39 protein-coding genes (2 of these 39 cut by a window edge) are annotated in these 57,671 nt (G+C 38.5%); 19 read left to right on the forward strand and 20 right to left on the reverse strand.

Annotated elements, in window-relative coordinates; genetic code table 11:
• The 6 genes from GN157_RS17155 to GN157_RS17180 form a co-directional block, all read left to right on the forward strand.
• Positions 1-159, forward strand: partial view of a GLPGLI family protein gene (locus tag GN157_RS17155; RefSeq protein ID WP_157484702.1) — the 3' portion only. Its footprint begins 564 nt before the window's first position; only the last 159 of its 723 coding nucleotides appear in the window; its start codon lies beyond the left edge, outside the window; the stop codon is at positions 157-159.
• The gene (locus GN157_RS17160) at positions 149-2,785 is read left to right on the forward strand and encodes a TonB-dependent receptor (RefSeq protein WP_157484703.1); all 2,637 of its coding nucleotides are present in this window, start codon (positions 149-151) and stop codon (positions 2,783-2,785) included. Before GN157_RS17155 ends, GN157_RS17160 begins: the two co-directional genes overlap by 11 nt.
• Positions 2,786-3,441: 656 nt before the next feature.
• A complete protein-coding gene (gene mce, locus GN157_RS17165) occupies positions 3,442-3,846 on the forward strand; it encodes a methylmalonyl-CoA epimerase (protein ID WP_157484704.1) in 405 nt (134 codons plus the stop codon).
• Between the two features lie 53 nt (positions 3,847-3,899).
• Positions 3,900-4,292 carry a 30S ribosome-binding factor RbfA gene (gene rbfA / locus GN157_RS17170; protein WP_157484705.1) on the forward strand — a complete coding sequence of 131 codons (393 nt, stop codon included), beginning with the start codon at positions 3,900-3,902 and terminating at the stop codon, positions 4,290-4,292.
• Positions 4,293-4,335: 43 nt separating this feature from the next.
• A complete protein-coding gene (locus GN157_RS17175) occupies positions 4,336-5,505 on the forward strand; it encodes an ABC transporter permease (RefSeq protein ID WP_231749160.1) in 1,170 nt (389 codons plus the stop codon).
• Positions 5,506-5,694: 189 nt separating this feature from the next.
• Complete coding sequence (locus tag GN157_RS17180; protein WP_157484707.1) at positions 5,695-7,107, forward strand: MATE family efflux transporter; 1,413 nt, start codon at positions 5,695-5,697, stop codon at positions 7,105-7,107.
• A 143-nt stretch (positions 7,108-7,250) separates the two neighbouring features.
• Here GN157_RS17180 and GN157_RS18050 read toward each other — a convergent pair whose 3' ends face one another.
• Both GN157_RS18050 and dusB read right to left on the reverse strand, forming a co-directional pair.
• Entirely contained in the window at positions 7,251-8,330 is a 1,080-nt protein-coding gene (locus tag GN157_RS18050) for an FUSC family protein (RefSeq protein ID WP_157484708.1), read from the reverse strand.
• A gap of 2 nt (positions 8,331-8,332) precedes the next feature.
• On the reverse strand, positions 8,333-9,325 hold the full coding sequence (gene dusB / locus GN157_RS17190) for a tRNA dihydrouridine synthase DusB (RefSeq protein WP_035133323.1): 993 nt from the start codon (positions 9,323-9,325) through the stop codon (positions 8,333-8,335).
• Between the two features lie 580 nt (positions 9,326-9,905).
• Between dusB and lepA the strand changes: the two genes are divergently transcribed.
• From lepA to GN157_RS17215, 5 genes are all read left to right on the forward strand, one after another.
• The gene (gene lepA / locus GN157_RS17195; protein WP_035133321.1) at positions 9,906-11,702 is read left to right on the forward strand and encodes a translation elongation factor 4; all 1,797 of its coding nucleotides are present in this window, start codon (positions 9,906-9,908) and stop codon (positions 11,700-11,702) included.
• Between the two features lie 86 nt (positions 11,703-11,788).
• Positions 11,789-13,216 (forward strand): hypothetical protein, encoded by a 1,428-nt coding sequence (locus GN157_RS17200; protein WP_157484709.1) that lies wholly within the window; start codon positions 11,789-11,791, stop codon positions 13,214-13,216.
• 550 nt (positions 13,217-13,766) lie between these two features.
• Entirely contained in the window at positions 13,767-14,207 is a 441-nt protein-coding gene (locus GN157_RS17205; protein WP_157484710.1) for a response regulator, read from the forward strand.
• 79 nt (positions 14,208-14,286) lie between these two features.
• Positions 14,287-15,342 (forward strand): thiamine-phosphate kinase, encoded by a 1,056-nt coding sequence (thiL, locus tag GN157_RS17210; RefSeq protein ID WP_157484711.1) that lies wholly within the window; start codon positions 14,287-14,289, stop codon positions 15,340-15,342.
• A 136-nt stretch (positions 15,343-15,478) separates the two neighbouring features.
• The gene (locus GN157_RS17215) at positions 15,479-18,466 is read left to right on the forward strand and encodes an AsmA family protein (RefSeq protein WP_157484712.1); all 2,988 of its coding nucleotides are present in this window, start codon (positions 15,479-15,481) and stop codon (positions 18,464-18,466) included.
• A gap of 32 nt (positions 18,467-18,498) precedes the next feature.
• On the opposite strand, the gene GN157_RS17220 is transcribed toward GN157_RS17215, so the two are convergent.
• Positions 18,499-20,043 carry a glycine--tRNA ligase gene (locus tag GN157_RS17220; protein WP_157484713.1) on the reverse strand — a complete coding sequence of 515 codons (1,545 nt, stop codon included), beginning with the start codon at positions 20,041-20,043 and terminating at the stop codon, positions 18,499-18,501.
• Positions 20,044-20,134: 91 nt separating this feature from the next.
• On the opposite strand from GN157_RS17220, the gene GN157_RS17225 reads away from it, so the two are divergent.
• Both GN157_RS17225 and GN157_RS17230 read left to right on the forward strand, forming a co-directional pair.
• On the forward strand, positions 20,135-20,818 hold the full coding sequence (locus GN157_RS17225; RefSeq protein ID WP_157484714.1) for a ComF family protein: 684 nt from the start codon (positions 20,135-20,137) through the stop codon (positions 20,816-20,818).
• A 66-nt stretch (positions 20,819-20,884) separates the two neighbouring features.
• Positions 20,885-22,537 carry an Ig-like domain-containing protein gene (locus GN157_RS17230; protein ID WP_157484715.1) on the forward strand — a complete coding sequence of 551 codons (1,653 nt, stop codon included), beginning with the start codon at positions 20,885-20,887 and terminating at the stop codon, positions 22,535-22,537.
• Here the strand turns inward: GN157_RS17230 and GN157_RS17235 are convergent.
• The 5 genes from GN157_RS17235 to GN157_RS17255 all read right to left on the reverse strand — a co-directional run bounded on the left by GN157_RS17235 (position 22,524) and on the right by GN157_RS17255 (position 31,047).
• Positions 22,524-23,291 (reverse strand): amidohydrolase, encoded by a 768-nt coding sequence (locus GN157_RS17235; RefSeq protein ID WP_157484716.1) that lies wholly within the window; start codon positions 23,289-23,291, stop codon positions 22,524-22,526. The two genes, GN157_RS17230 and GN157_RS17235, sit on opposite strands and share 14 nt — an antisense overlap.
• 368 nt (positions 23,292-23,659) lie before the next feature.
• Positions 23,660-25,075, reverse strand: coding sequence for a glycoside hydrolase family 30 protein (locus GN157_RS17240; RefSeq protein ID WP_157484717.1), 1,416 nt, complete (start codon positions 25,073-25,075; stop codon positions 23,660-23,662).
• Between the two features lie 55 nt (positions 25,076-25,130).
• Positions 25,131-26,591 carry a glycoside hydrolase family 30 protein gene (locus GN157_RS17245; protein ID WP_157484718.1) on the reverse strand — a complete coding sequence of 487 codons (1,461 nt, stop codon included), beginning with the start codon at positions 26,589-26,591 and terminating at the stop codon, positions 25,131-25,133.
• A 15-nt stretch (positions 26,592-26,606) separates the two neighbouring features.
• Complete coding sequence (locus GN157_RS17250; RefSeq protein ID WP_157484719.1) at positions 26,607-28,091, reverse strand: RagB/SusD family nutrient uptake outer membrane protein; 1,485 nt, start codon at positions 28,089-28,091, stop codon at positions 26,607-26,609.
• A 19-nt stretch (positions 28,092-28,110) separates the two neighbouring features.
• Positions 28,111-31,047, reverse strand: coding sequence for a SusC/RagA family TonB-linked outer membrane protein (locus GN157_RS17255; RefSeq protein ID WP_157484720.1), 2,937 nt, complete (start codon positions 31,045-31,047; stop codon positions 28,111-28,113).
• A 383-nt stretch (positions 31,048-31,430) separates the two neighbouring features.
• On the opposite strand from GN157_RS17255, the gene GN157_RS17260 reads away from it, so the two are divergent.
• Complete coding sequence (locus tag GN157_RS17260) at positions 31,431-34,337, forward strand: helix-turn-helix and ligand-binding sensor domain-containing protein (protein WP_157484721.1); 2,907 nt, start codon at positions 31,431-31,433, stop codon at positions 34,335-34,337.
• Between the two features lie 68 nt (positions 34,338-34,405).
• Here the strand turns inward: GN157_RS17260 and GN157_RS17265 are convergent, their stop codons facing one another.
• The 4 genes from GN157_RS17265 to GN157_RS17280 form a co-directional block, all read right to left on the reverse strand.
• Complete coding sequence (locus GN157_RS17265; protein WP_157484722.1) at positions 34,406-35,164, reverse strand: succinate dehydrogenase/fumarate reductase iron-sulfur subunit; 759 nt, start codon at positions 35,162-35,164, stop codon at positions 34,406-34,408.
• A gap of 12 nt (positions 35,165-35,176) precedes the next feature.
• The gene (locus GN157_RS17270) at positions 35,177-37,186 is read right to left on the reverse strand and encodes a fumarate reductase/succinate dehydrogenase flavoprotein subunit (RefSeq protein WP_157484723.1); all 2,010 of its coding nucleotides are present in this window, start codon (positions 37,184-37,186) and stop codon (positions 35,177-35,179) included.
• Positions 37,187-37,201: 15 nt separating this feature from the next.
• Complete coding sequence (locus GN157_RS17275) at positions 37,202-38,041, reverse strand: succinate dehydrogenase cytochrome b subunit (protein WP_157484724.1); 840 nt, start codon at positions 38,039-38,041, stop codon at positions 37,202-37,204.
• A gap of 224 nt (positions 38,042-38,265) precedes the next feature.
• On the reverse strand, positions 38,266-39,117 hold the full coding sequence (locus tag GN157_RS17280) for a ChaN family lipoprotein (protein WP_157484725.1): 852 nt from the start codon (positions 39,115-39,117) through the stop codon (positions 38,266-38,268).
• Between the two features lie 176 nt (positions 39,118-39,293).
• Here GN157_RS17280 and GN157_RS17285 point away from each other — a divergent pair, with 176 nt between their 5' ends.
• Entirely contained in the window at positions 39,294-40,649 is a 1,356-nt protein-coding gene (locus tag GN157_RS17285; protein WP_157484726.1) for a hydroxymethylglutaryl-CoA synthase family protein, read from the forward strand.
• Here GN157_RS17285 and GN157_RS17290 read toward each other — a convergent pair whose 3' ends face one another.
• Positions 40,650-41,150: a hypothetical protein gene (locus tag GN157_RS17290; RefSeq protein ID WP_157484727.1), complete on the reverse strand. Its 501-nt coding sequence runs from the start codon at positions 41,148-41,150 to the stop codon at positions 40,650-40,652.
• A gap of 105 nt (positions 41,151-41,255) precedes the next feature.
• Between GN157_RS17290 and GN157_RS17295 the strand changes: the two genes are divergently transcribed.
• The gene (locus GN157_RS17295) at positions 41,256-42,548 is read left to right on the forward strand and encodes an aminopeptidase P family protein (RefSeq protein WP_157484728.1); all 1,293 of its coding nucleotides are present in this window, start codon (positions 41,256-41,258) and stop codon (positions 42,546-42,548) included.
• A 35-nt stretch (positions 42,549-42,583) separates the two neighbouring features.
• On the opposite strand, the gene GN157_RS17300 is transcribed toward GN157_RS17295, so the two are convergent.
• Positions 42,584-43,036, reverse strand: coding sequence for a hypothetical protein (locus GN157_RS17300; RefSeq protein WP_157484729.1), 453 nt, complete (start codon positions 43,034-43,036; stop codon positions 42,584-42,586).
• A gap of 314 nt (positions 43,037-43,350) precedes the next feature.
• On the opposite strand from GN157_RS17300, the gene GN157_RS17305 reads away from it, so the two are divergent.
• A complete protein-coding gene (locus tag GN157_RS17305) occupies positions 43,351-44,277 on the forward strand; it encodes a carboxypeptidase-like regulatory domain-containing protein (protein ID WP_157484730.1) in 927 nt (308 codons plus the stop codon).
• Between the two features lie 86 nt (positions 44,278-44,363).
• Positions 44,364-45,149 (forward strand): alpha/beta fold hydrolase, encoded by a 786-nt coding sequence (locus GN157_RS17310; protein ID WP_157484731.1) that lies wholly within the window; start codon positions 44,364-44,366, stop codon positions 45,147-45,149.
• A gap of 28 nt (positions 45,150-45,177) precedes the next feature.
• Here GN157_RS17310 and GN157_RS17315 read toward each other — a convergent pair whose 3' ends face one another.
• From GN157_RS17315 to GN157_RS17330, 4 genes are all read right to left on the reverse strand, one after another.
• On the reverse strand, positions 45,178-47,952 hold the full coding sequence (locus tag GN157_RS17315) for a PD-(D/E)XK nuclease family protein (RefSeq protein ID WP_157484732.1): 2,775 nt from the start codon (positions 47,950-47,952) through the stop codon (positions 45,178-45,180).
• Positions 47,953-48,016: 64 nt separating this feature from the next.
• On the reverse strand, positions 48,017-49,405 hold the full coding sequence (locus GN157_RS17320; protein ID WP_157484733.1) for an OmpA family protein: 1,389 nt from the start codon (positions 49,403-49,405) through the stop codon (positions 48,017-48,019).
• Between the two features lie 110 nt (positions 49,406-49,515).
• The gene (kbl, locus tag GN157_RS17325) at positions 49,516-50,709 is read right to left on the reverse strand and encodes a glycine C-acetyltransferase (RefSeq protein WP_157484734.1); all 1,194 of its coding nucleotides are present in this window, start codon (positions 50,707-50,709) and stop codon (positions 49,516-49,518) included.
• 38 nt (positions 50,710-50,747) lie between these two features.
• Positions 50,748-53,900, reverse strand: a complete 3,153-nt coding sequence (locus tag GN157_RS17330) for a UvrD-helicase domain-containing protein (protein WP_317163556.1) — start codon at positions 53,898-53,900, stop codon at positions 50,748-50,750.
• 123 nt (positions 53,901-54,023) lie between these two features.
• Here GN157_RS17330 and GN157_RS17335 point away from each other — a divergent pair, with 123 nt between their 5' ends.
• Positions 54,024-54,632 (forward strand): superoxide dismutase, encoded by a 609-nt coding sequence (locus tag GN157_RS17335; protein ID WP_035133274.1) that lies wholly within the window; start codon positions 54,024-54,026, stop codon positions 54,630-54,632.
• 309 nt (positions 54,633-54,941) lie between these two features.
• On the opposite strand, the gene GN157_RS17340 is transcribed toward GN157_RS17335, so the two are convergent.
• Complete coding sequence (locus GN157_RS17340) at positions 54,942-56,840, reverse strand: amidophosphoribosyltransferase (protein WP_157484735.1); 1,899 nt, start codon at positions 56,838-56,840, stop codon at positions 54,942-54,944.
• A gap of 57 nt (positions 56,841-56,897) precedes the next feature.
• A protein-coding gene (locus GN157_RS17345) for a PfkB family carbohydrate kinase (RefSeq protein ID WP_157484736.1) crosses the window boundary here: on the reverse strand, positions 56,898-57,671 show its 3' portion. It continues 171 nt past the right edge of the window; the window shows 774 of its 945 coding nt (coding positions 172-945); the start codon falls outside the window, past its right edge; its stop codon occupies positions 56,898-56,900.

Consider the following 57,671-nt stretch of genomic DNA (forward strand, 5'->3'; position numbering starts at 1 on the left):
ATTTACAACCCTTTTACAAAACGTGAATACATTGATTGGGAACAGTTTAAAATATTGTATAAAAAATATTTTGAACGAATGACTAATTATAAACCTGAAGAGGATATGACAGTTATTGTACCTAACAGAGGTATCGAAATATATTTAGATGAGAAATAACTTTTTTCTTATAATTCTTATATTTTTTGTAACTAAATTTTATTCTCAAACTATTAAAGGAACTGTCTCTGATTCTTTAGGAGCAGTTCCTTTTGCTAATTTAGTTATTAAAAATAAAGATAATATTGTACGCCAATATACAAACACAAATGACAACGGTTTCTACAAATTGACAATAAAAAAAACTGAAGATTCTTCCTATATTGAAGTAGCAACAGTTATTCACGAAGTAAAAAAAGTCTATATTTCATCCCTTCCAATTACAGATGAAGAGTATATTCTTGATATTTTCTTAAAACCCAGAACACACAAGCTTAGAGAGGTTATTATAGAGAAAAAGCTTACTATAACAACCAAAAAAGACACTGTTGAATATAATCCAGAAACATTCAAAGATGGGACAGAAAAGGTAGTTGAAGACCTTCTAAAAAAATTACCAGGAATTAAAGTTGAAGACAACGGAGAAATAAAATTTAAGGGTAAGGTTATCAAGAAATTATTATTAGATGGAGATGATTTATTCGATTCTAATTATACGATTGGTACACGCAATATAAATGTCGACATGATTGAAAAAGTTCAGGGTTTAGAAAACTTTGAAGAAAATTCTCTTCTAAAAGGCATTAGTGATAGCGAAGATGTTGCGTTAAATTTAATTTTAAAAAAAGGTAAAACAGATTTTTCTGGCAATATAAATGCAGGCTTGGGCAGCAACAATAGGTATGCAGGGAATGCATCAGGCATACTTGTTAACTCTAAATCAAAAGGTTTTGTAATTGGGTCATATAATAATATAGGCCAAAATAGTACCCCTTACGATTTTAGTTCGGATATTAATTCTTTGGAAGATCAAAAGCAAAGGGATTTTAAATTAAGACCTCTCATTAATGAAGGGTATTTCAAACCCTTCCTTGATGATAGTTTTCACCGCTTAAATAAAAATTTATTTACAAATATTAATTTCCTTACAAAAAAGCTAAAAAAATCCGTTCTTAAAATTAGCGGAAGCTTTTATACTGACGAAATTAAGCGTTATGAAAAAAGTATATCTAATATCACCTTAAACAGTGATAGCTTTACTATAAATGAGTTTAATAATCTTGAAAAAAAACCTAATCTTTATGATTTTCAATTATTTTTCTCAAACAAAGAAAAAAACAGTTTTCATTGGGAATATATAGGGAAAGTTAATTACATATCAACAACATATAACAGTTTAAGTAGCAATAATGACTATCTACAAACAAACACCATGGAGTCAGAAAATTTATTTTTCAGCAATACAATAAACCTGACCTATAAAGTTGCTGACAACAAAGCATTTATTGCCAAAATTCTATATTCTAAAAATAAATATCCGCAAAACTTAAACTTAAACCCCGGAACAGTAATAAGTCTTGAAGAGAATATTGAGAGTTTTAAAGAAAACACCGAACAAAAAAAAAATTATTCATTTGCAAATCTCGTTTATATTACAAATGGAGAAAAGTATAATTTTAGCCTAGAATACAACCTGATGTTTAGAGAAGCGTTTCTAAACAGTACCATTCTCAACAATAATAACGAAAACTTAGACTCTCAATTTAACAACAACAATACCTATAAAGTATTTAGTAATAGCTTAACTACAAATTTTTCTTATTATTTTCAAAAATTTGCAGCAAAAGCTCGGGCTTCAATTATTAGAAATAATAGTACACTAGAAGACTTACAGTTTTCTAGCAACAAAGAGTATACTTTTGTATCGCCTAAAATTTCGGTAATATACGCTCCTAACAAAAAGAACAAAACCATTATATCCTATGAATACGTGGAAAAATTACCTGAAGAAATAAAAATCTTTAGCGGAATTGTTCAAACCAATTACAGAAACTTTATAAACGGAACTCCCTCTTTAAATTATTTAAGAACACACACTTGTAACGTTATATATAATTACAATGATTTTTTTAATTTAAGACAGGTGAATTTAGGAATCATGTATAATTATCGCCCTAATAATTATTTTAACAGGACAATTATAAATCAAGACATAACAATAACCAATGCTTTTATACAAAACATCAGTAGTAGCGACATTGGACTTAATTTTTCCGGAGAATTTTTCTTAAATTTTCTTAAAACTACTTTTCAAGTTAACTCAAATTACACATGGAATATTGATAGTAACATCATTAATGATTCCGATTTCAGAAGAATAAAAAACAGAACTTTATTTTTAAATATAGCAGCTAAACAGGGATTTAATAATAAATATTATATCAACAACACAACATCCTTTATTAGTGCAACTTCAGTTTTTGATGGTAATGAAAGTACTAATACATTTAAAAGTGCAACCCATCAAACAAAAATTTCATATAAAAATAATACTGGAAGAATTCGCTTTAACATACTGGGCAACTATATTATTCCTGATTTAACTAACACAAATAATTATTTTTTCCTTGAATCTGAGCTTAACTATACATCAAAAAATAAAAAAATAACATATAGCATTATTGGAAAAAACCTTACAAACAATAAGGAATTTACTTTAAAAAATGTTTCAGACTACTCCATCAACACTTATAGCCATAATCTTATAGAAAGATATGTAATGCTAAAAGTTTTTTTTAGTTTGTAATCTTTTAAAAAGTTTGAATGATTTTTTTTATAATTATCCAGGATAATAGATGATAAAATATTGAAGTACCGTGCAGCTTCAATGAAATTCAAATATTTATAATTACAGTATTAATATATCTATCAAGGCATTTCTGAGTTATTTAAAAGAAATAAAATCAATACAGAAACCCTAAAGACACAACAAAGAACGCTATTGAACTTGAAAATATTGATAAGCTATTCAAATACAGTTTTGGGGTTACAAATGATCCCGGTATATCCAAAAGATTGTACTTTCCTTTTCAGCTGAACAAGGCAATTATTTTAAATCCTTGTCTTTACACCATTCACAAAAAGAAATTATAAGCTCTATTCGAGATACATTAAAAAGATATAAATAACTATTTGCCGAATCCTGTTTCACACAAAATTTGTACACAAAAAAGGATAAAAGATGAAAATGAAGGAAGCGAAATGAAAAATGATTTCTATACTCATCCTTTATTCACATCACTTTAGAATTTATTTGAAAGTAAAGAAATTGAATAAAAATAGGCTGGTTGCGACTTTTAATCAGGTGGCCTCTGGTTCGAGCCCAGTTGGGACCGCAACTTCAAAAGAGTTGCGGTTTTTTTGTTTTATAAACTATCTTTACCCGCACAAACAAAAAACACAATGAGAAAAATAGAACATATAGGCATTGCAGTAAAAGATTTAGAAACCTCAAACCAGCTTTTTGAAAAACTGTTAGGCACACCGGCATACAAAATGGAAGAAGTAGCCAGCGAAGGCGTTAAAACCTCTTTCTTTATGAACGGCCCTAACAAAATAGAGCTTCTTGAAGCCACAAACCCCGATAGTCCTATTGCGAAATTTTTAGAAAAGAAAGGCGAAGGCATTCACCATATCGCTTTTGATGTAGAGGATATTGTTAGCGAAATTGCACGCCTTAAGGAAGAAGGTTTTACCGTACTTAACGAAACCCCTAAAAAAGGTGCTGATAATAAACTGGTTGCTTTTTTACACCCAAAAGGCACAAACGGTGTATTGGTAGAGCTTTGCCAGGAGATAAGAGAATAAGCTGCCTTAAAAAATAACGGCTTTACTTGCAAAACTTTCAGTACTTTTGCATTATGGAAACGAACAGGCAAAAAAAAATAGGCAATCTGTTGCAAAAAGACCTTGTAGATATCTTACAGGGCGAGGTACGTAAAAACGGAATAAGCAACCTTATCATATCTATATCTAAAGTAAGTGTAACCAGCGACCTTTCTATAGCAAAGGTTTACATGAGTGTTTTCCCTTCAGACAAAGGAGAGGAAATACTTGAGGCAGTGCGCTCTAACACACCGCTTATTAAGCACGACCTTTCGCAGCGTGTTAAATCACAGCTTAGAAAAGTGCCGAACCTTATTTTTTACATAGACGATTCATTAGACAGGATAGACCTTATTGACAAAGAGCTTAAAGGCGAAAACAACCCTATTAAAAACCCTGAACTTTTAGACAAACGCAAGAAATCATAATAATAATTTGAGCTTCCCTTTTTACATTGCCCGAAGGTACACCATGACTTTAAGCAAAAGCACTGCGGTTAATATAATCTCCGTAATTGCTGCTGCGGGTATTGTAATAAGTGCAACGGCTCTTTTTGTTATTCTTTCGGTTTTTAGCGGACTCAAAAACTTCAGTCTTTCCTTCACTAACGCTACCGACCCCGACCTTAAGGTTACTACCGAAATAGGAAAATCATTTACGGTTAGCCCGGAACAGGAAGAAAAAATTAAAGGCATTAAAGGCATTGCCAACTACAGCCATATAGTGGAAGAACGTGTTCTTTTTTACTTTGACCAAAAAGAACATGTAGCTTACCTTAAAGGAACCGACAGTATTTTCACACAGGTAAACCCTATGGAAAAGCAACTACTGACAGGTTACTGGCTAACACCACAAACCTCGCAGTGTGTGGTAGGTATGGGCACAGTTGATAAACTATCGATAGGACTGTCCGACTTCGGGCGCCGACTGGAAGTGTATGTCCCAACCACCGGCAAAGGCCCTATAGACAATCCCGAAAAAGCCTTTAATAAGTCGGCTCTTGTGCCTGTTGCCTTTTACTCCATTAATGACGATGTAGACAGCAAGTATGTATACTGCGACCTTGGTTTGGCACAGGAATTACTGCAATACAAGCCAAACCAAATATCGGCACTGGAAATAAAACTGGCTCCGGGAGCACAGGAAGAAACCGTAAAACAGGAACTGCTTACCCTTTTTAACAACAAAGTAGTAATCAAAAACAGGGCGCAGCTTAACGACTCCCTGTACCGCATGCTTAATACCGAAAACCTGGTTACTTACCTCATCTGTTCACTGGTTGTGGTACTTACATTATTCTGTTTGGCAGGCGCACTGATTATGCTGATACTGGACAAAAGGGAAAATATAAAAACATTGTTCTGCCTTGGCGTGGATGTTAAGGGACTTCGTAAAATATTCCTGTATCAGGGAATTTTTATCACGGCACTGGGAACCTTTACCGGGCTCATACTAGGAACCATAATTATAGTATTACAGCAACAGTTTCAGCTCATTACCATTACCCCTACATTACCATTCCCTGTGGAGTATAATATCACCAATATCATAGTGGTATTACTTACACTTTTCACCCTAGGAATACTGGCATCGAGAATTGCTGCCGGAAGGGTAAATTCAAAATTATTGGAAAATTCATAATTTTTTCACCCTACCATTACATTTTTCATTTATATTTACCTCTCAAGATCAAAGGAATATGAAGTTAATTGCCGTCTTAGTCCGCTAAGACTACATACCACCGCTAGCTTTTAAAAAGCAAATGAAGCATTAAACCTTTAATGCCACTCTTTGTTTGTATTATTCTTATAACATTTATTTCACAACATAATGACACAGCAGTCAAAACTGGGCAACGCGTATTCACGCTTTTATGCCTTATTACAACAATCCCTTAAGGGAGAAAACATCGATTTCACTACGGGTAGCATCCGCAGGGGCGTACTGTTACTGGCAATACCCATGATGCTCGAAATGATGATGGAATCGGTTTTTGCACTGGTAGACCTTTACTTTGTGGGACACCTTGAAAACAGTAGTTTCGCCGTACAGACAGTAGGCTTAACCGAATCGGTATTAACCGTAATCTACTCCATTGCCATAGGCATGAGTATGGCTGCCACAGCAGTAGTAGCCCGACGTATAGGAGAAAAAAATCCTGAAGCAGCCTCAAGAGCCGGTATGCAGGCTATAGTGGTAGCCGTGGCGGTTAATCTATTAATTGCCGTATTCGGGTTTGTTTTTGCTACCGATATACTGATATGGATGGGATCCTCAATGGAATCGGCTATTTATGGCACTGCCTTCGTACAAATTATGATGGGTGGTAGTTTTATAATCATGTTGCTTTTCCTTTTCAACGGTATTTTCCGAGGGGCTGGTAATGCTGCCATAGCCATGAAAAGCCTTTGGGTAGCCAACATCTGTAATATTATACTATGCCCTATATTCATAAACGTACTGGATTTCGGATTAACCGGAGCTGCCATAGCCACAACCATAGGTCGTAGTGTAGGGGTACTTTACCAGTTGTACAACCTCTTTAACGGTAAAGGTGTATTAAAAGTAGCTTTATCTTATTTTGTTCCGGACACGGAACAGATTAGAAACCTTGTAAAAATTGCCGCTCCGGGAGTATTACAGTTTGTAATTGCATCGTGCAGCTGGATATTTTTAGCCCAACTGGTAGCCACTACCGGAGGTGATGAGGGGTCGGCAGGTTATCAGAGTGCATTGCGTATTATGATGTTCTTTATGCTACCGGCATGGGGGCTTAGTGGTGCAGCAGCAACACTGGTAGGACAAAACCTTGGTGCGCAACAGGTAGAAAGGGCAGAAAAATCAGTACTGATAACAGCCCGTTTTAATGCCATTTACATGGGAATCATTATGATTATTACCCTTTTAGCTGCCGATAGCTTTATGTGGTTCTTTACCAATAATAGCCATGTACACGACATTGCCGTAAAAGCAATAATGATACTGAGTTCGGGATATGTGTTTTACGGAATAGGCATGGTACTTATCAATGCCTTTAACGGATCGGGTGATACAAAAACCCCTACATGGGTAAACTTTTTCGGTTTCTGGGTATTACAAATCCCGTTAGGCTACCTGTTAGCCAAACATTTCAATATGGGACCTACAGGTGTGTTTATAGCCATACCGATAGCCGAAACTGCCATGACCATAGCCAGTATGACATTGTTCAGAAAAGGAAAATGGAAAAAAGTACAGGTATAAAATAAAAAGGTTGTCTCAAAAGTAATTATCAGTAACAAGTTGTCATTTTGACGAAGGAAAAATCTCAAATTTTTAATTACCAGAGATTCTTCATTCCTCTTCGTTACATTCAGAATGACACTTTTGAGACAACCTTTTATTATTTATTGGGTTCTGAATTTCGTTTTCTCAAAAACAAAGAAAACCAGCAGTGCGATAACAATCCCTATAATCGTATCGAGTACCCTTGCCTGTATGGTAGCCATCATATCCACATTATGCCCTATAGACGCTATGGTAAGCGCAAGCGGCGTGATGAACATAAGTGCGAGTCCGTAATTGCGCATAACCACTACCTCAATACCAAACTGTAGTATCAGTACAGTCAATACCAGTCCCAACCCCTGCGGATTAATCAGCAGTATAATTCCGTACAGCAACACACCCAATAGCGAACCTATCATCCTGTGCACTCCTTTAATAACCGTAAGCCTTACTGAAGGTCCAGCCTGCAAAACTGCTATTACCGGAAGTACCATCCAGTAAATACGTTCTTCCTTAAACACCCACGCCATTAAAACTGCCAGGGTAACTCCGGTTACTATACGCAAGGTTATGGCTTTGGACACCTCATCAAACTTTAATCCCGAAAATATCTCATTGAATTTTCTTCCGTTATGTTCAGGCTTTCTGAATTTTTTAAACAACAACGGAAACACGATTACCACATATCCTGCAAATGCACCAAGCCCAACAAGCAATGGATACATAATACTGCTTAAATGCTGTACCTCAGGCGCAGAAGACGATGCTATTTTTCCGGTTACCGCCGCTACCAAAACCATCATCAACGGTCCCGGAGGACCAAGCCTCCAGCCTATCATAAATACACAACCAATTATGGTTACCAGTACAATGCACAGCATTTTAAGCCATACATCGGTAGCCATATAAGCACCCAGCAGGGAAGAAAAAGTAATCGCCAAGATAACTACAGGAAGTACTACTGCCCTTTCTTTTCTTTTCAGTTGCGGGCAGTGTAATGCGGTAAGTCCGCCAAGGGAAGAAATAAATCCAAGGGTTAAATGCCCCGAAAAATAAAAGGCAAGCAAAGGTATACCCATAGCAATGGCAGCCTCTAGGCCCACTCCCCATCGCCACGGATTATCGTTTAACGCTACAACCTCCTTAAAATTCTTTCGGGCTTTTACCGCTGTTCGTTTGCTTTGAAGAGAGGTAGCCACAATTATACCATTTTATAATCGGCAAACTTATCAAGCACCTCGTCAAATACAGCATACACATCTTCAGGCTTGTCGTTAGACACCATTCGCTGCCTGTATTCCTTAAAGCCGTGTATCCCTTTAAAGTAATTAGTATAATGCCTGCGGGTTTCAAACACTCCTACTCGCTCCCCTTTCCAGTCTATAGACCATTTTAAGTGGTTGCGGGCTGCTTCCACACGGTCTTCAACAGTTGGTTCCGGCAAGTGTTCACCCGTTTTGAAGTAATGTTTTATCTGATTAAAAATCCACGGATACCCAATAGCCGCACGACCTATCATGATACCGTCCAGTCCGTATTCATTACGGTATTTAAGCGCTTTTTCAGGGCTGTCAATATCACCGTTTCCAAAAATAGGGATATGGATTCGCGGATTGTTTTTCACTTTTGCGATAGGAGCCCAGTCGGCCTCCCCTTTATACATTTGCGCACGGGTACGTCCGTGTATGGTTAAGGCCTTAATACCTACATCCTGTAACCTTTCGGCCACCTCATAAATATTAATGGAATCATCATCCCAACCCAGTCGGGTTTTAACCGTAACCGGAAGATGGGTACTGTTTACTACAGCTTTAGTAAGGCGAACCATCAGGTCGATATCTTTAAGTACTCCAGCTCCGGCACCTTTACATACCACTTTTTTTACAGGACACCCAAAGTTAATATCTACTATATCGGGATTCACTGTCTCCACAATTTTGGCACTCATAGCCATCGCCTCTTCATCACCCCCAAATATCTGAATCCCTATCGGCCTTTCATAATCAAATATATCCAGCTTCTGGCGACTTTTTATCGCATCGCGTATAAGCCCCTCCGAAGAGATAAATTCACTATACATAAGGTCGGCCCCATGTTGCTTGCACAATCTGCGGAAAGGAGGGTCACTCACATCTTCCATTGGCGCCAGCAACAGCGGAAATTCAGGCAGTTCTATATTACCAATCTTAACCATCTTCTTCATTTTGTGCAAAATTACAACATTTTGGCGATATGAAATAAAACCGCATAAGCAAACCCTATAACAGTATAGAAAATTCGAATAACCTGTCCTTTTATATCCATATCGCCGCCCTTTATATTTGCACCACCCAAAAAAATTACCGACTCGTTCAAATATACACAGTCCCCACTGTACCTTTTGCAATCAGTATGTACCACACATATTTTTTTGCCGGCCATGCATACCACACATGTGCCGGCTTTTTATTTTTTTTCGGCTTTTTAAAACCATACCTATTTTTTTACCGTATACATTCATATGGAATGAATGTATTTTTAAGAATCCTGATGATGGATATGCCTCCATCCGTTAAATAGCGGATTAAAAACAGGATTCATTTCATTCGTGATCCCCCTATTTTCCGCAGCACATATTCTATTAGATATGTGCTGCTTTTTTATTTATACAACCCGCTTTGCAACTTGCTAACTTTGACTATATTTGCCGATTAATTTACTACCTTTACTAGTGGCCGCATGTTATTGCACAAATACAGGGCAACAGAGGTAAGTTAAACTGATACTGAACGAAGATGAAGAACATTAGGAACTTTTGTATTATTGCCCACATTGACCACGGTAAAAGTACCCTGGCCGACAGGCTGTTAGACGCCACCCAAACTGTAACTGCGCGCGAGCAGCAGGCACAGCTACTGGACAATATGGACCTTGAACGTGAGAGGGGTATTACAATTAAGAGCCACGCCATACAAATGGACTACATGTACAATGGCGAGAAATACACCCTTAACCTTATTGATACTCCGGGCCACGTAGACTTCTCTTATGAGGTATCCCGTTCTATCGCAGCCTGCGAAGGAGCACTTCTTATTGTAGATGCTGCACAAAGCATACAGGCACAAACCATCTCTAACCTATACCTTGCACTGGAAAATGACCTTGAGATCATACCGGTACTTAACAAGATAGACTTACCGAGTGCAAACCCGGAAGAGGTAAGTGATGACATTGTAGACCTTTTAGGCTGTAGACTTGAAGACATTATCCCTGCCAGCGGTAAAACCGGACTTGGTGTAGATAAAATATTAGAAGCTATTATTGAACGTATACCGGCTCCGAAAGGAGATCCGGAAGAGCCGTTACAGGCACTTATATTCGACTCGGTTTACAACCCTTTCCGTGGTATTGAGGTTATATTCAGGGTAATTAACGGTTCGATTACCAAAGGACAAAAAGTTAAGTTTATGGCTACCGGTAAAGAGTATTTTGCCGATGAGATTGGTACGCTTAAACTAAACCAGGTTCCTAAACAGGAAATTAAAACAGGCGATGTAGGTTATCTTATTTCCGGTATTAAGGAAGCAAGAGAGGTAAAAGTGGGTGATACCATTACCGATGCCAAAACGCCAACACAAAATATGATTGCCGGTTTTGAAAACGTAAAACCGATGGTATTTGCGGGTATTTATCCTGTTGATACCGAAGATTATGAAGAGCTTAGAAACTCAATGGAAAAGCTTCAGTTAAATGATGCTTCCCTTGTTTTTGCTCCTGAAAGTTCGGCGGCACTTGGTTTTGGTTTCCGATGCGGATTCCTTGGAATGCTACACATGGAGATTATCCAGGAGCGTTTAGAGCGTGAGTTTGACATGACGGTAATTACTACCGTACCTAACGTGTCGTACCATGCCTATACCAAAAAAGAACCGGAAAAGGCTCTTATAGTAAATAACCCATCTGACTTACCGGAACCTTCAAAACTTGACCGTGTAGAGGAACCTTACATTAAGGCTACCATTATTACCAAGAGTGACTTTGTAGGAAACGTAATGAGCCTTTGTATTGAAAAGCGTGGTTTGATTACCAACCAAACGTATCTTACTACAGAACGTGTGGAGCTTACTTTTGATATGCCGCTTGCCGAGATTGTATTTGACTTTTATGACAGGCTTAAAACCGTATCTAAAGGATATGCCTCGTTTGACTACCACCCTATAGGTATGCGTGCTTCTAAACTGGTTCGTCTTGACGTACTGCTTAACGCACAGCCTGTAGATGCGCTTTCGGCACTTATCCACGAGGATAATGCTTACAACATTGGTAAAAAAATGTGTGAAAAGCTTAAGGAACTTATACCACGCCAGCAGTTTGACATTCCTATTCAGGCAGCTATAGGGGTTAAGGTAATATCGAGAGAAACAGTAAAAGCCCTACGTAAAGACGTAACGGCAAAATGTTATGGTGGTGATATTTCACGTAAGCGTAAACTTCTTGAAAAACAGAAAAAAGGTAAAAAACGTATGCGTCAGGTAGGTAACGTGGAGATTCCGCAGGAAGCTTTCATGGCAGTACTTAAACTGAACGACTAGTACTAAGTATTGAGTACAAAGTATTAAGATAAAGAAACCCGGTGCAGATGTGCCGGGTTTTTTGTTTATATTTAACAAAAAAAATCATGCCTTACACTGTTCTAAAAAATTTTGACGAAATCTTAACTATCACCAATTTTAAAGATTTTGAATTTGACTTTCCTTTAGAAATTTACCCTACAAATGTTTCTAATATTAATTTGCTGTTTGTTGATTGTAAATTTAATTTTGATATAAAAATAAAGAATATTATCATCCCTAATTTTAATATCAGTTTCATCAATTGTAAATTCACTGATAATATAGAAATAGTTAACAACATTATTGAAGACATAAAATTAATTTGGCACTTTGACAATAACAAACCTAACAATTGTCATATAAACTCTTATCTTAAAAAAAAGAAAATTAACATCTCAAGTAATGAAATAAGAGGTTTTTGTAAAATTACAGGACTTAACCATCATTTAGGAAGATTTTCTTTTATTGCCAATGTATTCTCAAAACAACCTCGAGAAGTTCACTCTAAAAGAAAAACTGATTATCCTATATGTATTATCAATAACAACAACATAACAAATCCATCTATACATGGCAATACTTTTTATATGCCATTTGAATTCTTATCAAATAACTTAAAATATAACGAAAAATATAGTGGTCACTATTTTCAAAATAATTTATTTCAAAAATCAGATTTCTCGAATACTAATTTTGGAGAATATGCTACTTTTCATGATTCTAAATTTTACTCTACAACATTATTTATTGACTGTAAAAACATAAGCAACACTAAAATGATATTTTCCTCATGTGAATTTAAAGGTTTCACATTATTTGATAAATCGAAGTTTAAAGATTTGGAAATTAAACATACTATTTTTGAAAAGAAAACTTCTTTTGAACAAATCGAAATTGAGAATCTAAAATTGCATCAAGTATCATTTTTTCAAGGAGCATTTTTTGATGAGATTAATATAAAAAACATTAAAAATGAAAACTATTTAAAGTCATTAAAAAACAAAGATGCTCGAGAATTAAGAAGAACCTTACGTTCAGTTAAACAAGAACTACAAAAAGCAGAAAACCGTATTGATTACAATCGATTTAGAGGATATGAATTACAAGCACACTACCAAGAGTTAGATTGGGAAAATAATTTTAAAGACAAAGCCATATTATGGGCTACAAAAATTTCTACGGGTTTTGAATATAGCTGGACTAAAGCATTGCGTTTTGTTTTAACAGGAGCGCTAATTTTCTACTCCTTATTTTTTATTTCAGAAAATTATATGCTAAGTCTAGATTTATCAAGCCTGTCTTCAATAAAAGATTTTGTATCCGGTTATTTTAGGTTTTTAATTGTTACTGATTTTTACAATCCTTTAGAACAGAAGCGAATTTTTATTGATAACAGTAACACTACAGGTTGGATTATCTTCATTTTAGGTAAAATTGTTTTAGCATTCGGCATTTACGAAATGATACAGGCTTTCAGGAAGTTTAAAGCATAATTTTAAAAGATCCTTCACTCCATTGCATTACGTATCAGGATGACATACTGCAATGTCATTTCGACGATAGGAGAAATCTCATTCAAAATTTAAATTCATCATTAAAATAGATTACCACGTCGTTCCTCCTCGCAATGACAGCAACAGGTAACGGCATTAAGCTCCGTGGCGTAAAGAAAATTATAAATGAAGCGTAAAAAAGCATCCGCTGTTTGAGCGAAGTGAGTTCGGATGGTTTAGCCGAATGCCATAATTTTTAGCCTAAGGAGTTCCAGCCTTGACTTTTTGGTTCTTTTGTGTCAAGACAAAAGAACAGAAACAGAGATCCTTCACTCCATTGCATTACGCATCAGGATGACATACTACAATGTCATTTCGACGACAGGAGAAATCTCATTCAAAATTTAAAATAGATTGCCACGTCTTTCCTACTCGCAATGACAGCGCTCCAAAACACAACTTTATGACTCTTTTATGTTAGCAAAACCCTAATGTTTGAGGCTTTACCACGTAGCACACTTACTTTTGCAGCGTGAATAAGCATTACATTATGAAAAAAGACGGCCCCATAGTTATAATTGAGGATGACGATGACGATCAGTTTATTTTTGGTGAGGTTCTAAAAACATTCAGTCTCCCTAATGAGATTATTTTTATAAACGACAGCACCAAAGCCATTCCTTTCCTGAAACAGGAGCACATTCATCCCTTTTTGGTCATATCAGACATTAATATGCCAAAAATGAACGGCCTTGAACTTTGCGACGAAATAAGAAAAGACATTTCCCTTTCCCAAAAAACAAAACCTTTTATCTTTTTCACCACTATGGGTAGCACCTACCCTATAGAAGAAGCCTTTAAGCGCGACGTACAGGGATACTTTTACAAAACCCCTGATTACAAACAGCTAACCGAAAACCTCAAGGAGGTAATCTACTTTTGGCAAAATGTGGAAGATACCGAAAACCACGATACCGAATTAAGTGCCTAACCCAAAACAGACTTCTAGGCAACTTCTTGAACTTTTAACGTTCTAAATCGTAACTTTGCACCTTTAGAACCTAAAAGAAATGATTGAAGATAAAAACCAACAGCGCACTGATTTAGGTCAGCTTGGCGAATTTGGCCTTATAGAGCACTTAACACAGAATATAGAGATAAAACATCCTTCTACCCTTACCGGTATTGGCGACGATGCTGCCGTACTTGATTTTAAGGATAAAAAAACGGTTATCTCTACCGATTTGCTTGTTGAGGGTGTACACTTTGACCTGGGGTATGTTCCGTTAAAGCACCTTGGTTATAAAGCTGTGGTAGTAAATGTAAGTGACATTTGCGCCATGAATGCAAAGCCTACACAAATTACGGTTTCCATAGCGGTATCTAACCGTTTCCCGGTTGAGGCGTTAGACGAACTGTATGACGGTATTAAACTTGCCGCAAAAATATATGATGTAGACATTATAGGTGGTGATACTACCTCATCCCAAAAAGGTATGATTTTAAGCATTACCGCTATTGGTGAGGCAGATGCCGACGAACTGGTATACCGCAACGGCGCAAGCGATAACGACCTACTTGTGGTTACAGGCGATGTAGGTTCGGCTTACATGGGGCTACAGGTACTGGAAAGAGAGAAAGAAGTATTTAAAGTAAACCCTAATAACCAACCCGATTTAGACGCTTACACTTACCTTATAGAACGTCAGCTAAAGCCGGAAGCCCGTAAGGATATCAAAGAGCTTTTAAAAGCGCTTGAAATTCAGCCTACGGCCATGATTGATATTTCTGACGGACTGTCGTCTGAGATTATCCATATTTCTAAAGCCAGTGGTGTGGGCTGTAACCTGTATGAGGAGAAAATCCCTATAGACCCTCAGTTCATTAATGTATGTGAAGAGTTCAATATTGACAGCACTACGGTAGCAATAAACGGCGGTGAGGATTATGAACTTTTATTCACCATAAAACAAAGTGATTACGACAAGATAAAGGGCAACCCTAATTTTACGGTTATAGGTCACATGACTCCCGAAAGCGAAGGCACACATCTTATTACCCGTGCCAATACTAAAATTCCGCTTAAGGCAAGAGGCTGGAACGCACTTTCAGAAAATAAAGAATAATACACAAAGGCTCCTATCGGAGCCTTTGTGCTATTTATACATTTGGTATAATTAAAACAGGGATTGGTATAAAAATACTCTTGTTAAGTTTAAAACCTGTTATATTTCCGTCGTGTAAAACCTTACCACAATTGCTATGAAAATAAAAAAGATACTCAGGAGAACCCTATTTTTTTTCATCTCGCTATTTGTACTCTTTTCAATAGCGGTAGCCATTGCGCTTAATTTTGTTTTCACACCCGAGAAGATTACACCTACCGTAACCGAAATGCTTAACGAAAACCTTAATGCAAAGGTTAACTGCCAAAGCATAGAACTTACCTTCTTTACCACCTTTCCTTCTTTTGGCATCACACTAAAAAACGGAAGCCTTGTAACACCGTCATTCAGGGATAGGGAAAACGACACCCTTGCCCGCTTTACAGAGTGCAGGGCTTCCTTTAATATCAGTAAACTTTTAACCAAGCATAATTTGGTTGTTAACGAACTTTCGCTAACCAATCCCAAAATAAAAGCAGTTATACGAAAGGACGGAAAAGCCAACTGGAATATTGTAAAGGAAACCGAAACCGACACTATAGCAGTAAACGACACTACTTCCTCATTTAAAATCAATTCGGTTTTCATTAAAAAACTAAGCATTGAAAACGCAAAACTGTCCTATCATGATTTTGTAACCAAAGCACACGTACGTATAGACAGTTTTAATGTAGCGCTAAAGGCAGCAAACACCAATGAAAAGCTAATGCTCACTACCCAAACATCAGGCAAAAGGATTAACTTCTCAAAAGACGGCGTGCGCTTTGCCCGAAAACTGAAAGCCAGCCTTAACACCAAAATATTTTTCGACAAGAAAAACATGAAGGTCGATTTTGATAAAAGCGAACTTGTACTTAACGACATTGACTTTCTAGCCGAAGGGCATTTCAGCATCGACACCCTAAAACGGGAAGTAGATACCGATATTTCTCTGGAAATGAAAGTACCTTCCCTAAAAACACTTTGGGAAGCCATACCGAGGCAGTATGTTAAACAGGAAGATGTGGATGTTGAAGGAAACGTTGCTCTTAAAGCTGTAGCAAAAGGCATATACGGTCAGGGTAAATTCCCGCTTACTGATATTGAGTTTAAAATAGATAATGGTATACTAAAGTATAATAAGTTTCCGGGAGAGATTCGCCATCTGGAAGCCGATATGCATTCGGTATTAAACTTTAACGAACCCGAAAAATCAAACCTTACCATTAAAAACCTTTTACTGGAAGGAACAGGCGTAGATTTACAGGGTAATGCCGTAGTGGAAAGCCTGCTGGAAGACCCTAAAATCGACTCTAACATAAAAGGGGAACTCGACCTAACCACCCTTAAGAAAAAGTTCCCTGTAGCCGCAGATATTGATATACAGGGAGTGGCTCAGGTAGACCTGAATGCCGTTTTTAAAAGCAACGACATTATAAACAGCAACTTTAATAACATGAAGCTTAAAGGACACTCTACCTTCACTAATTTACTGGTGAGTGTACCTAAAGACACCATTTACCTGAAAACGCAGAAAACAGAGCTTGTTTTTGGTCGTAAAGCCGAAACAGACTCCCGAAAGGCTTTCGGAAAAATCAATGTAACCGACCTTACCCTTAATTACAAAAAACAACACGACCTTACCCTTGCCGGGCTGGACATTAAGCTAAGGGCAAAAATGCTGAAAGACAGTATGGCGGCACTGGGCGCCGATATTAAATTCACTAATCTTAAATACAAGGGGATTGACAGCCTTAAAGGCGCTATACGCAGGGCAAATATAACTGCCGAACTCAGCCCGAGAAGCACCAAGGAAAGACCTGCTATAAACACAACCTTTAGTATAGACAGTGCGGGTGTATGGCAGGGCAAAAGGTTTGTGGGGATTAAAAACGGAAACTATAAATTCACCGTAAAAAAGAACCGTGACGAGCAATGGATGCCACGGGGCTATGTGGAGTTTAACAGTCTATTTGCTTATACTCCGGAGTTTGCCATGCCTATGCGAATGGAACACTCTAAAGTGACTATTAACAACAGGGCTATAACTCTAAAAAATGCCCGTATTACTTTTGGGAATTCTGATGTAACCCTAACCGGACAGATAAACAACCTGTTTACAAAACGCTCCCAGGGCAAGGATATTAATGCTAAGCTTACGCTGCAGTCCAATTATATTGATGCTAACGAGATTATGAAGGTAATGCACGACAATACGCCTGAAGCACAACCCGACTTTAATACCGTAGCAGAAAGTCAGAACACTTCGGCACAGCCAACAACTACCGAAAAAGCCGTATTCAAAATACCCGAAAACATCAACTTTGTATTTAACAGCGATATAAAGAAATTACGTTACGGCGAACTGGATATGACCGATATAAAGGGATTACTAAAGGTAGAGGAAGGACACCTAAAGCTTAATGAATTTGAGCTTACCACCCTAGCGGCTAAGCTTACCACAAGCATTAATTACACCCCTGTAAACAATACTAAAGCCAAAGTGGATTTTGATTTTAACCTGCATGATATTGAAATGGCTAACATTGCCAAGGTACTCCCGGCTATGGACAGCCTTTTCCCTATGACAAAATCGTTTGAAGGCAAAGCCCATTTACGAATGCAGGGTACTGCTATGCTAAATGAAGATATGACGGTTAACATCCCTACTGTACGCAGTATTGCCGCACTACAGGCCACCGATATTATGGTGCTCGACAGCGAAACCTTTACCGAAATGGCAAAAACCCTTATGTTTAAACAAAAGGAAAAGAATACCATTGAAACCCTTGAAATGGAAATGATAATAGAGCAAAGCCATATGGAAGTATTGCCTGCACTGGTGGAAATAGACCGTTACAGGCTTGCCATAGGTGGTATACAAAACCTTGACCTTACTTATGATTATCATGTTTCGGTACTCAAGTCACCCATACCGTTTAAAACAGGTGTAAACATAAAAGGTAATCTGGACGATTATAATATAAGCCTGGGGAAAGCCAAATACAAATATTACTTTACCGATAAGGAACGACTAAAAGAAAAGGCAGACGAAAGCATTATCAATAAAAAGAAGAAAATTTTAGCGCAATTACAGTTTGAATAACAAAAAAGGCTCCCGATTGGGAGCCTTTACTATTATTTCATTTTCATGAGCCAGTTTCTTACCGAAACCTCCTCATTGATGATACCTCTTAATTCTGATATCTTTACCCTGTCCTGCTTCATAGTGTCGCGGTGACGGATGGTTACCGTTTGATCTTCCAGCGTTTGGTGATCTACCGTAATACAGAACGGAGTACCAAGGGCATCCTGTCTTCTGTAACGACGGCCTACAGCATCTTTCTCATCATAAGCCACGTTGAAGTCCCATTTAAGGTCTTCAATAATTTCGCGGGCTACTTCAGGAAGTCCATCTCTCTTTATTAACGGAAGTACAGCCGCCTTAGTAGGTGCCAGTACCGCGGGAAGGCTAAGTACGGTACGGGTTGAACCGTCTTCCAGTGTTTCCTCTTTTAATGAGCTTGAGAATACCGCAAGGAACATCCTGTCAAGACCTACAGAAGTTTCTACAACATAAGGCACATAATTTTCGTTCAGTTCGTTATCAAAGAACTGTAGTTTTTTGCCCGAGAACTTTTCGTGAGCTTTAAGGTCAAAATCAGTTCTTGAGTGAATCCCTTCAAGCTCTTTGAAACCGAATGGGAAATCAAATTCAATATCGGCAGCAGCATTAGCATAATGAGCCAGTTTCTCATGATCATGGAAACGGTATTTTTCCTCACCTAATCCTAATGACTTATGCCATTTTAATCTAGTTTCTTTCCAGAATTCATACCATTTCAGTTCCTCACCGGGGCGAACAAAGTACTGCATCTCCATTTGTTCAAACTCCCTCATACGGAAAATAAACTGCCTTGCCACAATCTCGTTACGGAAAGCTTTACCGGTTTGTGCAATACCAAAAGGCACTTTCATTCTACCGGTTTTCTGTACGTTAAGGAAGTTAACAAAAATACCCTGTGCCGTTTCCGGACGCAGGTATAAGTCCATAGCACTTGCAGCCTCAGCTCCCAGTTTAGTACCAAACATAAGGTTAAACTGGCGTACCTCTGTCCAGTTTTTAGAACCGGTTTCAGGGTCGGCAATACCAAGCTCCTCGATAAGCGCTTTTACATCGGCAAGATTTTCGGTCTCCAGGCTATTAGCCATACGTTTAAGGATAGCATCTTTCTTTTCCAGATAATCCTTAGTACGTGCATTGGTCGCCTTAAATTCCTCTTCGTTAAAAGCATCCCCATAACGGGCTTTAGCCTTGTCGATTTCTTTTTGGGCTTTTTGGTTTAATTTTTCGGCATAGTCCTCAATAAGAACGTCTGCTCTATATCTTTTTTTGGAATCCTTGTTGTCAATCAACGGGTCATTAAAAGCATCAACGTGACCCGATGCCTTCCACGTGGTTGGGTGCATAAATATCGACGCATCAATACCTACAATGTTTTCATGCATCTGCACCATTGATTTCCACCAGTATTCCCTAATGTTCTTTTTCAGTTCGGCACCGTTCTGTCCGTAGTCATACACAGCGCTTAATCCATCATATATTTCGCTTGACGGAAATATGTATCCGTACTCCTTAGCATGCGAAATTACATTCTTAAAAATATCTTCCTGTTTTGCCATGGTGCAAAAATATAAAAAGCGATTGTATATATAAACGCCCTCTTTTATTATCTTTAGCCTAAATCAAAAATATTTTTTTGTTAACCACACCATGTTCAAAAGTTTAGTCAACTTATTATATCCTAAAACCTGTAACGGATGCAATAACAACCTGCTGGAAAATGAAACCGTTTTATGTACCGCATGCCGCCATCATTTACCTTACACACAGCATTGGCTCAATAAGGAAAACGAAACCTATAACAAATTTTACGGCAGGCTTCCGTTAGAACATGCTTCATCCTTACTGTATTTCCATAAAGAAGGTATAGTACAGCAACTTATTCATAACCTTAAATACAGGGGACATGAGGAAATAGGTAAACTTTCGGGAGAATTATATATAGCTCACCTGCTAAACACAGAAGCATTACAATCGGTTACCGATGTAATTCCTGTACCGTTGCACAAAAAACGATTAAAAGAGCGCGGGTATAATCAGGTTACCGAATTTGGAAAAGCAGTAGCAAACGGACTGAATGCTAATTACAATGACGCACTGTTACTTCGAAAAAACTACACCAAAACACAAACCAAAAAAGGACTTACAGACAGGGCTGAGATTACCCGTTCGGCTTTTGATGTTAACCCCACCGAAGACGACAGGAACAAACATTTTTTGCTTATTGACGATGTAATAACCACCGGTGCCACTCTGGAGGCCTGTGGCAAAGCACTGTTAAAAATTCCGGAATCAAAGTTGAGTATCGTAACTATAGCCTATGCACACACTTAAATTTTACAAAAACATTTTATTTACACTAAATATAATTGTTATTTTGTGCTGTTAAAGGGACTTCGTATGCGCAATACTAAATTTATCATATATCTATCGGCAGTTGTATTATTTGCTTCGCTTTTATCATTAAACAGCTGTGCTAAAAGGGGAACCATATCGGGCGGACCTAAAGACACCATTCCTCCGGTGTTAGTGTACAGTACGCCAAATAATATGACGACTGATTTTACAGGTAAGGAGATACAGATAAACTTTAGCGAATACATTAAAATTAAGGATATAAACAAACAGCTTATTATATCCCCACCCATGAAAAACAACCCTGACATTACCCCTATGGGAAGTGCCAGCAAGTTTATCCGCATCAAAATAAAAGATACCCTGCAGGAAAATACTACCTATAGCTTTAACTTCGGGCAGAGTATTACCGATAATAACGAAGGTAACCCCTACTCACAGTTCAAATTTATTTTCTCTACCGGACCTTACATTGACTCGCTTATGCTAAGAGGTAAAATTAAGGACGCCTTTGAGAAAAAGCCCGACAACTTTGTTACTGTAATGTTGTATGAGGCTAATGAAACTTTTAACGATTCTACCGTGTATAAAGAAAAGCCACGCTATGTAACCAACACACTGGACAGCATGGTAAACTACAATCTTGAAAACCTAAAGGAAGGTAAATACTACCTATTTGCATTAAAGGATAATAATAACAACTATAAGTACGACCCAAAGTCAGACAAAATTGCCTTTTTTGAAGAACCTATAAACATCCCTAACGATACGCTTTATGAGCTAACCCTTTTCTCACAAAAAAGAGAATTCAAACCCTTAAAGCCTATGCAGGCATCATCTAACCGTTACTTTGCAGGATATGAAGGCGATGCTAAAGAGGTATCTATAGAGGTTAAAAATGGTACCACACAGGAGATATTAAAAACACTTGTTACCAAAGTACCTGAAAAAGACTCACTACAAATATGGACTCCAAGAGATATTAACAGTGTAGCCGACTCATTACTGGTATCTATTAAAAAGCGGGACTCTATAAGAGAGTTTGTAGTAAAACCTAAAGCAATGAAAGCAGTAGACTCGTTAGCAGTCTCTGCCGTGCAAAAAGGAACAATACACTTTAGAGATACTTTTGCCATATACACCAGTACCCCTATTGTAGATATTGATACCACCAAAATTTCGCTTATCAATAAAGATTCTATAGCAGTTCCTTTCAAAGCTTCTTATGATGTTATGGGCCAAAACCTGAAACTTGACTTTGAGAAAGAAGAAAGTCAAAAGTACAGTTTTACGTTACTGCCCGGTGCCATGAAAGATTTTTACGAAAAAGAAAACGACACCCTTAACTATACGGTAGCAACCAAGTTGTATTCTAACTATGGTAATTTACGCCTTAAAATTGCAAATGTGAGGCGTTTCCCTTTAATACTGGAAGTACTTGATTCAAAAGAAAAAGTAATAGCCACAAACTATATTGAAAACGAATCGCAAACCGAAATGGCGTTTGATAACATCCCTGCCGATATGTATTCGTTAAGGGGTATTTATGACGATAACAAAAACCGCAAATGGGATTCGGGCAATTATCTTGAAAAACGACAGCCGGAGGAGGTGCACTACTACCTTGAAGGAATCAAACCTAAAGAGATAAACGTAAGGGAAAGCTGGGATGTAATGGAAACCTTTACACTACCATAATAAAACGATCCCTATCGTTTAAAAAACTGAATTTTTTACGGGCTTCCAGCATAGTTTCCCTGTTTAGTGAGAGGGTGATTACCTGCTCATTACTATCTGCTTTAGCTAACTCATTGCCAAAACAATCCAACACCTGAGAGTGCCCCGGGTAGTTGTGTCCATTCTCATCCATACCGCAACGGTTTACACCTGCCGTATAACACATATTCTCTATCGCTCTTGCCTTTAAAAGTGCATCCCATGCCTGTACCCTTGGCGTAGGCCAATTTGCCACATAGAGCAGCAAATCGTAGTCCTCGATATTACGTGAAAAAGCAGGGAACCGCAAATCATAACACACCAACGGACAAATTTTCCAGCCTTTATATTCCACTATCAGTTTTTCATCACCCTGAGTATAGGCCTTATCTTCCCCTGCAAGGGTAAACAGATGGCGCTTATTGTAGGTTTGTATTTTCCCGTTAGGGTGCACAAAAATAAGTCGGTTATAATACCCATCCCCATCTTTTATTACAAGGCTGCCAGTTATAGCACATCCCTTTTGTATAGCCATAGCCTTTAACCACTGTACTGTCTCCCCCTCCATTGTTTCGGCAACAGGCTCGGGTTTCATAGTAAAGCCTGTAGCAAACATTTCGGGTAGTACAATCAGGTCGGTTTCTTCCTTAATCCCATTTATTAAACGGGTAAAGTTTTGCCTGTTTGCTTCGTGGTCTTCCCATTGAAGGGCGGTTTGGATAAGGGATATTTTCATTACATGTGTATTTTGATTAAAAGTACAAATACAACAGTACACCTGCAACTATAAAACACAAGAGCCGCGCTTTTAGCGCGGCTCAGTAACTAACCTAAACATAAACTATACTTTAATAAAAAAGTCATTTAAGATCATAACAGCACCATAATAGCCAGTCGTAACAATTTCCACAACATTACGCCGAAAGCTCTGGCTTTTAAGTACCGGTATAAAAGCTATGTTTTACTCTTTATCTAAAAAAGGTTTAGCGCACACCTGTACTGTTAAATAGATTGCGGACAGCTTTTTATTTCCCTTTTGCCGTTAGGCCATCACAAAAAACTCAATGTTTAAAGGGATAAACTATGTATCGCTAAACCTTGTTTTTATTGCAATACAAGAGTTGCAATCGCTCCTGCCTTTAAGGTAACAACCGCATTTTTCTCTCCTGCATTTACTTTTACTGTTTTGTCTTCTTTTGAAGTATTTTGTACAATAGCCACCACATTACCATTTGGTGTTTGGTAAGCTACGTTTGGCAATCCGTCTGCCATGTTAGAGTCTACCCTTACACTACCCGGACGCACAAACTTAGAGGCATGTGCAATGATGTAGTAAGCAGGCTCTCTTGTAACCTCGTCTCCGGTTATGGTAACCGCACCAAGGCAACGGTCACACCCACCCCTGTCTGTATGCGGCAGTTGGTTCTCATCGGCCGCAAGATTCCATTCTAATACGGTTTTACACCAGTTTCTTGGCGCACCTATAATAAGGTTCTCTGTATGCCATGTAAGCTCTTTTGCAAAGTCGCCCGGAGCCCCTACCCATTGCTCGGTAAAGTATAAGTTTTTATCTGGATGCGCATCATGAACCTTAGAAACTGCATCGATAGTACCGCCATACAAATGGAAAGCAGAACCATCTACATACTTAGCAGCCTCCGGGTCATCAAGAATGGTAATAGGATAATCCGGACGGTCAGCATTATGATCGTAAACTATTATCTTAGTTTTAATATTGTTCTTCTCAAATTCAGGCCCTAAATGGTCTCTCACAAATTCCTTTTGTGCCTCTGCCGGCATTAAAAGGCTTGGGTTATTACCCGGATGTAAAGGCTCGTTTTGTACGGTAACAGCATCAATGGTAATACCGTTTGCCTTCATTTCATGTATGTACTTCACAAAGTATTTTGCATAAGCCGGATAAAATTCAGGCTTAAGGCTACCGCCACGTGTATCACTGTTATCTTTCATCCATACCGGTGGCGACCACGGCGAACCTAATATTTTTATATCAGGGTTTATTTTTAATATTTGCTGTAGTACCGGTATAAGGTATTGCTTATCGTAACCAAGGTCAAACTTCTCCATGTTCTCATCGGTCTCTCCTTCCGGAAGATCGTTGTAAGAGAACAGTTTCTCATCAAGATCTGAAGCACCTATGCTTACCCTAATGTAGCTTACACCAATATCACCTTCACCGGTGCCATATAGTTCCTGTAATAACTTCTCTCTTGCCGGAGCCGACATATTGGTTATGTGCTTAGCGCTACCTCCGGTAAGTGTATAGCCAAAACCGTCCATTTCCTGATAGGTTTTGGAAGTATCTATTGTTATTACGGTTTGATTTTCTGTTTCTTTAACTAAAAAGTTCTCCTGCTTTTCAAAAGCAACCGACTTATCCGGCATGGTCAACCAAAGTTCGGCTTCGTTCTTTTTTTCTGCCGTTCCGCATCCTGCCAGCATAGCAAGACTTAAAAGCGGCAAAGCAATCTTTTTCAGTGAGGTATTTTTTTTATGCATAATGTTTAAAAGTGCCCTTAGGCCCTGTTATTGTAAATGTTTGATAAATGCGGTTTTATTGCCATACTATAGTCGCTACCGAATTAGCTTCTATCGTATAATTTATTTTGGTATCCCCTACAATAACCGATATGTTTTTTGTAACACCACTGGCATTAAGCACTACCAGTACTTTAGACCCGTCGGTATTCACAAAAGCTACATTTTTAATGTTAAGGGAATTATCAAACTCGGATGAGCTGACACGTTTTGCACCCGGCCTTACAAATTTTGAAAAATGAGCAAGGCTGTAGTACTCAACATTTTTAGTTACCTGTCCGCCCGAACTTACGGTTACCACACCACGGCAATCGGTACAGCCACCATTGGCAGGACCATGATTACTGTTAAGGGCAAGATTCCAAAGCAATACGTTTTTAGACCAGTTTTTAGTGGTGCCTATAAAAATATTGCTCATGTTCCAGTTAAGGTTTGAGGTAAAATCGGTACTCCATTCACCTCCCGAAACCTCGGTAAAATAAAGGTTCTTATTTGGGAAGGCTGCATGTACCTGATTCATTGCCGAAACATCTCCGGCATAAGCATGAAAAGCCGAACCGTCTATATACTGGCTCGCCTCCTCATCGTCCAATACTGTTATAGGATAGGACGGCTGATCGAAATTATGATCGTATGCTATGATTTTTGTATTTAATCCTGCTTCCTGAAATTTAGGTCCAAGGCTGTTTTTAATAAAACTAGCCTGCTCAAGAGCAGTCATTCCCATAGTAGGGTATCCTGTAGTTTCATGCAGCGGCTCGTTTTGAGGAGTAACCGCAGCTATACTAATACCGTGGTTTGCATAAGTATTTACATACTTTACAAAATAATCGGCATAGGTATCATACCATTGCGGATCAAGGCTACCGCCTCCTAAACTACCCGAATCCTTCATCCAGGCTGGGGCACTCCACGGACTGGAAAGTATTTTAATATCGGGAGCATAATTGAGTATTGACTGCAATACCGGAATAACATGTGCTTCATCTTCCGCTATGGAAAACTGTTCCAGGTTTGGGTCGGTACTTCCGGCAGGAAGGTCGTTATACGTAAAATCTTCCAGCGAAAAATCAGACGCTCCTATGGTTAACCTCAGGTAGCTAAGCCCTATTCCTTCATCAGTACTGAAAAGATTTTTTAATAAAGCTTCCTTTTCAGAAGCTCCCATCTGACTTATTACATAGGCCGATGAACCTGTTAATGCGGCTCCGAAACCGTCAATTTCCTGATACTGCTGTGAGAAATCAACAGAAACTGACGGATAATCGGTCGCATTGTTATCATAAATATCTAATGAAGACTGCTTGCTTAAAAGCTTAGTTTTGTTCCCTGTGGTTACCCAAACATTGGCACTACCAATAACATTTCCGTTGTTTTGGGACGGCGGTGTTGGCGGTGGGGTTGTTCCCCCGTCTTCACTACTCGAACACGACAAAAACATACAGGCTAAGCCAAAAAACCAAAGCGATTTCTTCATGATACTATTTTAGTCTTAGTTATACCCTTCGTTTTGAACAAGGTTAGGGTTTCTGTTTATTTCCTGTTGTGGTATTGGAAGATAAGCCTCAAATGCCTGCATGTTATAGTTTACCGGCTGATTGTCTCGTAAATCAACATCGTCAACATTGTTCATCACTTCAACCACAACACCATTTCTAACAAGATCATCCCAACGGTGCGCTTCCTGAGCAAGCTCAAGCCTTCTTTCCTTCAGGATTACCTGTTTCATAACTGCTGTAGATGCCATTTGCTCTGTAGTCAAATCAGGAAGGTTTACTCTTTCTCTTACTTTATTTACCTCTGTAGCAGCAGCAGCAATATCACCAAGAGCATTGTGTGCCTCTGCTTTTAAAAGAATAATATCAGCAAGACGAAGCAGGTAAACGTGGTCAGAACTTGCCCAACCCATAGCGTTTTTCCATTTGTATGCAAAAGGAATAGAGCTACCTGTAGCATTACCCCAGTACTCATCTACCCAGCTTACTTCCTCAAAAAGAATGGTTGCATTTTTACGAATCTCATCACCTTCAGAATCAAAAGCGTCTACAAGATTATGAGATGGTGTTACAAATTTTCTCCATGTATCACCACTAACAGATGGTGGCAGGTGCATTTGCGGTCCCCATGAACCTTCGTTACCTCCTAAATACTGTATTTCAAGTATTGACTCACTATTATTATAATGGCTACCATCAAACAGTTCGGCATAGCTACCCATAAGGTTATAACCTGCCGGGCTTGTAAGTACCATGTTTGCATAGCTTATTACCTGACCATAATCAGGAGTTGGCTTTTGAGCATAAGCTTTAGCCAGTAAAGCATAAGCTGCACCTTTAGTAGCACGTGCTTTATTTGTACCTGGATCATCTCCATAAGTATCAGGTAGCATAGATGCTGCTGTTTCAAGATCTGTAATGATTTGCGCATACACCTCGTCAGCCGTGTTACGTGGCTGTCTTGTTACCGATGGATCGGCAGAGTTTACCGAAGCCGTAATAATAGGCACACCTCCAAATAGTCTTACCAGCGTATAGTAATGGTAAGCCCTTAAAAAGTAAGCTTCTCCCATTATCTGTTCTCTTCTTTCCTCTGTAATTTGCTGAGATACACCCGGGGTTTGCTCCAATACTACATTAGCTTTTGCAATGGCATTATATATCGCTGCCCATGCATTAAAAACTCTGCTGTTTGCTGTTTCTACATTGATAGCATCTATCTGGAAAACCTCAGGATTATCACCACCTGCGTAGTGATTATCCGAACGTACATCTGAAAACAGGATATGATCCCAAACATAGTAATCGTTACCCTGAAAAGATTCATACACACCTGTTAGAGCCGCCTCTATCTGGTCGCCCGATGTATAGGCATTGTCTTTAATAGACTGCGATATTGGTGTATCATCCAGTCCGTCTTCACAGGCAGTAAATAAAAATCCTGCCAGTAAAAGTGAAAAAACTATTTTTTTATTTCTCATAATCATGCTGTTCTGTTAATTAAAGTGATGCCCTGATACCAAAAATTATGTTTCTGGTTTGCGGGTATGTTCCGTAATCTATACCATACACCTGTGTACTGTTTCCTGCAAAGTTTACCTCCGGGTCAAAACCTTTGTAGTTAGTAATAGTGAACAGGTTCTCTCCTGTGGTATAAATGCTCAGGTTACTAAGACCTATTTTATCGGTAACACTTTTAGTAAAATTGTAGCTTAATGTTATCGCTTTAAGTCTTAGGTACGATCCGTCTTCAATATATCTTGAAGAAATTCTTGAGTTAGCAATACTACCATCTGTAGATACTCTTGGGACATCAGTGATATCACCAGGCTGTTGCCAACGGTCTAATACTGCTGTCGACTGGTTTTTAGAATTAATCATACTTTCGGTCTCAATTCTTGTAGCGTTAAAAATATCGTTACCCTGAGAACCCTGGAAGAATATGTTAAGGTTAAAGTTTTTGTAACTTAAGTTATTGGTTACACCATAAATAAAATCAGGGTTAGGGTTACCAATAATCTTACGGTCGTCATCTGTAGGGTTAAAAGTTGCTTCTCCGTCTGCGCCAATATAGTACACATCACCAGTAGCCGAATCTACTCCACCCCACTCATAACCGTAAAAAGTACCTACCGGCTGGCCTTCCTCAAGGCGCACTGCATCACCTCTTCCGGCAACGTTACCTGTAGAAACTGTTTCACCTACAAGGCTGGTAATTTTATTTCTGTTGAAAGAAATATTAAGATCTGTTGTCCATCTAAACTCTCCATCCATGTTTACAGAGCTTACAGCAAATTCAAAACCTTTGTTTTCAATTTCACCAGCATTCACTAATGCAGTATCAAAACCTGTAGATCTTGGTATTGGTACATATAGTAAAAGGTCGTTACTGTTTTTCTTATAATAATCGGCTGTGAAACGTATTCTGTTATTAAACAGAGCTAAATCAACACCAATATTAAGTTGCTCTGAAGCTTCCCATTTCAAATCTTCATTCTGAATTCTTCCCGGATAGTTACCCGGCTGAGCAGCTCCGCCAATAGGATAGTTAGAACCCGGAACCACCGTACCATACCATGCATAATTTGAAATTCCTGTATCGTTACCTACAAGACCCCAACCTGCTCTAAGTTTCAAATCGCTTACAGTTTCTATATTAGAGAAAAACTCTTCGTTTGAAATTCTCCATCCTGCCGAGAACGACGGGAAGTAACCCCATTTTTGGTTTGGTCCGAATTTAGTAGAACCATCTGCCCTGAAGTTTGCTGTTAAAAGGTACTTATCATCAAAACCATAGTTTAATCTTGAAATTACCGATGAGTTAACCTGTTCTGTTTTATCTGCAGTAGCGGTAACAATTTGCGAACCTCCGTTTGGAGTAGAGATAGCATCTCCGGCAAAGTTTCTTGTTTCTATACTACTGTTCTCTGCACTCCATTTTTGGTACACTGTACCAGCAAGAGCCTCAAAATGGTGTTTTTTAACATCAAGAGTATACGTTAATGTATTCTCAAAGTTATAATAGTTATTTAACCATGTTTGGTAACGGCTTATACCTTTCATGGCACGCCCGTAACTTGTTGTATATGGATTTAGGAAATAATCACTTTTTGCATTGCTGAAGTCGATACCTAAAGCCGATCTGAATTTTAACCCTTTAAGAAAATTAATCTCTGTATATACATTACCAAAAACTCTTTGGTTTCTGTAACCTCTCTGAGCAGCATCTGTACTTGAAATTGGATTTTCCCAATCCTGGAATGGGTTACTTGTAAAAGTTCCGTTCTCATTATAAATACCAATGTTTTGTGGCGTTGTAAGTACCCCTAAGATAACACCCCCCTGATTAACGGCAGAGTTATCGGTCACATCTACATCATTATAATCAACATAATTAAAGTTAGTACCTACTTTCAGCCAGTCTGCAACTTCCTGAGAAAGGTTAACTTTAAATGTTTTTCTTTTCATTTCAGCACTTCTTACAGCACCTTGTTGGTTTACAACACCACCAGACATATAGTAAGAAGTTTTATTTGATTTACCTGAAACCGATATTTGATGACTGTTAGAGAAACCTGTTTGAAATACTTCATCCTGCCAGTTAGTATCGGCAGTATATAAGTCCCAGTTAGTATTTCTACCCATCTCTTCCATTAGGTCTCTATATTGTGCAGCGTTAAGCACATCCAGTTTTTTCCACACACTCTGGAAACCTACATAAGTATCATAAGTAATAACCGGTTTTTCTGTTTTACCTTGTTTAGTGGTAATAATCACAACACCATTACTACCCTGAGAACCGTAAATCGCAGCTGCCGAGGCATCTTTAAGTATAGACATACTCTCTATATCGGCCGGATTAAGAGAACGTGTATCTGACGTTACAACACCATCTATCACATAAATAGGATCACTACCACCCGCAATAGAACTCGTACCACGTACACGTACACTAAATCCGCCACCCGGTTTACCCGAGTTAGAAATAACCTGAACACCGGCTGCCTGACCCTGCATAAGGCTGCTTACCTGATTGTTTACACGGTTTTCAAATTTCTCACCATCAATGGTTGCAACAGCACCCGTAATATCTTTTTTATTCTGTGAACCATAACCCACAACAACTACCTCGCTAAGAAGTGTAGCATCTTCTGCCATTCTTACCTCAATAGTTCTGTTATCAATTACAGGAACTTCTTTAGTTCCGTATCCAATATAACTGAATACTAATACATCACCTGCATCGGCCTGAATAACAAAGTTACCGTCCATGTCTGTAGATGCATTAGCCAGCTTACCCTTTACAAGTATATTAACACCCGGTAGGGTAATACCTGTTGCATCGTCCACAACGTTACCTTTCACATCGATAGACTGTGCGAAAGCTGCGGTCGTAAAACACAACACAATTAAAATTAAGTAGTTTTTGAATCTCATAGATTTTAAGTTAGAGTTATTTAAATTAACAAGAACAACTTCATACTTTGCTATTTAGATTTTCCCAAACGGCCAAATTGAGAAAAACCTAATTTTAGTAAAATCGAAATCGTTTTCGGTTAAATTTTGATAGGTGCCAAATTATAATTATGTAAAGAACAGGGTTAAAAACTGCATACACTTTATTTACACCACTTATAAAAAAGCACTACTTTTTTAGTTACTTTTTTTTTACAAAAAACTAATAACCAATTTTTTAAAAGAAAAAAATAATTGCGTATTTCAATCTTTTTAATAGCTTTGCTTTCCCTTAAAAAGCTATTTTTACAACGTTTTCGCTTATTTTTATTTAACAAAGTGATGACAAAGCCTTAACAAAGCACATGAAAAAAAACATTTTATACATTTTCGCCCTCCTTTTTTTTCATTTATCGTTTTTTGGACAGGACTCCATAAAACCTACTCAGGCATTTACCGGAAAAATAAAACAGTATACCCGCAATGATTTTAATGCCGACCCTCAGTTCTGGACCATGTGTGAAGACAATAGTGGTACAATTTTTTTTGGTAATAATGACGGGGTCGTAATTTTTGACGGAGAACACTGGCAAAAAATAAACCTGCCTAACAATTCATCTGTAAGGAGCCTACAAATAGGGCATGACAACATGGTTTATGCCGGAGGTTACAACGAGATAGGCACTATACAAAAAGATAATAACGGAAGGTACTTTTACAAGTCCCTAATGGAAGACCTCCAACTGGAAAACAGGAACATTGAAAACATTTGGCAAATTCATGCTCTTAACAATAAACTATTGTGCCGTTCTTTTGATGAACTTATAGTTATTACCGGAAAAACAGCAACACACATTCCGGCAGCCAACTCGTTTATTTACTCTAACCTTGCCGGAAACAGCTACTATATACAGGATGTAAATCATGGCATTTTAAAACTGGACAGTAAAGGCAGGGAACTTACAACCGTATTCCCTTCCACCGAATATAACAACGAGGAAATATCAGCTATACTTCCGGAAGCAGGAGGCAAAATACTGGTAACTGTAAAATCAGGAAACGTGTATGAAGGTAATCCGGAAACCGGCACTATGCAGTTACTGAATAACGTTTTTACTAACCTGCCAAAAGACCAAATCATATCGGCCATACGATACTCGGCAGATGCTATTTTTCTGGGTACTTTAAGCTCAAAAATACTGGTAATAAACAACAAGGGTGAAGTACTTAAAACACCTGCCGTATTTCAAAACTTACAGGATGCCGTAATTCACCAACTGTACAAAACAGCTTCAAATAACGTATGGGCCATGCAAAACATTGGTCTTGCTTTTATCGATTTCAAATCACCATACACCTATCTGTTCAATAAGGCTTCGGTATACGATGCCCTTGTTCACAATAACACTTATTACCTGGCAACCAATCAGGGTGTGTATTATTCTACACAAAACTCAGGCTCACAGGCGCTTGATTTTAAAAAAGTCCCTAACCTACATGGGCAGGCTTGGTCAGTACAGCTTTTAGACGGAGATATTATTGCCGGACACGATAATGGTCTTTTTAAAATTGAAAACGGACAGGCTTCTAAAATTGGTACAGTGAACGGCTTTTGGAAAGCCACCCCAATAAAAAACAAGAAAAGCTTTTACCTCGCCTCACAATACAACGGGATATACCTACTGGAAAAGAATGAAGGCGAATGGATACTACACAACAAAATAACCGGTTTTGACGAATCGTCACGCGATATCATAGCTTCAGACGAAAACGACACTTACTGGATTTGCCACGGCTATAAAGGAGTTTTCAGGATAAGGATTAACCCTACCTATGAAAGGGTAGCCTCAGTTGACCATTTTACCAATAAAAATGGACTCGGATCATCATTTAACGTGAATGTTACCCGTTGGAAAAACGAGGTTGTATTCACCACCAATACCGGAATATACCGTTTTAACGCTAACAACAACCGATTTGAACCTCATGCCCAATTAAACTCTGTATTAGACAGTAGTAAAAACACCCGTAAACTTACCGAGTATGGCGACAAAACATGGTTTGTACAGGATGATGAGGCAGGTTACTTTTTCACCAATGAAAAGCACCCCAGCCTACACAAAGATCTTTTCCTGAATCTTAAAGGAAGCTTTAACCGTGGTATGGAATGTATTATTAGCCTTAATCCAAACAAGGTATTGTTTGGCACCACTACCGGACTATATCTATATAATATAGAAAGCAATAAAAACAGTGATGGCATTAATACTATAATCACCCAAATATCTTATTCAAAAGATCAGGAACTTAAATTATTACCGCTTTCAACCATTGAAGAAGCTACACTACCTAACCAAACTGATATATTACGTTTTGAGTTTGCCGCACCAAAAATGACTCACGGTACCGAGGTACAGTACAGCTATATACTGGAAAATGTAGACAAAAACTGGTCTACATGGCAAAACATTGCCTATAAGGAATACACCCACCTTAGGCCGGGTAATTATAGCTTTAAGGTAAAAAGCCGCAACACCGCCGGACTTACAGGTACCGAGACTGTATACAAGTTCACTATACTCCCTAAATGGTATCAAACTACATTAGCTTACGCACTGTATATAATAGGCGCCCTATTGCTTTTATTTGTGATTATACGCTATATCAGCAAGCGCATGGAACGGGAACATCAAAAAAGCCAGAAAGAGGCCCAGCGCACCAAAAAACTACTGGAACTGGAGTTGGAGCAATTAAAGTTACAGCGTGACAAGGAAGAAATTAAACGTGACAAAATGCACCTGGAGGAAGATGTACTGAATAAGAGTAAGGAACTAGCCAATTACACCATGCTACTGGCAAGTAAGAAAGATATTTTCTCTGAAATTACCGATGACCTTAAACAACTAAAGGAAAGCGTTAAGAATGAAGACTCCCGTAAAAAGATACTGGAGATGTTCCAAAAGCTTAACCAACATAAAATTGGCGAGGAATACATGGAGGTTTTTGATGTGAACTTTGAAAAGGTACACCATAATTTCTTTGAACGATTAAAGGAACTTAACCCTACCCTTACCAAGAGAGAACTAAGGCTATGTGCTTTCGTTAAAATGAACCTTACCAATAAGGAAATATCACCTCTGCTGAACATTTCCCTACGCGGTGTGGAGAACGCCCGTTACAGGGTTCGAAAAAAGCTTAATGTAAACCATGAGGATAACTTTGTTTCCTATCTGGAAGCCGTAGCCAACGAGGCAGGAGACACCACAGATTAAATAAAACAACATATAAATAAAAAAGCACCCGAATGGGTGCTTTTTTATATCGATAGAAAATGATATTCTTATTTGATACTTGCCACAAGGTATTCCCTGTTCATACGGGCAATGTTCTCAAGAGAAATTCCTTTAGGACATTCAACCTCACAAGCACCTGTATTAGTACAGTTACCAAATCCTTCCTCATCCATTTGTCTTACCATGTTAAGTACACGTTGAGTAGCCTCTACCTTACCTTGTGGTAATAAAGCATACTGAGATACTTTAGCACCTACAAACAGCATAGCAGAACCGTTTTTACAACTAGCTACACAAGCACCACAACCAATACATGCTGCAGCCTCAAACGATCTGTCTGCATCAAACTTAGCCACAGGGATAGCGTTAGCATCCATAGTACGGCCTGAAGTGTTTACAGAAACGAAACCACCAGCCTGCTGGATTCTGTCAAACGCAGTTCTGTCAACAATAAGGTCTTTAATTACAGGGAAAGCTTTAGATCTCCATGGCTCAACATAAATTGTATCGCCATCTTTAAAAGACCTCATGTGTAGCTGACATGTAGTGATTTTAGTATCAGGTCCGTGAGCTCTACCGTTAATGTAAAGCGAACACATACCACAAATACCTTCACGACAGTCGTGGTCAAACGCTACAGGTTCTTTTCTCTCTCCTACAAGCTGCTCGTTTAACTGATCAAGCATTTCAAGGAATGAGCTGCTTGTAGAAACATTATCAAGCTTGTAAGTCTCTATTTGTCCTTTAGATTTAGCATCTTTCTGACGCCAGATTTTAAGGGTTATGTTTATATATTTTGAAGCCATCTCTCTAGTTTTTTATTTGTAATTCCTTGCTGCAATTTTGATAAACTCATAGTTAAGTTCCTCTTTGTGCAACGTTTCTTTATTGATATCATCTCCCTGGTATTCCCAAGCTCCTACGAAAGAGAAGTTTTCGTCATCACGTAACGTCTCCCCTTCAGAATCCTGGTACTCTTCCCTAAAGTGACCTCCGGCAGATTCTTTACGTTGTAAAGCATCCATTGCCATTAGCTGACCAAGTTCCATGAAATCGGCAACACGAAGTGCTTTTTCAAGCTCGGTATTAAGCTCATTAGCAGTACCCGGTACATAAACATCATTATGAAACTCTTTTCTAAGCTCGTCTATCTCGTTGATAGCCTCTTTAAGTCCCTGCTCGTTACGGGCCATACCCACTTTGTTCCACATAATGTGACCCAGTTGTTTGTGGAAATGATCAACCGATTTAGAACCGTTATTGCTAAGGAATTTATCGATTTGTGCTTTCACGCTGTTCTCTGCTTCAGCAAACTCCGGTGAGTCTGTTGAGATTTTACCTGTACGAATATCGTTAGCTAGGTAATCAGAAACAGTGTAAGGAAGTACAAAGTAACCATCTGCAAGACCCTGCATAAGTGCAGAAGCACCTAAGCGGTTAGCACCGTGGTCAGAGAAGTTAGCCTCACCGGCAACAAAACAACCCGGAATTGTACTTTGCAGGTTATAGTCAACCCAAACACCACCCATGGTATAGTGTACCGCAGGATAAATTTTCATTGGTGTTTCATAAGGGTTTTCATCAGTAATTTTTTGGTACATCTGGAAAAGGTTACCATATTTCTCCTCAATCCATTGCTTACCAAGTTTGATTACCTCTTCGTCACTTGGGTTATGGTTACCCTGAGCGTAAGCGGTTTGTTTACCTTTGCTTACAATCTCTGAAGAGAAATCAAGATATACACCTTCGTTAGTATCGTTATCCTCAATACCGTAACCGGCATCACAACGCTCTTTTGCAGCTCTCGATGCAACGTCACGCGGTACAAGGTTACCAAAAGCAGGATATCTTCTTTCCAGGTAATAATCTCTATCAGCCTCTGCAATTTGTGTAGGTTTTAATTTACCTGCACGAATGGCCTCAGCATCTTCTTTTTTCTTAGGAACCCATATACGCCCTGAGTTACGTAATGACTCAGACATAAGCGTAAGCTTAGACTGGTTAGTACCGTGAACCGGGATACATGTTGGGTGAATTTGTACATAACAAGGGTTAGCGAAGTAAGCCCCTTTTTTATGTATTTTCCAGGCAGCTGTTACGTTACTTCCCATTGCATTTGTAGAAAGGAAATAAACGTTACCGTAACCACCTGATGCAATAATCACTGCGTGAGCAGAATGTCTTTCAAGCTCACCTGTAAGCAGGTTACGTGCAATGATACCACGAGCTTTACCGTCAACCTTAACGATGTCAAGCATTTCGTGACGGTTGTACATTTGTACACGACCAAGACCAATTTGTCTAGAAAGTGCTGAGTAAGCACCTAATAAAAGCTGCTGACCAGTTTGTCCTGCAGCATAAAAAGTACGCTGTACCTGTACACCACCAAATGAACGGTTATCAAGAAGTCCGCCGTAATCACGTGCAAACGGAACACCCTGAGCCACACACTGGTCTATAATATTACCGGAAACCTCTGCAAGACGGTGAACGTTTGCCTCACGCGCTCTGTAATCTCCTCCTTTAATCGTATCGTAAAACAGCCTGTAAACGCTGTCACCATCATTTTGATAATTTTTTGCAGCATTAATACCACCCTGTGCAGCAATTGAGTGCGCACGACGTGGAGAATCCTGAAAACAAAAAGCTTTTACATTGTACCCCATCTCACCAAGTGAAGCTGCAGCCGAAGCTCCTGCTAAACCTGTACCTACAACAATTACATCAATTTTAGGTCTGTTGTTTGGAGCAACCAGTTTTAAATGGTCTTTGTAATCCGTCCATTTGTCTGATATATGCCCTTCTGGTATTTTAGAATCTAACTTCATAGTATTGATGTTGATTTATTTTAGAATAAAGTGAATAAAAACCGGAATAGAAGCAAATAAAAGCGGTACTACTACAGAAAATGCCTTTCCGAAATTTTTGATAAGTGAATTGTATTTTGGATTGTTTAATCCTAACGATTGGAAAGCACTGCTAAACCCGTGGTACAGGTGGAATGCTAAAACAAACATTGCAAATACATATAGTATAGTGGCAAGTAAGCCCCATTTTTCATGTTTAAAGAAATCTACAGTTACTTTGTAAAGGTCTTTGTAACCTTCTTTAAGTTTTACATGAGCATTAGCATCATAGAAATCTTTTCTGTGCTTAATCTCTACATTACCCTGTTCAACCTGAGCTACCGGCATGTAACCGCCATCTGTAGTAAGGTAAAGCTCCTGCTTCATACCACCAACTTCGATTTCAACCTTTTGAAGCGGCATGTTTTCATCAAAATGCATTACTGCCCAAAAGTTAACCATGTGCGTAACAATGAAAACTAAAATCAAAGTACCTAAAACCGCCATGTTTCTTGAAGCCCAAACCGTATTGCTTGAAGCACTGTTTTTAACATAGCCTACAGGCCTTGCTTTTTTGTTTTGCACTGTAAGCACTATCCCGTCTACAGCGTGAAAAAGGATTGAGAAGTAAGTTAGGTAAGACAGTAATTTTACCGCCGGGTTAGTTGTCATAAACAACGCATACTTGTTGAAATTAAGAGCCGCGTTTTCTCCTGTTGCAAGCAATTGAAGGTTACCTATTAAGTGTCCGATTAAGAACAAACATAAAAATAAACCTGTCAAAGCCATCCAGTATTTTTTTGCAAGCGACGACTTCAATAGTGCAGATTTTGCCATAGTATTTGTGAAATATAGTTTTTTAAAAAATCATACAAAAATAAAGGTAAAAGAAATTAACTACAACCTTTGAGAGCTAATTTATAATCAGTATAAAGTAGGGCGATTTTATGCATTTTTTTCAGTAAAATTTTGCGAAATATCTTTTTAACCTTAAAAAACTTTAAAAAGCACAAAAAAATCACAATACGCTTATACATTTTTAGCTTATTATCAGTAAGCTATTAATGGGTTTTAGTCATATCCTCATCAACAACCAATATAAAATCGGCTTTACCTATGTTTTCTTCCTCCAGTTTTGACACCTCTTTTTGAGAAACCGATGATATTGTTATCACCTTTACATCAGGATCATTTTGTTTTAAATACCACGAAATACCCTCAAAATTATCACTGTGATAAGTTCCGTTAAAATGGATAAAAACATAATCATCCTTAATATTTTCGGTAATAAAATGCGCCATGGTTGCATCTTTAATAGCCTGCGCCTTTGGCATATTTTCGCCTCCACCATGACCACCCATCATTTCCATCATTTTTTTGTACCCCGGTAAAGTACCGTCATACGGTATTGGTAAAGGCGCTATCCAACTTTTTTCTTCATCACTAAGTGTTTCCAGCGATTCAATTCCCTGCTTATACACCTGGCTGGCATACCTACGTGGCACATTGGTAGCTACAAAAGGGATATTATTCTCCTTTGCATAGTCAACAATAGGCTTGTAATCGGTTTTATAATTACTCCATAAACGCGCAACGGTATCAAGCGCTTTTTGATCAATTTTACCATCGAGATACTGCTGTAGCTCATCCTGATTATCGGCTTCAAACATTTCGGCTCCAAGTACAAGATATTTTTGCGCAGCCATATCTTTTGTAAATTCCAACTGAAGCCAGTGCACAAGCGAATTGTCATGATATTCGCCAAAAAGCACCACTTGGGCTTCTTCGCTTTTCTTTAAAAGCTTCTTGTACGTTGTCTTTTTTCCGTCTTTTGTGTACAGTTGGTAGGGCTGTTTATCCTGAGCCTGAGCAGCTAAGGTAAAAAACAACAGTAATGCCAGTAATTTTTTCATAGGATAGTGGTATTTTAAACGGGACTAAATTAAGATATAATACTGTGTTTTAAAATTAATACATTGTAAAATTTTAGCCCTGTTTATTCTCAAATCCGCAAAAATGCCGTCTTCAGATATTTTTAAACATATTATTAGACTGGTCTGCGTAATTTTACCTTTCAAAACAGAATACAATGACTACCGGAATAGATGCTATCGCATTTGATATAGCTAAACTGCACTTACCCATTACAACACTTGCCAAAGCAAGGAATATAGATCCCGACAAACTTGAAAAAGGACTGGGACTATTAAAAATGACATTGCCCGACACTCATCAGGACACTGTTGTTTTTGCAGCAAACGCGCTTACCAGGCTTATAAAAGAGAACAATCTTGACCCTAAAGAGATTTCGCGTATATATGTGGGTACAGAAAGCGGTATTGACAGCTCTAAACCCATAGGGTCGTTTGTAGTAACATTAATGGAGCAGTTGCATGGTGAAGGCAGTTTTTCACATTGCGATACGGTAGATTTAACTTTTGCCTGTATAGGTGGCGTAGACGCTTTGCAAAACTGCATTGATTATGTAAGGTTGAATCCGGAACAAAAGGCGGTAGTTATTACCAGTGATATTGCCAAGTATGATTTGGAATCGACCGGAGAATATACTCAGGGCGCAGGCGCACTTGCCATGCTTGTAACCGCTAACCCAAGGATTATTGCCTTTAACCACAAGTGGACTGTTAGCACAAAAGGGGTATTTGACTTTTTTAAACCGTACCGCACCATAGAAAAAAAAGACATAAACAGCAACACTAATAACGACGAGTGGTTTGGCAACCTTGAGGCAGAAATTGAAATACACAAAGATCAGCCTGTATTTGACGGACAGTATTCCAACCAATGTTATACCGATCGTACCCGTGAAGCTTATTTCAGGTTTAAAGAAGCCAACAATATTACAGGTTCTCTTTACAGCAGATGGGAAAGCATTATAATGCACCTGCCTTATGCTTACCAGGGTCGCAGGATGTTTAGTGAAATATTTGCTCTCGATGCAGAAACACCTATTCTAACTGAAGGAAGCGAAGACTATGCTACTAAACTGAAAGAAATAAGCAAAAGCGACGAATACAGGAGTTTTGTAAACCACAAAATGCAACCCGCCGAACCGGCATCATCGCTTATAGGTAACCTTTACACAGGCTCGGTATTTATGGGACTGTTATCGGCGCTAAGTCAGTATAACGAGAAAGGCAATGACGTTACCGGAAAAACATTTGGGTTCCTTGCCTACGGTAGTGGCTCTAAATCAAAAGTATTTGAAGGCACAATACAAAACGGATGGAAGGCAGCAACAGAAAAAGCTCAGCTTTTTGAAACGCTTGCAAAAAGCCATGAAATCAATTTTGAAACCTATTTGGCTTTACATAAAAAAGAACAGCAAACAAGCCTGCTACAACCTCATAACGAATGGGTTTTAGACCATATAGAAAAAGAAAAACCTAACTTAACAGGTGCAAGATATTATAAGTGGGTAGAGTAATTATTCCTCTACCCTAAGCTTTTTAAAATAGTGTTTCTTATCGGCAAAATCGATAAAATACTCCGGTATGGTATTGTTTTTACGGGCATATTCGCCATCGGCATAAACCCCATAACCGAAGCCACATTCATATTGCTCGTCTAAAATTTCAATAATCAGTTTATCATCGGTAAAGGTCATACTCCATTTACACCCATCATCAGAATATTGTGTTTTACGCTCAAAAACACCCTTCCCGTCAACAATGCTCACCTTGCCATATAGGTCACCCATATTGTAAGAAGGCTCTCCCACTTCAATATTAATATAGAAAAGAATGGTAGAATCACTCTCCGGATATACAAGCACCTCCCCGTTCCCGAAGTCGGTTCCTTCACCATAGGTATATTTCCCTGCATACTTAGCCGTTTCAAGTTCTGCCGTGTCCTTTTTTCTCATTTGTGCACTGCCAACTGATGAAACCAACAGGAAAGCAGCTAAAACGAAATATATTTTTCTCATGATGTGGCTATTAATTTTAGTAAATATAAAAAACTCACCCATTCGTTTAACATTATTTCGTTTTAATCTTAGTACTTTTGGTATTCAAAATAAAAAACGTTTATCATGAAATACCATCAGATAGACCGCAACCTGTTTATAAAGAACCGTAAAAAATTTACGGCAGAAATGAAACCGAAAAGCGTTGCGGTATTCAATTCAAACGATATTTACCCTATTAGTGCCGACAGCACCATACCTTTCCAGCAACACCGTGATATTTTTTACCTGAGCGGTGTAGACCAGGAAGAAAGCATACTGTTACTTTGTCCGGATGCTCCATATGAGCACCTGCGCGAAATACTTTTCCTTCGTGAAACTAACGAACACATTGCTGTTTGGGAAGGTGAAAAACTGACTAAAGACCGTGCTTTTGAAGTATCGGGTATTAAAAGCGTGTATTGGCTACAGGACTTCGAAAAGGTTCTTTTTGAGGTAATGACCTACTGCGACACCATGTACATTAATACAAACGAGCACTATCGTTCATCTGTACAAACAGAAACACGCGAGGCACGTTTTGTAAAATGGTGGAAAGAGAAATACCCTGCGCATCAGGTAGCAAAAAGCAACCCTATACTGCAACGCCTTCGTTCCATTAAAGAAAGTGAAGAGCTTGACCTACTACAAAAGGCTTGTGACATTACCGAAAAAGGTTTCCGCAGAGTGCTTTCGTTCACCAAACCGGGTGTAATGGAATATGAAATTGAAGCCGAATTTATCCATGAGTTCATCCGTAACCGTTCTAAAGGTTTTGCTTATGGACCAATTATCGCATCGGGGGCAAATGCTAACGTACTGCACTATGTGGAGAACAACCAGCAATGCCGCGAGGGCGAACTGATTCTTTTTGATGTAGGTGCCGAATATGCCAACTACTCAAGTGATATGTCGCGTACTATACCAGTATCAGGTCGTTTTACCGACAGACAAAAACAGGTATACAACGCCGTACTACGTGTTAAGGATGAGGCTACAAAAATGCTTGTACCGGGCGCACTATGGAAACAGTACCATGTGGAAGTTGGTAAAATAATGACATCAGAACTTTTAGGACTTGGTCTTTTAGATAAAGCTGATGTACAGAACGAAAACCCGGACTGGCCTGCGTACAAAAAGTACTTTATGCACGGTACGTCTCACCACTTAGGTCTTGACACTCACGATTATGGTTTACTGGTTGAACCAATGAAACCAAATATGGTATTTACCGTGGAACCGGGAATTTATATTCCTGCCGAAGGTTTCGGTATCCGTCTTGAAGATGATGTAGTAATACAGGAAAGTGGCGAGCCGTTTAACCTGATGCGCAATATCCCTATTGAGGCAGACGAGATTGAAAGCTTAATGAATGAATAAAAATAAAAAGGCCGGTTAAACCGGCCTTTTTATTTTTATTTCTTTTTCCCAAATATCTTTTTAAGCTGTTTTGGAGTATAGTACGGTAAAACTTTTTCATAAGCAGATCCAACATGCGTTACATAAGGATATATTTTACCAAGCATCTTCTTATACTCAAAGATAAGTTTTTCACCTTTTAGTATATCTACAGTAAATGAATCACCCTCTTTAACATTGGAGAAATCAGTAAACAACCCGTATAAAGTATCTAAATCACTATAATTAAAGTAAAAAAGCTCGTACTTATCCGTTTGAGTATACTCTGTGTCTCTATATATAAATGAGCAAGTTCCATCATCGGTCTTATTAATTTGACCAAATAAAACGCCCATAGGCTTGGCCGCACCAATAACCTCAACCTTAGACTCCTTATTTTTAGTAACTTTCATTTGGCTAAATGCCGATACAGATAAAACAAGACAAAAAATGGTAAGAATTTTTTTCATGATTTAATAATTAATTTTTTAAATATTTACTTGTTAATTTTTTAATGCGACAAATATATACAATTTAAAAAGACAAATAAACTTTTAATCTCATTTCAATACTTAAGCGATCAATTATTCTTAACATTTTAGAAGAGAATAACTTTATCATAATACTCTGTAAAGATGATAAAAACTACTCTCGAACTACAAATACTCAATACCTCCTTTCGGGTAAAACGTATCAATTATCAATCTATACATCCTCATAATATTACACGTTAAACAACGTTAACATGACACAGTATACTGTGTCATGTTAAGCATCAATAATCATGAATATAAAAGGTTTATCAACAACACTTATTCTTTTACTCTGGCCTGTAGCACTACTTTCTCAGTCTTACCAGGTAAAAGTTATTGATTCTGTCACAAAAGAACCATTAGAGTTGGCAACATTAAGATTACTTAAAAACGATTATACCCTCTTCTCAAACAATAAAGGTTCTTTTGATCTAAAACTTACACAGGAAGAGGAAGCAGAAATATCATATATAGGCTATAAAACAAAAAAGATAACTGTTGCTAAAAAAGACACCCTCGTAAACTTAGTATCACAGCCTAATTTTCTTTCAGAAATAGTTCTCGAAAAAACGGTTAACTATACACACTCAAAAAAAATAAAATCAGAAAACAGGCCGGACCAGTATTTTGGTTTTCAGTTTGGGACAGAAAATTGCACCTATATACCTAATAAAGAAAAGAAAAAGGGAAAAGTAACAAGCATAATGCTTTATCATAAAAAACTAAGAAGTATGAATTTTGTTGACTCGGCTCTTGGTCGTGACAAAAATTGTAAAGGATGTAAAGTTGATTATCTGGCTTCATATAAAATTAGCTTTTACGAATATGACAGCAAGTCCAAAAAACCCGGAGCTGTAATTTATGATAAAGAAATTATTGTATACCCTAAAAACGCATCAGGAAAATTTAGCATTGATTTAGATTCGCTTTCAGTACCTTTCCCTGCAAACGGTATTTGTGTTGGTGTAGAATTAATCAACACAAAGTACAATGAACCTAAATCGACTTTTGCATTTATAGGACCAACTTTAGGGTTTTATGAATACAAAGAGAATGGGTTACCAAAATCATGGATTAGATACAGAAATGAAGGATGGGAATTTAGTCATGTTACCACCCGATATGATAAAGGAAAAAGGTCAAATGCTATGGCGGTTGATATTTCGATAAAAAACTGATATGAAAATAAAACTTTGCTTGCTCTTTTCTTTACAGATAGATTAATTTTGCAGTCAATTACCCCTAATCCCTCACACAAAACAAGTTGAAACATATTCACTATAAAAACTCGACTGTAAGTTATACCGATACCGGAGACGGTCCTGCCCTTGTGCTGCTACACGGCTTTTTGGAAAACAGTAATATGTGGAAACACTACATAACCGAGTTCTCCAAACACTACCGTGTTATTACTGTAGATCTTTTGGGGCACGGGCAAACCGACTGCATAGGTTACATTCATACTATGGAAGATATGGCAGATGCTGTATATGCCGTATTGGAAGATTTAGGAATAACCGAAGCTGTTTTTACAGGACATTCCATGGGCGGATATGTAGCACTGGCAATAGCCGAGTTGTACCCTGATGCGGTTAAAGGTATTGTATTGCAAAACTCAACCTCAAAAGCCGATAGTGAAGAGCGAAAACTTAACCGCGACAGAGCCATTAATGCCGTAAAGCAAAGTTATGCCAACTTTGTTCGCCTTGCCATTGCTAATCTTTTTAGCGAAGAAAACAGGGAACGCCTAACGGCAGAGATTGAATCGGTGCGTAATGAAGCCCTTAAAACTCCGGTTCAGGGAATAGTTGCCGCACTGGAAGGCATGAAAATACGTAAGGACCGAGAAGTACTACTACACACAACAGATATACCTGTACTCCTGATATTAGGTAAAAAAGACCCGGTAATGAACTATCAGGACAGCCTTAGCCAGTTGGATGATACTAACGTAAAACTTATTACCTACCCTGACGGACACATGGCACATATAGAGAACAGGGAAACCCTTACAGCCGACCTGTTACAGTTTTACAAAGCAATCCTGTAAACAGTACACAAACAACAAACAAAGCATTCTAATCCAGTTTTTCCTCAAAAGGAATATCAGGATTAAGTATTTCATTTATCAGCCCTATAAGCTCTGTTTTGAACTCAGCCAGCATATCGGCGTCAATACTGTTAACAACTGGTGCGCTACGCTCTGTACCTTCCTTAAAACTAAAGTTCATAAACCCGGTTTTCATATTCTTGAAAGATATGATTCCCGCTTCGGTCTCCATACCGTTTACGTTCGGCTCATACATAAAAGCATAGGTAAGCAGCTGAATTATCTTTTCGTTTTTAATATCGGCAGGTAATCCTTCCCAGGTTTTAAGTACAAGATTGTTTTTCTCTACCTTACCGGTTTTGTAATCTACTATCCTAATTTTACCATTACGCTGTTCAATACGGTCAATATTACCCGATATTTTCACGGCATACGGTAGCCTGCTGTCTTCCAGCCAGCGTTCAAAGGTTTCTTCCAGCGCCAGTACTTTTACGGCATCACCTTCTTCTATCAGCCTTCGTTCCTGCTTTAGCAGATTGTGTACATTACGTTTTGCCACCTCAAAAGCGAGTAGGTTACGCCCTTTTTTAATCTCGCCTTCCTTATATACCAAAACAAACTGACGCATTACCTCATCATCAGCTAAAGCTTTCATGCCGTCTATATCCTGAACGGTAAGGAATTTACCCAGAAAAGGCTTGTAGAGTTCCTCCAATGCACCGTGAATTATAGTACCAAGGGTATTAAGAGCAATACTCTCCTCTACCTCATCCACCTCACGGATACGCAATACCCTTTGATAGTAAAACTGTATTGGGTTACGAATATAACCCGTTAATGCCGATGGCGAAAAACCTCGTCCTGTAGCTATCTCCTTTAGCCTCTCCATAACTTTATCTGACTTTTGTATCAGCATGGGCTCATAAGCCTTATCAGGCAGGTAGGCATTGTAAATTGTACTCTCAAGGTTATGCAGTGGTTTTTTCTCAATTTCAAGTTGCGTTAAAAAACGGCTGCGCTCTCCTGCATCAAGTCCTTCACTTTCGGTATTGTACAGCAGGTAAATGTTTTTTGCCCTCATGAGCAAATGGTAAAAGTGGTAACTGTAAATCGCATCTTTTTCCTTATAGGTAGGCAATCCCAGTTCCCTTTTCACATCATAGGGAATAAATGAGTTTTGGGTTTTCCCCGATGGGAATTTCCCCTCATTCATTGAGGTTATAATAACATTTTCAAAATCAAGCACACGGCTTTCCAGTACCCCCATAACCTGTAATCCGGTTAACGGCTCCCCTTCAAAAGAAACCTCAGCCAGTTCTACCACCTGTTTGTAAATGGTATAAAGTACGGCTAGGTTATTCAGTTCAGGGTGTGAGTCGGCATAATTAATCAGCTTATTGATCACCTTAAATACCGAATATAAAAAGGCTTTGGCTATTTTTTCCTCCTCATCGTCATTCCCCATAAATTCTTTAAGCATCAACAGTATATCTGACAGTCGACCCAGCACCGATTTCACATCATTATCCCATCGTTCAAACAGTAGGGTAAAGAAAGGTAAAGCCTCTCCCTGTATTTCAAACAGTTTATTAAGCGAGAAGAAGGTAATATTGTTTTTATTGATTACATCTACCAGATGAGAAGCTCCCGAATGTGGCTCAACCAAAGGATGCGTTAGTACATCCAGCACCTCCCTATAGTACAACGTATAACTGGTTTCACTCCTGTTAATGGCATTGGTATGCATTTTAAACAACTTCTGGATAAGCAGCTGTGCGGGGTTGTTCTTACTACTGTACCCCATAGTAATGTTAAGGCTACCTACGCTGTTTGGCAAACTGTACAGCATTGGGATAAGCATATTTTCCTCCCCAAGTACCAGTGCCGTTTTATCCAGCCCGTGTCCTTCGCTCTGTAGTTTCTCTACAAGCTGCCCTGCAATTTTTGCCTGACCAACAGTTTTTGGCGTACCAATAATCTTTATATTCTTTTCTTTGCTAAAATCGTTAGCAATCCACTCAAAAGGCTGTGTATGGTATTCCCTCCACGATTGCTTAAAGCGTCTTATAAAAAGCCCCGCATCATGATAAGGGTCATTTAAAAAAGTTTCGTCTATATCCCAGTAAATTTCTGCCTGCCCTGACGAAAGCAAATGTCTTATAATACGTTCTTCGGCAGCATTAAGCGCATTGAACCCGGCAAAAATCAGTTTGTGTTTCTTAAAGGCATTTGAAAAATGGTTGATATTACCAACTGCCTCCCTGTAAACCAGCCCCTGATATCCTGCCTCTTTTTTAAGCATATGTTCATACAACGCATCATAATACACCGGTAACAAATTCCAAAACTCCAGATAATTCTCTATCATGGTAGTCCTGTTCTCCATATCCAATGACCAGTGCTTAATATCTTCTATATCCTTTAGGTAGGAAAGTACATGTTTAGGATTTAGCAGGTAACGGTCAATCTCGTTAAAATCCTGTAGCAGAGTTTTACCCCAGTTGGCAAAATTTTCAAAAGGCTGTTGCTTTTCCTTTTCGGTAAGCCCAAGGTAAACCGAATAAAACTCAAACAGCAACTCAATAGGATCTATAGCCCGAATACCCGAAACGTTTTGCACAAAATCTTCTATACTGATAATCTCCGGTGCAAAAACAGTTGTATTAAGCTGCCTTTTTAAGGCCTCCAAAAGAAAAACTTTCGCCCTTTTATTAGGAAGTACAATAACAATATCCTGTAGCTTATCAGGGTAACTGCTTACTATTTTTTCACTTAGCTTATCAAGAAAAGTATTTTGTGTCATGGTATAAAAATAAAAAAACGCCCTGGAAAAACCGGGGCGTTTCAATTTATTTTAGAGGGTTAACTTATTCTTTGATAAGTTTAACTTCAACCCTTCTGTTTTGTGCTTTACCAGCTCTCGTTTTGTTAGAAGCAATTGGTTTAGTTTCACCAAAACCTACAGCTCTTAATCTGTCGGTATTTATACCATGCTCAACAAGATAAGTTTTAACAGCCTGGGCTCTGTTTTCAGATAATGTTTGGTTAAGTGCATTACTACCATCGCTATCTGTGTGACCTTCTAAGCTAAATTTAGCATGAGGGTACTCTTTTAAGATTTCTTTCATGTTCTCAAGTACTTCATAAGTCTCTTCTTTGAAAGTAGCTTTACCACTATTGAACAGGATAGTTCTTGCATAGTCGTTAAGTTGTTTCATAACTTCTTCAGTAACTTCAGGACATCCGCGGTTAGCAGCAGTACCTTTAACTTCAGGACACATATCGTCTTTGTCTAGTACACCGTCACCGTCTGAATCCGGCCATGGGCAACCGCCGTTTTCTTTTGGTCCTGCCTCATTTGGACATTTATCATCTTTATCGGCAATACCGTCACCGTCAGCATCAGGACATCCCTGTAGTGATTTAACACCTGCTTCATCCGGACAAGCATCATTTTTATCAGGGATACCGTCACCATCTCTATCAGGACATCCGTTAAACTCAGCAGTACCTGCTTCTGTCGGACATTCATCATCTTTATCAGGAATACCGTCACCATCTGTATCAGGACATCCCTGGAATTCTTTTAGACCTGGGTCGTTAGGACATAAGTCGTCTTTATCGTAGATACCATCCTTATCTGTATCTTTTCCTCCAAATTTGAAAGTAAGACCCGCCATGTGCTGGAAGTGAGAAGGAAGTTCCATTCTAGTATCAGCAAATGATTTTTTGTAACCAGACTGAAGTGTTAAAGCTACGTTTTCAGTAAACCAGAAGTTAAACTGAGCACCAAAGTTAAATGTAGCATCACCGTTGTCATCCATCCAAGTGTAACCTCCACCTACATAAAGTGCAGGGTCAAACCATTTTGAACCGATCATGTTCATGAAGCTGTATTTAACAGATGCATCAAGACCATAGTAACTTACATCACCAGGATTGATTACTGTACGCTCTCCGCCTTCTTTAACTACAAGCTTGTCGATTTTGTTAACCGATCCTGTTAAACCAACCGAAAGGTTTTGCCCAACATAACGGGAAACATTTAAATAAGAAACTGAAGGAATGATATTCCAGTGATCCTTAGCATCAAAGAACTGACTGAATCTATCACCAAAATCATCAGCTGTACTGGTTCTGGTATCAACTGCATTGACACCAAAAGACACAGCCCACGGGTTGTTTTCGTCCTGCGCGTGAGCATTTAAGCCCACTGCCATGCATGCAGCAACGATTAGTTTGTTAAGATGTTTCATACTTTTTTATTTTAATTACAAATAGGTTATAGTAGACAAATTTAGCGTGTTACAAAATAACAACAAAACTATTTAATACAAATTATCCTACTTAAAAACCGAAAATGTAGTTAAATTATCGTTAATTCTTCCCCTACTTCAGTAAAAGCAGCGATTGCCTTGTCCAAATGTTCTTTAGTATGAGCAGCAGAAAGTTGTACTCTTATTCTTGCTTTATCTTTAGGAACAACCGGGTAAAAGAATCCTATAACATAGATTCCTTTTTCAAGAAGCTTATCCGCCATTTCCTGAGAAAGCTTTGCATCATATAGCATTACAGGGACGATAGCAGAATCTCCGTCTATAATATCAAAACCAGCCTTTTTCATACCGGCTTTAAAATAGTTGGTATTCCATTCTAACTGATCTCTTAACTCAGTACTCTCACTTAATAGTTCAAAAACTTTAATTGATGCCCCAACAATTGAAGGCGCCAGCGAGTTAGAGAAAAGGTATGGTCTTGAACGTTGTCTCAATATCTCTATAACCTCTTTTTTAGCTGTAGTATAACCGCCCATAGCACCACCTAAAGCCTTACCAAGGGTACCGGTTATAATATCTACCCTACCCATTACATTTTTAGCCTCAAGTGTACCTTTACCGGTAGCACCTATAAAACCTGCGGCATGACATTCATCTACCATTACCATAGCATCATACTTATCGGCAAGGTCACAAATCTTATCAAGCGGAGCAACTAAACCATCCATAGAGAAAACACCATCGGTAACGATTAACTTAAATCTTCTTCCGTCTTCGTTAGCTTTTATAAGTTGCTTTTCAAGCTCTTCCATGTTGTTGTTCTCATAGCGGTAACGTCCTGCTTTACAAAGACGAACACCATCAATAATCGAAGCATGGTTAAGACTGTCTGATATAATTGCGTCTTCCTCTCCTAAAAGCGGTTCAAAAACACCTCCGTTAGCATCAAAAGCAGCTGCATAAAGTATAGTATCTTCAGTACCGTAAAAATCAGCAATTTTTTGTTCCAGTGTTTTGTGTATATCCTGTGTACCACAAATAAAACGAACTGAAGACATACCGAAACCGTGAGTATCAAGTGCATCTTTTGCCGCTTTGATTACCTCCGGGTGAGATGAAAGCCCAAGGTAGTTGTTAGCACAAAAGTTAAGTACCTTTTGTCCTGAATCAAGGGTAATTTCTGCTCCCTGAGGAGAAGCGATAATACGCTCTTTTTTATATAATCCGTTTTCTTTGATAGCATCAAGCTCCTGCTCTAAATAATTCTTGATTTTTCCGTACATAGTTTATCCGTTTAATATTTTTATGGTGTAAATCAACTCTAATTTTGCGACAAATGTACCACATTTATGGTTTCTCCTATATAGACTAATGCTTTTTTAGCAACTTCAAAGCCCATTTCCTGTAGTGCCTTTTCATATTCCGCCAACTGCTTTTCATATTTGGGCTGATGTGCTCCCGTTTTATAATCCAGCAGCCACGCTTTATTTCCTTTAACAGCCACCCTGTCGGGTTTAATATTTTGTATATTTCTCCTTATTATATTCTGCTCATTGAATACTGTAACGCCTTCGGCAAAAAAGACTTGTAATTCTTCATGATTTACTACTGACTCCAGGCTTTGCTTAATTTCCTGCTCCTGAGCAGCTGTTACTAAACCGGCCTCTATTGCCTTAATAACCGCAAGGTCAATATCTGAAGCTGTCTCAATGAACGACAATATTTCGTGCATTACATTACCAAACTCAATTGCCTTTAACTGGTTAGTACCCCACATTAATGATTCACGTTGTGCGATTTTAACCCCACGCGGACTAAATCTTTCTCCAACTACCTTAATCGTTTCCTGATGTGAGACATATTCCTCACTATCAGAAATCTTATCGGGACTACCAAACTCATATTCCAAATCTGTATCATTATAGAGTCCTTTTTGCATAAGATACTTTATAAAATAAGACGACATATTATTGGTAAGTTCTCCTTTTGAAGTAAAGTTTTTACCCGAAACTATATACAGTTGCTCCTCGGCACGGGTAAGTGCCACATACAGTATATTAATATTGTCCAGTAATTCTTCCTGTGATTTTATATGATAAAGCTGTGAGGCTTTTTCACCATATTCAGCTACTTCCTTTTTACTGTCAATAAGTGCTTTTTGAAAACCAAGGGTATCATCATCCAGCTCCAGCCACATTTTACTGCGGGGTGATTTAGCATAATCCTCTTCGGCAAAAGGGAAAATCACAACCGGAAACTCCAGTCCTTTTGATTTATGTATGGTCATTATACGTACTGCATCATTCCCTTCGGGAGACGGAATACTGAATTTTGACCCATTGTTATCCCAGTACTCCAGAAAATCCGATATACCCGACTGACTCCTTACATCTTTTTCCAATACAAGATCCAGAAAATACTGTACGTAAGACTGGTTACTCTTATCTTTTATAAAGGCATCTATAATACTTTCTACAGCTTCATACAGCGAACGCTTTCTGCAATTCCTAAAGGAGATATGTATACCATATTCTCCAAGCCAGTTTTCCAGCTGCTCCTCATTAGGCTGCTCCATACCCTCACTGATAAAATCGTGGGTTTTCTCTCCCATACCCTGACTGGTAGCCGCAAAATATAAAAAGTGTGCTTTAGCTTCCTTATTAGCATTACTTTTTAAATAGCGTAATAGATTAATGATAAGCTTAACCTCAGCGGCATTTTCAATTAGCAATGTTTCGGAAGAAAGTATTGGGATTTTATTCTCGGTTAAAAAATTAGCCAACAACACCCCCGGTTGCCTCTTGCGGGTAAGTAAAACGATATCCCTGTAAGCAAAACCTTTCTCCCTAACCTTTTGTATGGTTTGGAGCACCGCCTCAAGGTACAGTTGGTTTTTATCGGGTGCATCCTCTGCATGATCCTGTTGCTGAACCTCCGGAAGGAAAGATATGTTTACATACCCTCCCGTTTTGCTGTTAAAGTCCTGCCTGCTATGATTAGCATACAAATCCTTATAATCAGGATCATCAAATTCGCCCGAGAGCATAGAGAACAGCTCGTTATTAAAATTAATCACCTCGCTGTAACTCCTGTAGTTTTGTCCCAGTTCGATAATCTCCTTATCAGGATTGGAAAACGGATTGTATTCCTTACTGAGTTCTATAAACTGTTCGGCCTTACCGCCACGCCAGCGATAAATAGACTGTTTAGGGTCGCCCACTACCATAAGCGAACCTTTTACCCCCATATCTTCAGATGCCAGAGAGTTATCGATAAGCGGAATCAGATTAAACCACTGCATTTGTGAAGTATCCTGAAATTCATCAATAAAAAAGTGCCTGTATCTTTCTCCTAACCTTTCATAAATAAAAGGCGCAGGCTGATTTTGAATTTCCCTGTATATAATAGCATTGAATTCGGATATCGAAAGTACGTTCTGCTCTTTCTGGATACGCTCCAGTTCCTGGCTTATGGAATTAAGTAGTGATAACGGCGTAATATTTTTAAGGAAAGCTTCATAGAAATTCTTTTTCTCATAATTCACATAAGCCCTTTTTAGCATCGCAATCAACTCACCCGAAATACCCTCGATTATCTCTCTGTCTTTCGAAGCCTTATTTACAGCTATATCTTCCGGTTCGTGGTATTTTTTATGAGTAGATTTCAGTTCCCCTTTTTGTATATAGCCAACATGGTTAGGAAATGTCCCTCTGGAAAATGATTTTAGGTCAATCCCTTTTTGTTCCAAAAGAGCGAAAATAGCATCGGCAGTCTGCCTGCTGTCCTCTTCAAGCTGTTCAATATTCTGTTTAAGTTTCTCTTTTATAAAAAGAAATTCCTCAATGGGTTTATCACTAAATTGCGCTACCTCATTACGGTTGTTCTCATTGATAAGCAGCTTACCTATTTCAAATAACTCGTAGGTAACATCCCAACTCTTATCATTATCGGTTTTATCTACCGAGAAATCCACAAGCAAGTTGGTAAGCACATCATTCTCCCCTGCTTTTGCAATAATAGCATCAACAGCCTCCTGAAGCAGGTTTTCGGTTTCAAGCGATACATCAAAAGATACCGAAAGATTAAGATCGTGTGCAAAAGCACGTATTACCTTATGTGTAAACCTATCGATAGTAGAGATGTCAAACGAAGCATAATTATGGATTATATGTTTAATTATGGCTTTCGATTTATCTTTAATAGTAGCCAGTGTGAGTCCGGTTTCTGCCGAAAGTGTTTTCATCAAACCTTCCGCTTTAATATCGGGTTCGTTTTTAGAAAATTCAGACAGGTTAGCAATAATCCTGTTTTTCATTTCCTCTACCGCCTTATTGGTAAAAGTAATGGCCAGTATTTTTCTGTAAACATCGTCGCTTCCTGCCAGCAGAAGTATCTTTAAATACTCTTTTACAAGCATGTAGGTTTTTCCCGAGCCCGCAGAAGCGTTGTATATTGAAAAAGCAGCTTTTTTCACTCTGTTTTTTTATGGTATTAGCATTTAGTAAGATAAATTATAACAAAATCTTATTTCGTTATAAAGCGTAAAATTTCTAAATTTGGATTAAAATTAATATTAATCTTTAAATTTTGACATATTATGGCTTTTGAATTACCAAAACTTCCGTATGCGTATGATGCGCTGGAGCCACATATTGATGCCCGCACTATGGAAATACACCATACAAAGCACCATAATGCATATACTACCAACCTAAATAACGCCATAGCAGGAACTGACTTAGAAGGTAAAACAATTGAAAATATTTTAATTAACCTTGACCCGGCTAACGGTGCGGTTAGAAATAACGGTGGCGGTTTTTACAACCACAACCTGTTTTGGCAAATACTTTCTCCAAAAGGTGGAGGCCAGCCAACAGGTGAACTTGAAGCTGCTATAGAAAAAGCTTTTGGTTCTTTTGAAGAGTTCAAAGCAAAATTCTCTAAAGCTGCCGCTACACAATTTGGCTCTGGATGGGCTTGGTTATGTGTTCACAAAGGTGGTAAACTTGAAGTTTGCGCTACTCCAAACCAAGACAACCCGCTAATGCCGGAAGTAGGTTGCGGAGGTACTCCAATACTTGGACTTGACGTTTGGGAACACGCTTACTACCTAAACTACCAAAACAGAAGACCTGACTATATTGAGGCTTTCTTTAACGTAGTAAACTGGGAAGAAGTAGCAAGACGTTATGCTAACGAAAAATAAAAGTTATCAAAAAGTAAATACTTTTTGATACAACAATAAAAAAAGGGAGTTCATTTGAGCTCCCTTTTTTGCTGTAAACAGCAATATATTAAACGATTGAAATGCTTTTTAAAATAAGAAGGGGAAACAATGTTTCCCCTTCTTTGCCCCCAAAAATACCGTAAAAATTAATTTACTAATGCTATTTTGCTGTAAAAGTAAGATTACGATTGATATTTTGCAAGTTTTTCGGTCAAAAATCAGGTAAAAAGTTCAAATAATCGACGAAATGCAATTTTCACCCCTGATTAACAGACCTTTGAAACCTGATTAGTAGGCTCTTGCATCATTTCCTTCGTAAAAATTAATAAAGGCTCTGTTAACCACACGGTTACCTCCCGGGGTAGGGTATTCACCTGTAAAATACCAGTCACCTAAATTCTTCGGACACGCCTTGTGAAGATTCTCTACACTTTGGTAAATAATCTTAACTTCAGCATCAATTTCATCCGAACTTAGCATCTCAGCTATTTTGTTAGAAATCTCTTCATCTGTAAACGGTGCATAAAACTCTTTCACATAGTTTATCACCTCGTTATCAGGAAGATTTTCCTGCGCTTTTGATTTCTTGTAAACATCTTCCACAATATGCTCCATACCTCTTTCAATAAGAAGCTCATGAGCCGCCTTAAAGGCAATAAGACCTTCAAGTTTCGCCATATCGATACCATAACAGTCAGGGTACCTGATTTGCGGAGCAGAAGAAACCACAACAATACGCTTAGGGTTAAGCCTGTCCATCATTTTAATGATGCTCTTTTTAAGCGTAGTCCCCCTTACAATACTGTCGTCAATAATAACCAGGTTATCTTCCGGCTTAATAACACCATAAGTAACATCATAAACGTGAGCCACTAAGTCGTCCCTGCTACTGTCTTCAGTAATAAAGGTTCTTAGTTTAGCATCTTTAATAGCTACTTTCTCTGTACGGATTTTGACCGAAAGTAATTCCCTAAGGCTATCTTCTGTTAATGTATCCTTGTTATCAAGTATATAATCGTTCTTTCTTTTATTAAGGAAGTCCTGTGCCGCCTCAACCATACCAAAGAAAGAAGTTTCTGCTGTATTAGGAATATATGAGAATACTGCATTATCTGTATCGCTTTCAATTGCCTCAAGTACCTGTGGCAACACTAAACGACCTAGTTGCTTACGCTCTTCATATATCTCGGCATCACTACCTCTTGAGAAATAAATCCTTTCAAACGAACATGCTTTTTTAGGCAATGCCGGATTAATCTCCTCAATGTTCATGCTACCGTCTTTCTTAACGATTACTGCATGCCCCGGATCTAACTCCTGAACTGCATCAAACGGAACATTGAAAACGGTTTGGATAACCGGCCTTTCTGAAGCAACTACCACAATTTCATCATCCTGGTAGTAGTATGCCGGACGGATACCTGCAGGATCTCGCATCACAAAAGCATCTCCGTGTCCCATCATACCTGCCATAGCATAACCACCATCCCATTTTTTAGACGCGCGCTTAAGTATATTTGCAATATTTAGTCTCTTAGCAATTTCTGCAGAAGCTTCCAGTTTAGTGAAACCTTCTTTTTTACATTCCTGATATAAATCAATCACCTCTTCATCAAGGAAGTGACCTATTTTTTCCATTACAGTTACCGTATCGGCAAGTTCTTTAGGGTGCTGCCCTAACTCTACAAGGCTATCAAAAAGCTCCTTAACGTTAGTAAGGTTAAAGTTACCTGCAACGATAAGGTTGCGGTGCATCCAGCTGTTTTGGCGAAGGAAAGGGTGAACACTCTCTATACTGTTTTTACCAAACGTACCATATCTTACGTGCCCTAAGTATACTTCTCCAACATAAGGTACATTTTCTTTTTGAAGCTGCACATCGTTAGCATATTCAGGATGCGCAATCATCTCCTCATTAATCCTTCCGTTTATCTGAGTAAATATATCCTGTATAGGTTGTTGTTTGTTAGAACGTATCCTGCTTATGTAGCGCTGACCCGGCTTAACATCCATTTTCACACTCGCAAACCCGGCACCATCCTGCCCGCGGTTATGCTGTTTTTCCATCAGCAAATACATTTTTTGCACTCCGTAAAAGGCCGTACCGTATTTCTCTTTATAATACTCTAAAGGCTTACGTAATCTTAAAAGTGCTATACCACATTCATGCTTTAAAGCGTCGCTCATAGTTGTGTTATTGTCGTGTTTATTAAAAAAAGCCCCACAATGAGGCCTTAGTATTTTTTACTCTTCTTCGTTTTCTAAATCCAGCGATATATCAAACTGGGTTAATGCCTTAAACTGCTGCAGGCGGTCTATGACCTCTTCCTTGGAAACATTTTCCATTCGTTGGGTACCAAACTGCTCTACGCAAAATGAAGCAAGGGTCGAACCATAAATTATGGCGTTCTTCATATTTTTGAACGACAGGTTTTCGCTTTGGGCTATATAACCTGTAAATCCTCCTGCAAACGTATCTCCTGCTCCTGTTGGGTCAAACACCTCTTCAAGCGGAAGTGCCGGTGCAAAAAACACCTGCTTATCATGAAACAGCAATGCGCCGTGTTCTCCTTTTTTAATCACTACATACTCAGGTCCCATTTCATGGATCTTAGCTGCTGCCTTAACAAGAGAATATTCTCCCGTTAGCTGTCTTGCCTCTTCGTCATTAACGGTAATAACATCTACACGCTTAATAACTTCCTTTAGTTCAGGCAGGGCACAGTCCATCCAAAAGTTCATGGTATCAAGCACAACAAGCTTAGGTGCTTTCTCCATTTGGTCAAGCACACTAATTTGTACCAAAGGGTGCAGGTTACCCAGCATTACCACATCGGCATCTTTGAAGTTTTGAGGAACTTTAGGCTGAAAATCGCCAAGTACGTTTAATTGCGTTTCCAGGGTATCCCTTGAGTTAAGGTCGTTATGGTAACGTCCTTTCCAGAAAAAGGTTTTTCCGCCTTTTACCACCTCGATGGCCGAAACGTCAATTCCCCTGTTTGTAAATAAGTCGATATG

Source organism: Flavobacterium rakeshii, from assembly GCF_009741375.1.
Taxonomy (GTDB): domain Bacteria; phylum Bacteroidota; class Bacteroidia; order Flavobacteriales; family Flavobacteriaceae; genus Flavobacterium; species Flavobacterium rakeshii.

Excerpts from the sequence above, each read along its gene's own strand:
- GN157_RS17160 (WP_157484703.1), top strand. The coding sequence starts at position 149 with ATGAGAAATAACTTTTTTCTTATAATTCTTATATTTTTTGTAACTAAA.
- mce (WP_157484704.1), top strand. The coding sequence starts at position 3,442 with ATGAGAAAAATAGAACATATAGGCATTGCAGTAAAAGATTTAGAAACC.
- rbfA (WP_157484705.1), top strand. The coding sequence starts at position 3,900 with ATGGAAACGAACAGGCAAAAAAAAATAGGCAATCTGTTGCAAAAAGAC.
- GN157_RS17175 (WP_231749160.1), top strand. The coding sequence starts at position 4,336 with ATGACTTTAAGCAAAAGCACTGCGGTTAATATAATCTCCGTAATTGCT.
- GN157_RS17180 (WP_157484707.1), top strand. The coding sequence starts at position 5,695 with ATGACACAGCAGTCAAAACTGGGCAACGCGTATTCACGCTTTTATGCC.
- dusB (WP_035133323.1), bottom strand. The coding sequence starts at position 9,325 with ATGGTTAAGATTGGTAATATAGAACTGCCTGAATTTCCGCTGTTGCTG.
- lepA (WP_035133321.1), top strand. The coding sequence starts at position 9,906 with ATGAAGAACATTAGGAACTTTTGTATTATTGCCCACATTGACCACGGT.
- GN157_RS17200 (WP_157484709.1), top strand. The coding sequence starts at position 11,789 with ATGCCTTACACTGTTCTAAAAAATTTTGACGAAATCTTAACTATCACC.
- GN157_RS17205 (WP_157484710.1), top strand. The coding sequence starts at position 13,767 with ATGAAAAAAGACGGCCCCATAGTTATAATTGAGGATGACGATGACGAT.
- thiL (WP_157484711.1), top strand. The coding sequence starts at position 14,287 with ATGATTGAAGATAAAAACCAACAGCGCACTGATTTAGGTCAGCTTGGC.
- GN157_RS17215 (WP_157484712.1), top strand. The coding sequence starts at position 15,479 with ATGAAAATAAAAAAGATACTCAGGAGAACCCTATTTTTTTTCATCTCG.
- GN157_RS17220 (WP_157484713.1), bottom strand. The coding sequence starts at position 20,043 with ATGGCAAAACAGGAAGATATTTTTAAGAATGTAATTTCGCATGCTAAG.
- GN157_RS17225 (WP_157484714.1), top strand. The coding sequence starts at position 20,135 with ATGTTCAAAAGTTTAGTCAACTTATTATATCCTAAAACCTGTAACGGA.
- GN157_RS17230 (WP_157484715.1), top strand. The coding sequence starts at position 20,885 with ATGCGCAATACTAAATTTATCATATATCTATCGGCAGTTGTATTATTT.
- GN157_RS17235 (WP_157484716.1), bottom strand. The coding sequence starts at position 23,291 with ATGAAAATATCCCTTATCCAAACCGCCCTTCAATGGGAAGACCACGAA.
- GN157_RS17240 (WP_157484717.1), bottom strand. The coding sequence starts at position 25,075 with ATGCATAAAAAAAATACCTCACTGAAAAAGATTGCTTTGCCGCTTTTA.
- GN157_RS17245 (WP_157484718.1), bottom strand. The coding sequence starts at position 26,591 with ATGAAGAAATCGCTTTGGTTTTTTGGCTTAGCCTGTATGTTTTTGTCG.
- GN157_RS17250 (WP_157484719.1), bottom strand. The coding sequence starts at position 28,091 with ATGAGAAATAAAAAAATAGTTTTTTCACTTTTACTGGCAGGATTTTTA.
- GN157_RS17255 (WP_157484720.1), bottom strand. The coding sequence starts at position 31,047 with ATGAGATTCAAAAACTACTTAATTTTAATTGTGTTGTGTTTTACGACC.
- GN157_RS17260 (WP_157484721.1), top strand. The coding sequence starts at position 31,431 with ATGAAAAAAAACATTTTATACATTTTCGCCCTCCTTTTTTTTCATTTA.
- GN157_RS17265 (WP_157484722.1), bottom strand. The coding sequence starts at position 35,164 with ATGGCTTCAAAATATATAAACATAACCCTTAAAATCTGGCGTCAGAAA.
- GN157_RS17270 (WP_157484723.1), bottom strand. The coding sequence starts at position 37,186 with ATGAAGTTAGATTCTAAAATACCAGAAGGGCATATATCAGACAAATGG.
- GN157_RS17275 (WP_157484724.1), bottom strand. The coding sequence starts at position 38,041 with ATGGCAAAATCTGCACTATTGAAGTCGTCGCTTGCAAAAAAATACTGG.
- GN157_RS17280 (WP_157484725.1), bottom strand. The coding sequence starts at position 39,117 with ATGAAAAAATTACTGGCATTACTGTTGTTTTTTACCTTAGCTGCTCAG.
- GN157_RS17285 (WP_157484726.1), top strand. The coding sequence starts at position 39,294 with ATGACTACCGGAATAGATGCTATCGCATTTGATATAGCTAAACTGCAC.
- GN157_RS17290 (WP_157484727.1), bottom strand. The coding sequence starts at position 41,150 with ATGAGAAAAATATATTTCGTTTTAGCTGCTTTCCTGTTGGTTTCATCA.
- GN157_RS17295 (WP_157484728.1), top strand. The coding sequence starts at position 41,256 with ATGAAATACCATCAGATAGACCGCAACCTGTTTATAAAGAACCGTAAA.
- GN157_RS17300 (WP_157484729.1), bottom strand. The coding sequence starts at position 43,036 with ATGAAAAAAATTCTTACCATTTTTTGTCTTGTTTTATCTGTATCGGCA.
- GN157_RS17305 (WP_157484730.1), top strand. The coding sequence starts at position 43,351 with ATGAATATAAAAGGTTTATCAACAACACTTATTCTTTTACTCTGGCCT.
- GN157_RS17315 (WP_157484732.1), bottom strand. The coding sequence starts at position 47,952 with ATGACACAAAATACTTTTCTTGATAAGCTAAGTGAAAAAATAGTAAGC.
- GN157_RS17320 (WP_157484733.1), bottom strand. The coding sequence starts at position 49,405 with ATGAAACATCTTAACAAACTAATCGTTGCTGCATGCATGGCAGTGGGC.
- kbl (WP_157484734.1), bottom strand. The coding sequence starts at position 50,709 with ATGTACGGAAAAATCAAGAATTATTTAGAGCAGGAGCTTGATGCTATC.
- GN157_RS17335 (WP_035133274.1), top strand. The coding sequence starts at position 54,024 with ATGGCTTTTGAATTACCAAAACTTCCGTATGCGTATGATGCGCTGGAG.
- GN157_RS17340 (WP_157484735.1), bottom strand. The coding sequence starts at position 56,840 with ATGAGCGACGCTTTAAAGCATGAATGTGGTATAGCACTTTTAAGATTA.